Origin of the sequence: Mixta theicola, from assembly GCF_002895925.1 — a bacterium.
Lineage (GTDB): Bacteria > Pseudomonadota > Gammaproteobacteria > Enterobacterales > Enterobacteriaceae > Mixta > Mixta theicola.
This window is the reverse complement of record NZ_NWUO01000008.1, coordinates 115,344-172,607: the sequence shown is the minus strand read 5'-3', so window position 1 is coordinate 172,607 and position 57,264 is coordinate 115,344. Positions and strand designations below refer to the sequence as shown.

Below are 57,264 nucleotides of genomic sequence, written 5' to 3'. Positions count from 1 at the left end.
CGCACCGTCGCCCAGCTAAACCGTTAATTAATGATTAATATCGCCGCCAGGATTAAGTCTGTTAAGGAGTCTGTAAATATATTGACCAGGGGATTACCTGCTGCCTGGAAAGGATATTATAAAAATAAAATAACCCGCAGTACTTTATAAACGGCTGGATTAAAAACAGTTATTGTTCGGTGTGAAAATTACGCCTGCTGTGAAAACGGCCTGGGCATGGTGAAAAGCACCCCTGACGGGATGATAACTGCGGAACTGGCAACAAAAACGCCTGCTGATGCTTTGCCAAAATATCAGGGGCAGGCGCTCTGGCTTTTGTAGAAAAATAGAGCTTTAATAAACATGAACGCTAAAAGGCCGCATTTGCGGCCTTTTTTAACCCAAAAAAGGGCGTTACTCGCTTACTTTGTTTTTAACTTTGCTGGCGCCTTCTTTGGTCTTATTCCAGCCTTTTTCGGAGCCTTCTTTCGTGGCGTCCCAGCCTTTTTCCGTGCCTTCTTTTGTTTTATCCCACGCTTTCTGCGAGCCTTCGCTGGCTTTGCTGCTCAGGTTATCGCTTTTACCTTCCGCTGCATGTTGAGATTTGAGCTTCATCTCTTTGCCCTGATGCTGCGTTTGATGCAGTTTTTCTTTCGCGGTATTTGCTTCTTCATGCGCAGTGGCGACGGTGTCATCCGTTGCGTGGGTGGTTGCAGCAAAAACAGGAGAAGCCAGCAGCAGTGCAGATAGTGCCATGATTGTCTTTTTCATCATTCCCTCATTAAATAAACGTTACCAGTCTAAGAGTATAGTTAACAATGGCACGGTAAGGCGGCGTTCGCCTTCAGAATAAACTGTAAAACCCGGACGGTTGTCCTGAAAGTCGGGCAGGGAAACAAAGCCTGCGGCAGATAACCGGTACTGTTGATGACATAGGTTTGCCGTCAGGCGTCGTTTTGCTCACCCGGACAGGTTGCGGATGATGGTGCTGCCGTTACTGCCGGGAGAGATGAACGCTGGCGTTATCCTGCCGATCGTTATTGCCTTACGTTTTAGATCCACGCATAACCAGAGACTATTGCCAGACGACGCCACTGGCTGTCTTTCAGGTTTGTTGAGGTTATAATGCGCGTTTTCACCGACAAATATGGCGTACCCGATGTTTAAGCTGGATAAAACCGACCGGGCCATTCTGGCTGAACTGCAGAAAGATGGTCGCCTTGCCAATAATCTCCTGGCAGAAAAGGTTGGGCTATCGCCGTCTCCCTGCCTGAGAAGAGTAAAAGCGCTTGAAGAGGCGGGGATTGTGGAACGTTACGTTGCGGTCCTGAACCCGCAGGCGGTGGGGATGAACCTGACGGTTTTTGTACGGGTCTGGCTGACCAGCCAGGATGCAGAAGCCACCGACCATTTTTCCCGTGAGGCCAGCCTGCTGCCAGAAGTAGTTGAATGTCATCTGATGGTGGGGGACTGCGACTTTTTACTGCGCGTGATGACCACCGATCTTGCGGCGTACCGTCAGTTTCAGACTCAGCATCTGACGCGCATCAGGGGCGTTAAAAGCGTGAAAACCGAACTGCCCATGCAGACCATCAAGCAAACCACTGAAATTCCACTGCGTTAAACGCGCCGGGCTTTTTACTCAGAGCAGGTGACGCAACAGGGCGGTGGCCAGCACGCTGATCGCCACTACCGGCAGCAGCGAAAACCGCATGGCCGCCAGCAGAGAGATTGCCAGCGCCAGCAGATCGGCCGGGCTGGTGGTCACGAAGTGAGGCGCAATAACCGTAATCAATACGCAACCAGGCGCGGCATCCATAACTGCGCGCGTGCGGGGACCGAGCGTTCGGTTGCGCAGAAGCAGGTAGCCTGCCACGCGGGTAAAGTAGGTTGTCAGCGCCATCAGCAGAATGGTGACCGTGGTCAGAAGACTCATGCTTTTTTACCTGTCAGAAAAATGGCTAACAGCCCGCTTAGCGCGCCGATGGGAACATAAGCCGCGCCAGGCAAAAAGTGAAAGGCGGCAGCGGCGGTAACCAGGCTGACCAGCCAGGGAAAAGCAACTCTGAACCCTTTCCACATTCCCTTCAGCAGCACAAAAAATACCGCCGGAAAGGCCATGTCAAAGCCCCAGCGGGTAATGTCGCCCAGGGTCGGACCGATAAGCACGCCTGCTGCGGTTGAGCTAATCCATAGCAGCCACATCGCGCCGGCAAGGCCAGCGTAATATCCGACGCTAAATGCGGGGGATAAGCCCAGAGCCCGACGACGCGCGTTGTCGGCCATGCTCATCGCCCAGCTTTCGTCACACATAAAGAACAGGGCCGGCAGCACTTTCCTTGCGGGCAGATGGTTCAGGTAGGGCGCGAATGAGGCTCCCATCACCAGATGACGGCTATTTACCAGCAGGCTGACTAACACAATAGTGAGTACATGCGGCGGTGAGGTCCACAGCGCGATGGCCGCAAACTCCGAACCTCCGGCGAAGTTCAGGCCGGTCAGCAGAGCCAGGCTGGCTACCGAAAGCCCTTTTTGTGCCGCCTGAGCGCCCAACAACAGGCCGAACGGCAGAATGCCAATGAGCATCGGAAACGCGGCGGCCGAGCCACGCGCGATTTCACGGCGAAAAGTAAAGTCACCGGACAGATGTTGGGAGTGAGCAGACATAAACGGCCTCCATAATGAGCACTTATTGTATGAGGCATCGCCTGGCATTGGGTTGCGTTTAGAAGGCAGCATCGCAATAAATTGGCATATAATTGCGCAAGCAATAACTTTTGAGGCTTTAAATTGCGAGGCTGTTTCGGCTGTTAAAAATTTGACCAATGTTTATTGGGCATTTTAAGCATTCCGCCCAGAAACGTTGGCTTAATTGGCTATGCCAGAGAGTAAGGCAGGACAACCGTCACGCGTCGTCCTGTATAAGAGAAACTGAAGCCGTTCTGATGGATTCGTCGTCAGGGTTTTCTGACTGCAAGCAAAACGGAAGAAGCTTTGATGAGGGCGATGACTCTGGTACCTACGTTAAGAGCCATTTCTCCGGTGCTTTCATTAGTAATAACGGAAGTCAGGGTAAGTCCTTCATCCGTAAGGATATGAACGGTAGAGTTTACCGCGCCTTTTTCCATAGAAGTTACCTTGCCGGGGAACTGATTACGGGCTGAAAAAAGCAGACCGCTTTCCTCGGTAGCCAGAATGACCCAGGGTGCTTTGATAAGCGCGACGGTTTCTTTACCCGGCTCCAGACCCAGCGTGTTTCTGCTACTACTGGTCACAACGGCGACCAGTTTCCCACCCTTATCAAGGGAAACTTCCACTTCGTCATTTACAGAGCCAGGACGAACGGCGAAAACTTTACCGGGCAACTGATTACGTGCAGATATTGACATGCTGCTCTCCTTTACGCTGGATGGTTTGATGGCTATCCAGATTGTATATGAAGGCAGGCTTCATTGAGATAACAAAAACAGAGGGTGATAACCGCATCGCGGTTAATCCACTACCCGACCGACAGCATCAGCAGCATAACCAGTATGGTCACGATAATGATGCTGAAATAGCTGGAAAAGTTAAATACGTTAACGAAAGGAATAACAACCCGCGTCAACAGTACAGATGCGGCGCTTTACGTGGGTAAGATCACTTTCTTACTTTTAAGCTGAAATCAATTGGCGGCAACTACCGAGAAAACGCTATCCAGTTCGATTTGACGCTGCGGATCGATTCCCTGAACAAGCAATATCGAATTTTGGGTCAGGGTCAGCCATGACTTCCATCCATAATTGGTACACATGTATGGCCCACGCTATACCATGTACCTAAACGTGTCCCAATTATCACTCGATTCCGGTGGATCTGACCTGCCCCCAGGATTAGATACAACGCTCAGTTAGTAATGTCGGATCCTTCACTATCAGAATTACCCTTTCTCCAGCCCGTCGCAAATTCAGACGGCGTCTGATAATTCAGCGTGGAGTGCGGGCGGCACTCGTTATAATCCTGACGCCATTCACTGATGATTTTTCTGGCATGACTGACGTCGTTGAACCAGGGTTCATTCAGGCATTCATCGCGAAAGCGTCCGTTAAAACTCTCAATAAATCCGTTCTGTGTCGGCTTGCCGGGCTGAATAAGCCGCAGCTCCACGCCATGCTCAAAGGCCCACTGGTCAAGTGCTCTACAGGTAAACTCCGGCCCCTGGTCAGTTCTTATCGTCGCCGGATAGCCGCGAAAAAGCGCAATACTGTCCAGAATACGCGTGACCTGCACGCCTGAAATCCCAAAGGCAACGGTGACAGTCAGGCACTCCTTCGTGAAGTCATCGACGCAGGTAAGGCACTTGATCCTGCGACCTGTAGCCAGTGCGTCCATGACGAAATCCATCGACCAGGTCAGATTGGGTGCCGCCGAGCGAAGCAGCGGCAGACGTTCTGTTGCCAGCCCTTTACGACGTCGTCTGCGTTTTACGCCCAGCCCCCTCAGATGATAAAGGCGGTACACGCGCTTGTGATTAACATGAAGCCCTTCACGGCGCAGTAACTGCCAGATGCGGCGGTAGCCAAAACGCCTGCGCTCCAGTGCCAGCTCAATAATGCGCCCTGATAAATGGGCATCAGCAGCTGGACGCCGGGCGTCATAGCGGCAGGTCGACAGGGACAAGCCTGTGAGCCCGCAGGCACGACGTTGCGACAGACCGGTCGCATCACACATTAACATCACGGCTTCGCGCTTCTGGTCTGTCGTCAGTACTTTCGCCCAAGAGCCACCTGAAGCGCCTCCTTATCCAGCATGGCTTCGGCAAGCAGCTTCTTGAGTCTGGCGTTCTCTTCCTCAAGCGACTTCAGGCGCTTAACCTCAGGCACCTCCATACCACCATACTTCTTACGCCAGGTGTAAAACGTGGCATCAGAAATGGCGTGCTTGCGGCAAAGCTCACGGGCGGATACCCCGGCTTCGGCCTCGCGGAGAATACTGATGATCTGTTCGTCGGAAAAACGCTTCTTCATGGGAATGTCCTCATGTGGCTTATGAAGACATTACTAACATCGGGGTGTACTAATCAACGGGGAGCAGGTCAGAGCAGAGAGCCTAAAACAAGCCATCATGATGAGCTATAAGGAGTGGGGGCCGGATGGGGAAGGCATCAACAACATAGAAAGCCATGAACACGCGATGTTGACATTGCTCAAAGAGCATTGAGATATGACCCTACCAACCAGTAAATAATGCGTGCAACTGTGTTTTATAATATCAAGTGTGATTACAATCGCTGGCGGTGCCATAGTGCCGTTGGCGGTCTCAGCTCTGAACGATTTGAAAACCAAAACCTTGATTAGGGCTGTGCCTACCTTACGTGAGTTGGAACAGTATGTTATATAACCAAATTAGACGTCAGGATTCCAATATTTGTGGAATCCTGAAAAGCTTGATACCTGCGTCCGAGAATGGCTGTGAAGTATTTAGATCACTGATGATGATGCAGTGATCCGATTGGACTGTGCCATAACATCTTCTTAATTTTCGCAAAATTGTCACGGATGTGTAAATGGAGTCGAACGATTCAGGCGGAGTAGCCGCCAAGCACGGTTTCTTATTTCAGGACTGCGTAGCCGCTTACCATGTCACCCGAATGCTTCGTGACAAGACTATCCGCAGTGTGCGCTGCGAGGTCACAGACGATATCGATATTGTATCTGATGGAAACATCGAATTCGTTCAGGTAAAAAGCACTGACAAGACACGCTGGAACATTTCGCATATCGTTCAGAACTCAAAAGGTGCTGGTAAAAAGACGATCCCCTGCAGCTCAATTTTGCACAAATCGATGCAGTGTGAGTCGGGCGCGGCCCTTGGCCGTAGGTACTCCATCGTCACAGAGGAAAAGGTCAACAAAACCCTTGAGTACTTGACGATCAGCCTAAACGCCCGACTAGATAAGCCAGGTAGACAGGAACTCATCGATGATCTCAACAAACGCACAGACAATTACCTAACAGCCTCAGGTATAAGCGTTTCAGATTGGATCGATGCGGCTACATGGGAAGTGTTTTCATCCCTGCGAGAACTGGAACTCTTGGGGATCAAGAACATACGGCTGGCCTCCCAGGATCTGCATGGGGTCATTCTCAGTTCCGAAACCGTCGCCGAAGACATTTGGTGCCGCATCCTTGATACCGTGACGCGCAAGGGCGAGCATTCTCGACGCATTCACAGTGCTGATGACAAGTCCTATCTCCGACCAGACCTACTTGAGTGGTTCAAGCAGCGTGTCGAAGATGACCAATCTCGGTCAGGCCGCAAAATCTACGTCAAACGGAACTTACCCCATATCCTTACGCCATTCAGAGCGCCTATGGCTTCGGTCTGCGCTAAGCGTAAAGGTCAGGTACTACATCAGCAGTACTCTCTTAAGCAATACCGCTACAAGCACATCGCGGATAACGTCTGCCAATGGTTGGATGAGGTCTTTCTCCGACCAAAAGAAATGTCTGATATTCATAAACTGACATTCATTGAAAAGCGAGAACGACTAAAGAATTCCGTCTTCAAATCGCTCCATGACGTCAGCGAATTCTTGGGTCGAGTACTGTTGCACGCAACGATCCGGCAGCACCACGAAAGCCAGCCTATCCCTTGCATGCTATACGTGGAAAAAGCAGGGGCCGAAAAAATTCTTGAAAACGTGCATATCGTTCGCCGCGATCCAGAAGGTGATCAGCTTTGGATTGGCTTCAGCGAGTTGGTGACTGATATTGACATTGCCGTCAGATTGCCGGAGATACGGGATCGGTTGTACGAGGACATTTCGGATTGCATCGATACAGCACGCAGAAAGATCCTCGACATTAAAGACGATAACTACCTGCTTCGCCACGACATTGACGAAATTCTCGATGGCAGCCGACCTTTCGATGCTCACCTCGATCGTTTCACGTTTGTTCTGTTCGTGGGCTACGACTCGAACCTGCTAACCGATCCTGAAACGCCGGGGTTCGAGGATTACCTGGAGAAGGAAACGACGGTGCTGTTCGAAAAATTCGCGGCTGACCTTATCGAAGATTCGCCGTTCGCGAATCTTTGCATCCACGTGTTCATTTATCCAGCTCCGAGTCTTGAGCGGTTAACCCAATTGGTTGATGAGAAGGTGAGAGAGGTCGTATGACAGAGGTCTATGAACAGGCGAAACATAGCCTGCAGGGTGAGGACTTCTCATCTTTCAATTACCTGTTTGCGGTCAACAAGCTGTTGTCCAATCCTGTTTCGTATGACTTGGGACGGGACTTGATCGTGCGTGCTCTCGATTCGCGCGAGCGGTTTTCCGAGCACACCACAATTTTGAAAAATATGGTGAGAAAATCAGGTTTGTTCCCGTACCTCAAAAAAGAGTTCACTGGCCTGACACCGGACGACCTGAGGGTACTTGAGCTATACCGGACGCCATTCTCGGATGGTTACGTTTTCCACTCAATGCAGTTCCACATATTCGATCTGCTCAAGTCCGGTCAAAACGTGGTACTGAGCGCTCCTACAAGCATGGGTAAAAGCGCAATTGTCGATTCGTTGCTCGGCATGGGAACGTTGAAGCGGCTCGTTCTGGTTGTTCCGACCGTGGCTCTTGCCGACGAAACCCGTCGCCGATTGCAAGAGCGATTCGGTGACCGATATCAGATTATTCACCACAGTTCCCAAGTGTGCCATTCCGATCAGGCTGTCTACGTGTTAACGCAGGAGCGAGTGAACGAGCGTGACGACATCATCGACATTGACCTCTTCGTCATTGACGAGTTTTACAAGTTGGCGTTCCGTCAACTCAAAAGCGGGGCAGTTGATCATCAAGACGAGCGAGTTATCGAGCTCAACATTGCGTTGAGCAAACTGCTTAAGGTCTCCAGGCAGTTTTACCTGACTGGACCGTTCGTTAACAGCATTCGCGGTCTCGAAAGACTTGGGTATCCGCATACTTTTGTTTCCACCGACTTCAACACGGTGGCACTAGATGTTCAGACGTTCGGCATCAAAGCGAGTGACGACGAAGCCAAGCTCAACGCGCTGGCGAAGATCGCGCACGCATGCGTCGGTGCAACGATCATCTATTGCAAGTCACCAACTGTTGCCGGTCGGGTGGCTCGCGAGCTGATCAGGCTCGGGCATGGCACTCAGACTGAGAGTCCTCATGTTGACTGGGTTAGCGAAGAATTCGATGCCGACTGGGATTACACGGTGGCACTCAGAAACGGTATCGGCTTGCATTTTGGCGCGCTGCCGAGAGCGCTGCAGCAATACACCGCTGACCAATTTAATGCAGGAAAACTGCGCTTCTTACTTTGTACCTCAACGATCATTGAAGGCGTCAACACTATCGCAAAAAACGTCGTGATCTACGATAACCGCGATGGGCCTCGCAGCATTGACAAATTCACCCATGGGAACATCAAGGGGCGCGCCGGGCGCATGGGTGTTCACTTCGTCGGCAAAATCTTTTGCCTGGAGGAAATCCCGGAAGACAACCTCAATCAAGAGGTGGAGATTCCGCTTGGTATTCAAGATATTGATACCCCAATTAACCTCTTGGCCAGCGTTCAACCAGACCACTTGTCCGAGTTCTCACAGGATCGCTTTGATGAAGTCTTCATAAACGAGCGTGTTTCTATCGACCTTGTGAAAAAGCACTCATACTTCCGTGTCGAGCAGTTCGAAGTGCTGCAAAGCATGTTCGAGATGATGGACGACACCGAATTTGCCTCGTTGGTGTTTCACTGGACCCCCGCGACAAACTTCCTCAAGACCTTTGCAAAGATTATTGCCAGACTGGTTCCCCATACGTTCAGTCGCAATGGAGTTCCTGTTAATCCTACTGATGTAATGGTTGCCAAACTTGCCAGTTATTCAAACGCTGCAAGCTATTCGGAATATCTGAAAAGCCAGATTGATCGCGCACGGCAGTGGGTGTCTGAAGAGGAAAAGCGCTCTCTTTCCATCGCCATTAACAATGATTTGAAGCTCATCACCAATACTTTCGGTTACACCCTACCTAAGGTGCTCAGCTTAATGGAGGATGTAGTCAAATACCATGCATTGAAGAGAGGTATCCTCAGCAAAGTCGATTACACGCATGCCAAAATGACGTTCGAGAATTTCCATCTACCGCCAGGTGTAAGTGCCTTGGAGGAGATTGGCATTCCCATTCAGACGTTACACCGGCTGGTAGATTTGCTGGAATTTTCCGACCAGGCTGATGTGGATGAGTTGTGCCAGTATCTTCGGGATACTCAGGACGTTTGGAGTCGATCGATTGGGTACGTGGATCAGTCGTTCATCAGGCGCGCGCTCGGCATTGAACAACATTGATTTAGGTGCGTTTGTGTTCCTTGGTCGGTATATCCTGGTCGTTCCGTCCTGTTAATAATGGCTTTGACCGAATCTCAGCTCACCTCGCTTGCTATTGCGCTTCCCAATTGGCGGTAAGACAGAGTTTGAGACTAATTAGAATACACCGCATCACGCCGAAAAAACCGTATGGTGGGGATCAGCCCTATGAGAAAATAACTGGTGAGCACATTGTTGAGTTTACAGATTTTACGCAAAGCGGTTTCCAGGCTGATATTACGCCTGCTGGCGGATAAACCTCTGCCCACGAAAACCCCCGGCGAAAAACTGCATATTCTTCTGCTTCGCTGGGATGCAAAATTGGGCGATGCCATCGTATCTTCTTTCTTTTTTCGCGAATCACGTAAGCTCAATGCCCAATTGACTGTACTTACGGTTAAGGAGTTAGCTGAAATGCATGCCAACACCTTCGGTGTGGATGAAGTCATCGTTACGAATCCGCATCCAGGGCTTGGTGAACTACGCAGATTGGTGAACCAACTAAGTAATGTCGACGTCGTTGTTCATCTGGTTGGACGACTGCAACCTGCCGAAATCGTTTTTATGCGGTTACTCCGCCCGGCAAGTCTCTATTCGCTTGATGATTCGCTGCGCTGTGTGAATTGTAAAATGGGTTTTGCTGCAAACACGCTCAATATCGTGGAGCAGTACCAATATATTCTGCAAGATCTGGGCGCGAAAGTGATCGACACTCAGTACATTGTGCCATTGCCTGCCGAGCTCCCGCCTGCGGCGTTTTCCCCTCAAATCCTATTTAATCCTTATGCCAGCCGACAAGACAAGGGGCTATCCCCTTCCCGGGCAACCGCAGCTCTACAAGCTATCGCCAACGAGTTTCCCAGCCATTCCGTGGGCATTCTTTGCAGCCCTTCAACGCTGTACAGCGCACAGCATCTGGAAAACGCAGTTGCACGCGATAATGTAGCAGTGTTGTGCGATGGGCTAACGCCCGAAAAGGTTGCAGGATATATTCGCCGCGCGCAGGCAGTTGTTAGTGTGGATACTGCCATTGTGCATATGGCTGTTGGTCTGAAAGCGAAGCTGGTGGCGATCTACCCGTTGATTGCAGGTCAACACAACCCATGGCTGCCGCCTCGCTCACCTTTTACACAGGTGATCTACAGCGAGCAACAGCCAGACACACTCCGTCGTACGGGCAAAAAAAATATGGATGCTTTTTCGCTAACGTCATTAATGAACGCATTGCAGACTCTCTTAACGCTGCCAACAGAAGCGAAAAACAGCATGTCGCTTAACGCCAGAATCATCTCCGGGCTAGGGGTAGCGACGGGCACATTGGCGCGACAACTGCCCTTAATCTGTGAAAAATTTCCTGAAGTTGCAGGCTGTTATGCCGGGACGATCAACCTTGAATTCAGCATTCCTGTCGCAGTCGTGCGGCCCGATCACCGTACCGCGCCGCTGGCCTGGACTCCCAGTGGACGCACCAATGAGATATTCGATCTACTGCGCATTGAACTTGAGTTCAGCCATTTACCTGAACGAATCCCCGCATGGCTGTATATTGCCCACGGCTCGCCACACCGCCGGACGCCGACCATTCACGAAGCAATCGCGCCGCGCATTAACCTCAATGGCGCCACGCACTGTCGACTCCACTTACCCGCTGAGGCTATCGTACTGGGCGAAAGCGGTACTCAGGCAACGGAAGCTATCAATTTGTCACTTTCTTTAACCCAGTAATCCGCATTCGCCTCAATATGCAAAAACAGTTTTGCCAGCAGCGAACCACCCGCCAGGAATTCAGCCACGGTTTCTCTCCGGGCTTCGGTACGCCGGAAATAGGTGTTGTAAAGTTTGAGAATGGCCACGTCTTTAATCAAAAACGCCCCAACAGCAATATCGGTGCGACGCATCACCTCGCAACCAGCAAAGTTGTAAAGCGGACGGTGTCCTGGATCGATGACATCCCCGCTAATCGGGATGGCAGCATCGGCAGCCTGGGCAATGATATTTTTGATGTTCCCAGGATTACCCCAAGCGTGATTCTCGCTCTCAAGCCCTATAGCTAAGGCTTGCGCAAGTATGGGGTTTCCCGGCAGGGACGCGAAAATACACTCGCTATGCCAGTGCAATTTATGGCTCAACCCTGTCGGAAATAACTCAACAGTCGGATCCCTAAACAGCAACGTATCCGCATCCAACCATGCCCCGCCCCAGCGATGTACAAACGCCATGCGAATGAAATCGCTTTTCGCCACAATAGCTTCAATGCCGTTCGCCAGCGTAAAGTTCAGCGGTTCAAAGGCCCAGGCTTTATTCATGATGTCAGCATCGATGTGCTCGCTTACCGTTCGCTGCGTAAGCAGAAGAAAACGATCGCCCAGAGCTCTGCGCATAGAAACCAGTGCCAGGGCAACATAAGCCGGCATGGTCTGACCCGGTGCGTTTTCCCAGTAACTGACGTAATGGATAGTGTCGGACGTCATTTCACCAGCACCTTACCTTTCGCACATAACAGCCCATTTTGCATCAGATATGTTCTGAGCATCACCAGTGATGGCGCGCATGCAGGCTGAGCCAAAAACTCATTATTTAACGCTGATTTATAGAGATTAAGCCAGGTCAACGCCGGTACATTTGGCAGGAAAGCCGGTAAACTATCCCGGTTGTCTTCGCCAAATAACAGACGCAACGCACGCAGAATGGGCTGATAACCCGGAGCAGAGAGCAGTTGCGCGACGTTTTCATCCAGATGCTGCTTCACGCTCACGCTGTTCAGCCGATCCTCCACCGACGCATCGGTTAAAGCCAACTGTGGATCGAGCGCCACAGGGTAAATGGCACGAAATGACCGGGCGCCGTTACACAGCGATTCATATAACACTTTGTCCGCCGTTGCCCCAGTCACCAGCACGTCATCGCCAAAAATGACATGCACGCCGCTCCAGCGATAAAAATTCTCCGCTGGGATCACATGATCCTGCACAAGATTGACCCGATCGCGCTCGGCCTGGCTAAGGCTGGCGTAATTTTCACACGGCGGCGCAATCCTGGGCAGTTTAACGTTGATAATGGTGGGCAATCCTTTATGCGCCAACGTGAGATTAATTTCCTCAACCACGATATCGTAGAGCACATTGGCCGTGGAAGGCACATTACGCCAACCCGTGGTCATCATCACAACACTCTCCCCCTCCTCTTTGGCCTGGCAAAACAACCCTGACCATGAGGAGGAGGTGTCATCCAGTTCTGCGGCAAGATAGTCGATAACGCACCGAGCCAGATAGCGTATCTCACTCACTCCGCCATATTTCGCACGGCTATAAATGCCCGCCAATGTTGTCGCGTCAGCACCGGTGCGCATATCGCAAAATGATCCAGTCGCATTCGGCGTCAGATAATGCAGCGCCTTGCCACCAAAAATAGCGACGTAATCGGACATGTCGATCAAACCGCGCGCCAGCAAATCGGTCGCGAACGCGCGAAAACCGGATTTAACATCTTGCGCATTGATCTGTGCACTGGCCTGGCGAAACATTGCCAACTGGGTTGCGAGCGGTTCGTTGTGCAATGTGTTCCACGCAAGTGAATGCGGGGTTTTTAGTCCATTCATGGTGAAGATCCTTAGCGAGACGCTGGCACAGTGTGAAATTGAAGGTCATCCAGCAAAACATCAATGCGTTGACGCTGCTGATAATAGCTGATGGATTGAAGCCCTAATGGCCTGAGTGCCTCCATCAACTCGGCGATCCCCGCTCCGGCATCTCGCGGATCGTGAGCATCGGACCCGATGGTCATTGGCACATCGTTCTCCAGTAATTTCGCCAGCAAAGCGCGGGAGGGATAAGACCATCTTCCAGTAATCTCTTTATTCGTCGTCGGATCTAGGCTGGATTTACGCAGACCCGAAGCATTCAGCTCATATGCGATACCGCTGCGTACGAGGGGCGCAATCAGCGGTTCAAAGCGACGCAAAAACACATCCTCTGGGATCGCGCGCAGCAGCGTGTCAGCGTGCCCAACCGCATCAAACAACTGGCTTTCCAGCAATGCTTCAAGCTGAGCAAAATACTTGCCCAGAAAGGAGGCTGCCGCTAACCGGGGCAGTTCCCAGACCTTCACCATCGGCTCATCGGCAACAGTGACGTAGTGAATTGAACCGATGACAAAATCCATCGGATAGCGGGCAAGTAATTGCCGGTTATAACGCTCAGTACCCGGCATATAATCCAGTTCCAGACCGCGTAGCAGCGTGATCTCGCCTTTATAGGTCTGCTGCGCCTTATCAATATCGGCGAAATAGCGCTCCAGTTCCGATTCCAGTAAACGGTTCTGCGCATCCACCGGGAACGGAGCATGATCGGTGATGGTGAGTACCGTCACCCCCGCCGCAATCGAGGAACAAACAAGTTCGTCGATGGTACCTACAGCATGTTTCGAGTAGAACGAGTGGCAGTGCGAATCAATCATGTGGCCTTCCATTGTTCAAGCAACCCGGAATGCTTCCCCATCTCTTTGACCAGCCAGTAAGGATTATTGGCGGTCGCGATGATCGCGCGAAGCTGCGGGGTGTCTTCCAGCCGCGCCAGCAATTCGGTTAACGGCTGGGTATATAACGCGCGCGACAAGGGATTTTCCCGCACATGGCTCGCCAGATGATGCCAGTCGATCGCATCAGAATGGATATTTGCAACACGCTCGGTCTCAATACCGTACAGAAACACATCGCCGTTGGGTTTAATTGTCACGTCCATGCCATTGGGCTGGGGTGCACGGTTCAGGCTGCCAAAGGTAAAAGGTTTATCCACTTTGGACTCAATCGCGGCAATATATCCCTGCAAGTCCAGATAACCCTCCGGCGTATCTCTTGCAGGATGAACCAGATTTTTGTAGTCGATGTTAAACGTGTCCGCACCTATTAATAATTTGTCCTCCAGTACGCTGACTGGCTTTATGCTGGCGTTAATTCCCCATGAAGCCAGTTCACTCACCAGATATTCGCGAGTGAAGGTCCGATCGGTATCAATTGAGCGAAATGAAAAACTGAGCGATGACGGTTTTTTGCGCTGAACATAATCCAGGCTAAATCCATGTGCACGCCATTTTATTTTTTCAATATGGTGGCTATCTGAACTCAGGCGAATATTACAGGTATCACCATTGGCGGAGACAAGACGATTGATCTCATCAAAGATCTTTTCCATCTTCTCATGGCGAAAAAAACCGCTGGTAATAAACTCAAAGCTGTTGCCCCCTCGGGACAACGCCAGTAACTCATAAAAGGTGTGAATGTTATTGAGCGGTTCACCTTCGCCACTCACGGAAATACGCTTTACGGATGGATCATTAATGAGCGCAGACAGATTGTCACGTGCCTGCGTTGACAGCACCATACTCTTACCCGTTACGTGCTTATCCGCATACATGCAGAACGCACAGCCGATGCCGCAGATCTGGGTGATATCCACATAAAGCAAATGACCATGTAAATCCATATATAATATTCCGCCATATTTTCGAAAAAAAATTCAATTTGGTACAAATGGAACTCTTTTGCAGTGTATGTTTCAAACACCAATTCTCTGCATATATCTCATCGGTGCCTTTGATGTATTTAGACAGGTTCCAGGTCCGATCCCAACAGAGCCAGTAAACGCGCATCGGCCTGCGCCCTACCGTCCTGTAGCATCGCTAGTACTGCATTGTCTTCCTGTTGGTGCTGCGCGCCAAACAGATCTAACCTATCGAGCATATAGACCGTTAATACGGTACCAAGGCCGGTGACGCACCCCGTCAGCACAGCTACCATAGTCGTGATCAGCCCGCTGGGCAGAACGGCAAACATCGCGCCGAGAGTTTTGCTGAGGTACTCTTCAAGCAGTACGCCACCAATGACGAATGCGCCGCTGACAGCAATCTTTAGCCCTGCATCTAGTGCTTCGGCACGGCTTGTACCCTCTGGTCGCATCAATACAGTTTTGGCTGCGCGGAACAGCGAAAAAACCCCTTCGCGGATCATTCGCACCAGGTTGCGGGCAGTTGTGAAGAAGGTGTTGATCAGCGTTGTCATCAAGTTACTAATGATTCCGCTAATGGTCCCGTCACGAAACGCCGTTAGCACGTTGCGCCAGTTATCGAGGCAGCTTTTTGCCACCCGCCCAGCACGGATTTTTAATGCCTCCCAGACATGCTCCTGGTCCACCCCATCACAAAACCCGTTATGCCAGCTGTCGTGAACTTCTAACAACAGGCCGTCGACAAAATCCGTCAACACCAAGCCAATCGCCTGCTGTAGGCCCATTTTCCCCGCTTCGACAGCGCTGGTTTTCAGTAAATATGCACCGAATTTTGCACTACCGTAGTAGCCCCAACGAAGACTGCTTTCATACTGCTTGCGCGCCACTTCATCCAGCTCGCGCAATTTTTCCTGATCGACGGCGTTCTGCTGCTTGTACTTCTCCAGTGCGTTCTGATCTTTTTTGCTCAAAGGCTCATTTTTGGCTTTCTCTTCCAACCGGGCGATTTTGGCATCGCGATCGGCACGGTTTTTGTTCAACCAAGCGATGTACTCCTCTGCACTCTTTTGCAACTTCGATTCATTGATCGAGTGGTGCGTCTGATGCAGATTGGTTTTGTGGTTCGCCAGATCCGCTCCATTGGCTTCCGCCAGCCAAACCGCAGGGTCGTTATGGATAGAGGCGGCAGAAATAAGGTGATCCTGCTCCGCATCGGTATTCCTGCTCAGTGCCTGTCCGGTATAGGCATCCACTGCTTCGCCTGCATCCTGTTTTTTACTGTTTCCGGCGTTGGTCTTCTTGTAGTTGTCGTGCTTATGGTATGGATCACTGTTGTACTTACCGCGGCTTTCATAACGCACTTGCTCCTCTTCCGTGGCATACACCCCGGAGCGAACATTATGAATGGTATCGACATTCCCCCCCACCTTGTCCCACGCAGAGACAATACTTCCCAGCCCAAACGGACCAATAATGCTATGCAGAAGACGCTGTCGGCACTCAGCCAGCATCAATGTGGTTTGTTCCGTGCGCCACTTCTGTTGATACTGCCGAACTTGCTGATGTGCCTGCCAAGCACTGACATCGGATACTATAACGACCTCTTTTGTTGGTGATGGTATGAGCTCGCTTGTCTGTCGTTGACGCTGACGCTGCTGATTCAGACGCAATAGCAATAAAAGTGTTTTTCTGTCCATAATCTCCCCTTAATACGCACCTGCACGCTGGCTAAATGCCTCACGAAGCACCGCCATTAGCTCAGCAGCCTCATTTTCCTGAATACCTAACTCGAACGCCTGTTCAAGCGCAGTGTGGATATCAGGCGGATTGACAATAAGACGATTAATTGTGGCTTGTAATATCGAGGAAAGATGCCCGCTCATCATCCCCAGGCAGCAGGTTTCGATATCGCTGCGCACGTCAGACGGCGCGATACCTTCCTCTTTAGCACAAGCAAAGGCAACAGCAAGCATTGCCTCACAACGTTTTTCAAATCGCTGAACTTCATCCATTTTTTTGAGGACCTGATCTGCATACTCTTCCGTCGTCTGCTGTTGCCCGGCCACCACTCCCTGCTCAAACGCCATATTGCGCTCACGCCTTACACTGGCTGCAGTAGAGAGTCCTACCATACGAAACATGTTCGCCACCCAGCTGTCAGCTTCTTTCTCATCCTGCCAGCGATGATACTCCCACCAAACTTTATCGGCTTCCGCCGTAGCATGAATCCGTTGGCGAAGTAGTGCTACCTGAACCACTGCAGGGATCGTAACGCGAAACGCTGGTCCCGCCAGGTCTAGGGCGGTCCATAGCCCAGTAATCACCCAGCCAATCGGTCCCAAGAAAGAAGCTGCCCCTCGCGCAGCCACAAACGAGGCTGCGGACATCACCACCGTCCGTCCGAGCAGTTGGCTGGCAAAAACGTTGGCAATTAACGATGCCAAGAGCAAGCTTGAGAAGCGGCTAGACTGCAACTGCGTCATTAATTTTGCTTCTGGGAAAAGCATCGTACTACCCTGAGTAAGATCCATTTTTTCAAGCAGATTTTTGCGTTGAGCTTGGTCCATATCCGACCAAGCCTTGCGAGTAATAGCCGCCAGCACAGCCAGTTCGATACGATCAACGCTCCAGTCCTTCTCGTAGGTCGCATCAAACTTGTCCGCCACATCGATCACCACGGTTTTCCACTCCGGGCCGCCGCCGCGAAACAGATTGACGACGGTATTGCCACCAAACTCGCACAGCTCATGGGCAATCAGATCTGCATACTGACTGTGTGCCGGGTAATGGGTTTTATAACGTGCTTTACTCTCAATACCGTTGCTGAACGCCTTCGTAATGTATTCCACCAGTGGGGCCAACTCGCTATCCGATGCATCACGTAATACTGGCAGCAGTTGACGATCACCATTACTCATCATTGTTTTCCTGTTCTGTACTGACATTGTTTGTTTCGCGTTTAATGTTGCTAATGGTGCTGCCAAAGGTGGCAAGAAAGCCATCAAGCATCGGACTGTCGATTACCGTGGCGCTAAAATGCAGCCGCCCGTCTTCAAGCTCGCTGACCTGTTGGTCCGCTGAAAGTGGCGACTCCAGCAACAATTGCGCCCGCGCAGTTTCGAGGGTGAAATAAATGCGGATACTTCGCCCCTCGCCGAATCCGAAGCGCCCATCATCGTCGTAACGTTTGAGGTTAAAATCTGCGGGGCGTGAAAAGTGAAAGGTACTGCACACCGCCGAGGTAATGCGATTCAGAGCCAGACTGCGTTCGTTATCGTAGCCTTTAAAGCGGCAAACCAGATACAGACGCGAGCCCTGTTGGGCTAACCCGAGGGGCATCACCTCCGCCTGACGGCGAGTACCGTGAGCATTGCTGTAATCAATGTTCAGCCAACGGTTGTGGTAAAGCGCTTCACTGACCGCGTCAAACACGCCTTCCTGGATCACCGGTGGTAGGAGCGGCTGACTGGCAGCGACCACCCGCACCTTCTGCGACCATTCCCGCTCTCGCTGCGCCTGTCCGCTGTGGCTAAGAGTGTGTCCCGCTTGACTAAAAAATGGCGAAAATGAAGCCATCAGATGCGCGGGTAACAGGTGCTTTAACTGCGCCTGCGCCATCTGCATCAGCAGTGATTCTGCTGGCGATAGCTGCGCCAAGCTCAGGCCTCGCGAACCTACCCGCCATCGCCAGCCATAGGGGCGGCTACGATCATCACACTCCAGATCGAAGTGTTGGCTCAGGCGTTCAAGCTGGCGCTGAATGGTACGCACATTACGCTCAATACCTGCATCCAAAAGTTGTTGGTGCAACTCATGGGCAGTAATGCGCTGATTACCCGGAATGCGGCGCAACAGCTCAAGAGAAAAAAATGTGGTATCAACGCTGTTTGTTCGCTTTGGCATTATGGCTCCTGTAGCAGCACCCTGAATGCGTAACGCATTTATGCATATCAGATTTATCGGCAATAGCCGTCAATACTTAACCGGTTTATTCACCATCAGATAGTGAGCTGAGTCTGCCAGATGCATGCGACAGACTATGTCGCAGTAATAAAAAAAAGTGGGAAGACACGATACGGGGATTGGCCATTAAGCACGTTTCTGGCTGACATAATGCCATACGACATGCTGGCGCTTAAGAATGAGATTATGTGTGCTCTGAGAGAATAATTACAGTCTCATCAAATACCACGTCTGTAATGCATAAATAGCTGTTGTTGATATCAACGTATTCAAACTGATGAGTGACGTCATTCATTCTGATGTTAAAAGCCCGGTTACTTTCAGATCCCTAAATATGTTCACTCGGTTTTCAGGGTTAGTTCATCATCCCTGATAAGCTGTTTTATTATCTCTTTAGCGGATAGCGCTTTCGCTTGATGAAAGAGAGGATATATCCAGAGGTTTATTAGCAAACCTAGCATTAGGGAAATAGCTGACAAATTATCAAGAGTCCCCTTTCTACATCGTGCCCAACACTGGACACGATGTAATTAGGTGTATTAGGCCATAGCTAGTAATTTGATGCCGTTATACCCACCTTCAATAATATTTCCTCGGTCTGCCACTTGAACGAAATTTGCCCACCACTGCATCATCGGACGACGCTGCTCAAGATAATCGCTGCGGTTATAGGCACGCCGAACCTCGTTCTTATCCACATGAGCAAGAGCCGCTTCAATAACATCAGGTGGAAAACCCTGCTCATTAAGGGCCGTACTGGCGATAGATCGCAGGCCGTGCGAAACCAGCACTCCGCCAAAGCCCGCACGCTTTAGTGATGCGTTAACCGTCTGATTGGTTGCTTTGGTTTGATACGGCTGGGAAAAATGAATTCCCGATTGCCGCTCAACGGCTTCATAATTTCCAGAATAGCCACTGCTTCATCTGACAATGGAACAGTATGGTCACGGTTCATCTTCATGCGTGATGCAGGGATCTTCCATTCTCGCGCTTCCATGTCTACCTCTTCCCAGCGGGCTTCAGCCGCTTCGGCAGGGCGGGTGATGGTAAGAAGTTGCCACATGAACAGGCACCGTGTTGAAAGGCTAATGCTGGCCGTTCGCATCGTCTGCATTAACTGAGGCAACTGATCGGGTCGGATGCTGGGCATGTTTTTCTTCTGTGGCTTTTCGAATGCCTTGCCAATATTGACACTGGGTACCGCATCAATCAGCCCCGTGTTCTGGGCATAGATCATGACCTCATTAATGCGTTGGCACAGGCGACGAACAGTTTCCAGTGCACCTCTGGCCTGAACCGGTTGCACGGCCTGAACCAGCCTATGAGCTTTGATATCTGTAACGCTGACGTCACCAATCGCAGGAAAGACATCTCTTTCCAGAGAGCGCCAGATATCGTCGGCATAATCCTCTGTGACGCTGGCTTTCTTCATATTCCACCAACGTTCTGCCACGAGTTGGAAAGTATTGGTTTTGGCTTCCAGCGAGTTGCGTAATTGTTCTTGCTGGTGTTCCTGGGGATCGATTTTTTTCGCCAGGAGAGAGCGGGACTCTGCCCGATAGCTTCGAGCATCGGCAAGCGTAACTGACGGGTAGGAGCCAATGCTCTTTTTCGCTCGCTTCTTGGTATCAGGGCGAATGTAGCGAAATTGCCAGATTTTACTCCCGCTGGATTTGATCAGTAGCTCAAGGCCATCGCCATCATAGAGTACATAGTCCGCTTCCTTGGGTTTGGCAGATTCAATTTCTTTAACGGAGAGAGGTTTGGTTTGTCTTGCCATTGCCGGGTTTCCATAGTTTTAGGCACCTCAAAAACAATAAAGCTTTATGAGGTGCCTAACAAGGTGCCTAAAAGGTTCGGATTTAATTAGTTGGCATCAGACTTCGCGGGACAAATTGAGGGCACAAAAAAGCCCGCAGGGCTTGTGCCGTGCGGGCTTTCAGGACTTCTACGGATGACTCTGGAATCATCTTCGAAGGATTTTGGTGGAGCTGGCGGGAGTTGAACCCGCGTCCGAAATTCCTACATCCTCGGTACTACATGCTTAGTCCAGTCTTTACATTCGCTTGTCAGCTGCGAACGGACACGCCACTAACAAACTAGCCTGATTAGTTTTAACGCTTCAACCCCAGGCAGGGCATCCACGCGATCTCTTTTAGGTTTGACCTCTCATGATCCCCGTCCTAAGAGCGGAGGCTAGGGAGAGAGGGCTCTAAGCAGGTTATTAAGCTGCTAGTGCGTAGTTTTCGTCGTTTGCGACTATTTTTTTGCGGCTTTTTACGAGGCCAACCGCCCCTCGGCATGCACCTTGGGTTTCGCGAATCCCGTCGAATCCAGAATCAGCCCCAAGAATCAAAAAGTATAGCAAAAAACGTTTGGTCAATCCAGCGCTTAACGATGGGCGTTCTTCATAATGCGCGCTTTATCCAGCTGCCATTCGCGATTTTTCACATCTTCACGCTTGTCATGCTGTTTCTTACCGCGCGCAACGCCAATCTTTAGCTTGCACCAGGCGTTTTTCCAGTAGAGCGACAGCGCGACTACCGTGTAGCCTTCGCGATTAACGCGGCCGTACAAACTGTCCAGCTCGCGCTGGTTCAGCAGCAGTTTACGGTTACGCGTAGGATCGCAGACAACATGGCTGGAAGCGACCGACAGCGGCTGAAAGGTAGCGCCGAACAGATAGGCTTCCCCATCGCGCAGCAGAATATAGCTGTCGCTGATGTTGGCCTTGCCGGCTCGTAGCGATTTAACTTCCCATCCTTGTAGCGCCATTCCCGCCTCGAACTCTTCTTCAATGAAGTATTCATGACGGGCGCGTTTGTTAAGGGCAACAGTGGCAGAACCGGGTTTATGTGCTTTTTTCTTTGTCATAGTGCAACTTAGTTTACATCAGACCAGGGTTAATCGCATCCCCGGCCCCAAGTTCGCCGGGAAAAAAGCTATTCTAGCACGTCTGCAGCCCCAGAGAATTTCTGTTTGACTGTTGAAAATGCTATTATTTGTACGTTTTAGGAATGACAGGAAACGATATGGCCCAGATTAGCCGTTCCGCACTCGTGCCCTACAGTGCTGAACAAATGTACCAGTTAGTTAACGATGTCGATGCTTATCCGGAATTTTTGCCTGGCTGTTCGGGAAGCCGCGTGCTGTCCGCTTCCGAACAGGAGATGACGGCGTCGGTAGATGTTTCCAAAGCCGGTATCAGCAAAACTTTCGTGACGCATAACCTGCTCACTAATAATCAAAGCATCCGCATGCAACTGGTAGATGGTCCGTTCCGTAAGCTAACCGGTGGCTGGACCTTTACCTCGCTGGGCGACGACGCCTGTAAAGTTGAACTCAATCTGGAGTTTGAATTTACTAACATGCTGGTTGAGCTGGCGTTTGGCCGTATCTTTAAAGAGCTGGCAAACAGTATGGTTCAGGCTTTTACCCAGCGAGCAAAAGAGGTTTACCGTGCCTGATATTACTGTCGAAGTGGTTTATGCGCTGCCGGAAAAACAGTATCTGCGCCAGGTAAAGGTGGCGGAAGGCAGCAGCGTTGAACAGGTAATCCAGGCGTCTGGTTTACTGGAGCTGCGTCATGATATTGACCTGACGCAGAATAAAATCGGCATCTATAGCCGACCAGTAAAACTGCAGGATGAAGTAAACGATGGCGATCGCGTTGAAATTTATCGCCCGCTCATCGCCGATCCTAAAGAGCTACGACGACAGCGTGCAGAACGTTCGGCAAAAAATAAAGGCGCTGAGGCGCCTTTTTTATGCCCGGCAACAGTTTAACTGTTAGTGTCGTTGCCGCTCAGGTTCGGTTTATTATCGATATTGGTCAGGACGCCGCTGCTATCAAAGGTCAGCGTCAGCGTCTGCTGCGTAACTTTTTCATGGCCAGGCTGCTGGCGGAATACGTAATACCAGGTATTGTTGCTGAATGGATCGCTCATCATTGGCGTACCCAGCGTATAGGCAACCTGCTGTTTATTCATGCCCACGCGCAGCTTGGCAACGTCGGTAGCAGTGAGATAGTTACCCTGATTAATATCAGGACGGTAAACCACGCGCTCCAGAGTGGAACAGCCAGCAGTCATCATGAGAAGTAACACTGCAGCAGCAGTCAGCGTTTTACAGCGCATTTATACATTCCTTTTTTGGGCTCAACGCCTTTTAAACAGGCGAGTTTGGTGCCAGCACGGTCTGAACACAGCCTGCGATCATCGTGTTTTAGTCAGGCGACAAGCTGTCGATGATAATAAACCTGACCGCAGTTGGAAACCTCTACAGAGCAAGCATATGACCGCAGGAATGTAAAAAAGTGCATATCAGGCCGCTAAAAGCTCTTTAGCATTCGCCAGCGTGTTACGCGTGACTTCACTGCCGCCCAGTAAACGCGCCAGTTCCTGCAGGCGCGCACGCTTATCCAGCGGCTGCATATGGGTTTCTGTCATCGCGCCGTCGGTCTCTTTGCTAACAAAGAAGTGATGATGGCCACAGCCCGCCACCTGCGGCAGGTGCGTTACGCACATTACCTGCGTTGATTCGCCCAGCTGACGCAGCAGCTTACCGACTACTGCCGCCGTCGGTCCGCTGATACCGACATCCACCTCATCGAAAATCAGCGCTGGCGTATCCATCTTACGTGCGGTAATGACCTGAATAGCCAAAGCAATACGCGATAGCTCACCGCCGGAGGCCACTTTAGCCAACGACTGTAACGGCTGACCGGGGTTCGTGCTGACGCGAAAATCGATGCGATCCGCACCCTCAGCGGTAAGTTGCTCAGGGTTAAACTGCACGGCAATAGTAAACTGACCGTGCGGCATAGAAAGCGCATGCATGCTTTCGGTAATCAGCTGCGTTAGCTCCTGCGCGTAATGCACGCGTTGTTCATGCAGTTTCTGCGCGCTATCCAGCGCTGCCTGGTGATGCTGCGTAACCGCCATGCTCAGCGCTTCCTGGTCGCTTTCCTGCTGCGACAGCATCTGTTCTTCGTCCAGCAGTTGCTGATGGAAGGCCGGTAACGCTTCTGGCGCAACGTGATGTTTACGCGCCAGGTTTATCTGACGTGACAGGCGCTGCTCAAGCTCATACAGCCGGTTGGGATCAAGATCGAGGCGGTCGCAGTAGTGGCGTAGTTCATCGCTTGCTTCGCTAATCTGGATGGCTGCTTCTTCCAGCATGTTCAGCACGCCGCCCAGTTTTTCATCCATAGTGACCAGATCGCCCATCATCTGACGCGCCGTATACAGCAGGCTCTGCAAATTACTGTCATCGCCGTCTGCCAGCAAATGAAGCGCCTGCTGGCTGGTAGAAAGCAGCTGGCCGCTGTTGGCGAGGCGTTTATATTCTTCGTCGATCTGCTCGAATTCACCGGCGACCGGCGCAAATTTATTCAGTTCTTTGAGCTGATACTGCAGCAGTTCGCGTCTGGCCTCGCGCTCCTGCATCTGCTTTTGATGTTGCGCTAACGCGCGGCAGCTCTGATGCCACTGACGATAGTTAGCCGCCATGCTTTGCATCAGCAGCGGCCGATCGGCATAGGCGTCCAACAGGGATTTTTGATGTTCCGGTTTTAACAGCAGCTGGTGCGCGTGCTGGCCATGAATTTGAATTAACAGTTGACCTAAGTCGCGCAGCTGAGAAAGCGGCACCGCCGTTCCGTTAATAAAGCCACGGGAGCGGCCATCGCTGCTGATCACACGGCGCAGCAGGCATTCCTGGCCCTCGTCCAGCTGGTTTTCTTCCAGCCAGCGCAGGGCAGAAGGAGTATCTTTCAGGTTAAAACGGGCACAGAGATCGGCACGGTTAGCGCCCTGACGCACCATATCTACTTCGGCGCGGCCGCCCAGACACAGGCCCAGCGCATCAATAGCAATAGATTTACCAGCGCCGGTCTCACCGGTAATCGCGGTCATGCCACGTTGAAAATCAATTTCCAGCTCGCGAACAATTGCAAAATTACTGATGGTGAGTTGGGCCAGCATACGCGCCTTCCTGTACATAAACACAGACATGGTTTTTCGTACAGTATAATCTGGTTTTATATACAGTAAAGCGGCACGTTGCGCTTTTTAGAATAATTTTTTCGACCAGCCAAGTTTGGAGCTTAGCGTATTGAAATAGCTGTAACTTTTAGGATGAATCAGGTTGAGATGATAGTCGCTACGGCGTACCAGTACATCTTCGCCTTCCTGAATCGGCAGCGCGATTTGGCTGTCGCAGCTGATCTCCAGATCGTTGCGCAGGTCGGAAAAACGCAGGCGGATGGTGCTGCTGCTATTAATCACCAGCGGTCGGGCGGAAAGCGTATGCGGGAACATCGGCACCAGCGCAATGGCATCCAGCGAAGGCGTTAAAATGGGGCCGCCAGCCGAAAGAGAATAGGCGGTTGAGCCGGTTGGCGTAGAAATAATCAATCCATCGGAGCGCTGGGAAAAAGCAAAGCTCTCATCGATATAAACTTCAAACTCAATCATATGCGCCACTTTGCCCGGATGCAGCACCACCTCATTAATCGCGGTTCCGATACGCGGCGCGTTCTCGCCGCGACAAACGCGCGCTTCCAGCAGGAAGCGTTTTTCACTGATGTAATCGCCGCGCAGCACATCATCCAGCTGCTGTTGAGCGTTGTCAGGGTCCAGGTCGGTCAGAAAGCCCAAATTGCCGCGGTTAATGCCGATAACTCTTATATCGTAACGCGCCAGTACGCGTGCCGCGCCCAACATATTCCCGTCACCGCCGACAACGACCGCCAGATCGGCGCGTTGTCCAATTTCGGCCAGCGATCCGGTTTGCACATGTTCCAACGACAGTTCACGCGCAATTTGTTGTTCAACAATAACTTCGTAGCCTTTCTCGCTAAGCCAGCGCCAGAGCATTTCGTGAGTGGTCAGGGCAGTAGGATGACGGGGATGTCCGACGATGCCGATGCACTGGAAATGTTTGTTCATTATGCTGGTATCCCTTATGGGGCAAATCTGCCCTGACATTGTGACTGGTTCCCTTGAAACCATTAATCTGATCCCCATAATAAGCGAACCAGCGAGATGAATGTGCAAAACGCGGAGAAATTCATGAGTAGTAAAGATCAGAAAGCACCAAACGAGCAAGTCTCAGACGAGATTGAAATGGAACAGCAGCAAAACAATAGCGCGGAGACGGCAGAGTCTGAAGCAGACGTGGTGGATCCGCGTGATGAACGCATTGCTCAGCTTGAAGAGCAGCTGGCCGGATTGCAGAACGGCGTACGTGACGCTCAGCTGCGTGCGCAGGCAGAGATTGAAAATATCCGCCGCCGTACCGAGCAGGATGTTGAAAAGGCGCATAAATTTGCGCTGGAAAAATTCGCTAATGAGCTGCTGCCGGTGATTGATAGCCTGGAGCGTGCGCTGGAAGTGGCGGATAAAACCAACCCGGAACTGAGCGCGATGATCGAAGGTATCGAACTGACGCTGAAATCCCTGCTGGCAGCGGTACGTAAATATGGCGTTGAGGTGGTGGGAGAAACCAACGTGCCGTTTAATCCCGACGTTCATCAGGCTATGTCGATGATGGAATCGGATGAAGTGGCGCCGAACCACGTGATGATGGTGATGCAGCGCGGTTATACCCTGAATGGTCGCTTGCTGCGCCCGGCGATGGTTGCCGTAGCGAAAGCCAAAGGCTAATTCTGCTCGCGCCGTGGCTGATTGTCACGGCGCTGTTGTATCAGGGAAGATGAGGCGTCCAGTCAATCGGCGTATCGCCCTGCTGCGCGAGAATCTCATTGGTGCGGGAAAAATGTTTGCAGCCAAAGAATCCCCGATGGGCCGAAAGAGGGGAGGGATGTGGCGCCTTCAGCACATGATGCCGTTGCGTATCGATGATGCTGCCTTTCTTCTGCGCATGCGAACCCCAGAGTAAAAACACGACGTTTTCACGCGTTTCATTAATTACGGCAATCACCCTGTCGGTAAAAGTTTCCCAGCCAAAACGCGCATGAGAATGTGCTTTGCCCGCCTCGACGGTTAATACCGTATTTAACAACAGCACGCCTTGCTTCGCCCAGCTTTCCAGAAAGCCATGATTCGGGCGCGTAAAGCCGGGAATATCCTGCTCCAGTTCTTTATACATATTCATGAGCGAAGGCGGAACCGCGACGCCAGGCCTGACGCTAAACGCCAGTCCGTGCGCCTGATTAGGGCCATGATAGGGATCCTGGCCTAAAATAACGACTTTCACATCGCTCAGTTCGGTCAGACGAAAAGCGTTAAATACATCTTCTTTAGGCGGATAAACCGTGACGCCTGCCGCGCGTTCTTGCGCCACCATATTTAACGTTTCAATAAAATAAGGCTGCTCTTTTTCCGTTGCCAGCACATCATGCCAGGTTGCTGCTTTATCCATGACGCTCTTCCTTCTTACGTGTAAAACATCAGAGTAGCGACTCTACGCGCATGAGCAACCCCCAAAAATAAATTGAAAATTTACAAAATTAATTTATTGGGAAAAATTGATTCAAAACAAAAATTTAGTGTAATACCGGCAATGTCTCCAGGGATTTAATTGACCTGTGTCAAAGTTGGTCATGCAATGCGTTGGTATATAAACAAACGGATGTTATTTAAACGCAAATCTGACGCTATCAACGGCGCTGGCGTCACTACGCCTGGGAGGCAAATATGATTACAGGTATTCAAATTACAAAAACCAATAACAGCGCACTGCTTAATTCGTTCTGGCTGCTGGATGATGAGAAAGCCGAGGCGCGTTGCGTATGCGCTAAAGGCGATTACACCGAAGATCAAGTTGTTCCGGTAAGCGATCTCGGACAGTTCGAGTATCGCGAAGTCCCGCTGGAAGTGAAACCGCAGGTACGGGTTGAGGGCGGTCAGCATCTGAACGTTAACGTGCTGCGTCGTGAAACGCTGGAGGATGCGGTTAAGCATCCGGAAAAATATCCGCAGCTGACGATTCGCGTATCAGGCTATGCCGTACGTTTTAACTCACTGACCCCGGAACAGCAACGTGATGTGATTACTCGTACCTTTACTGAGAGCCTGTAAGCAAAAAAAAGTTCTGCAGGCTACAGGCGCGTTGAAAAAAACAGCACCTCATTTTCAGGGAAATAGTATAAAAAACAAAAGCGTTAAGTCGCCCATTGTTTGAAGCTTTAACTACTGAAAAGATTTTGACTGGTTAGAAACAAAAGTGACGCGCAGGCCGCTATTCCGGTACTCAAACTAAAAAAAACCGCCGTTTCCCGGCGGTTTTTTTGTTGCGTGGTGCAATTATTCAGCACCTTCTTTATTCGTATCGCTGCTGTTCGCCGCGGCAGGCTTGCGTCGCTTGCCGATATTTTTGCGGTCGCGATGGCGCACCTTAACGCGTGGCTTATTCTCTTCTTCTTTCTTCTTATCTTTTTCTTTACGCTTCGCCAGCACTTTTTTCGACGGCTTGCCTTTTAGCTTTTGGCTCGGCACGCGAGTGGCCGGACGGAGCTCATCAATGGTGCGCGCTTTCAGCGGTTCGCTGATATAGCGGCTGATTTTATCCAGCAGTAAATAATCGTGCGCTTCTACCAGCGACAGCGCAGTACCTTTGCGACCCGCACGGCCGGTACGACCAATACGGTGTAAGTAGACGTCCGCAGTACGTGGCAGATCGAAGTTAAATACGTGGCTGACATCATCGACATCGATGCCGCGAGCGGCTATATCGGTTGCTACCAGTACATTAACCCGACCATCCATCAGACGCTTCAGCGCTTCGTTACGCTTCGCCTGCACCATCTCACCTTCCAGATAGCTGGCCTGAATACCGGCTTCGCGCAGCCAGCCAACCAGCTCATGCACACGCTCGCGCTTACGCACAAATACGATAGAGCGGGTGGCCTCTGGCTGTTGCAGCAGATGCACCAGCAGTTTGGTTTTATGCGCGACATCGTCTGCGCGGTAATACCACTGTTGGATCTTTTTACGTTCACGACGTGAAGGATCGGAATCGATCTCTACCGGCTCATTAAGCAGGCGCTCGGCAAAATCTTTGATGCTGTCGCCTTCCAGCGTCGCGGAGAACAGCATGGTCTGCTTGCGCCAGCGGGTTTCCGCCGCGATAGTTTCAATATCCTGGGCAAAACCCATGTCCAGCATACGATCCGCTTCGTCGAGGATCAGGATTTCTACGGCCCGACAGTCGAAGTTCTCTTCTTTGATGTATTGCAGCAGGCGTCCCGTGGTGGCAACCACGATATCCTGGTTTTCGCTGAACACTTCGGCATGGTTCATATAGGCCACGCCGCCGGTAATAGTGGCGATATCCAGCTGAGTATGTTTTGCCAGCTCCTGCGCCTGATCGGCGACCTGCATCGCCAGCTCACGCGTAGGCGTCAGGATCAATACCCGTGGCGGGCCAGATTTTTTACGCGGAAAATCCAGCAGATGTTGCAGCGCGGGCAAAAGATAAGCCGCCGTTTTCCCGGTCCCGGTTGGTGCTGAACCCAACACGTCGCGACCATCCAGCGCAGGGGGAATCGCTTCTGCCTGGATAGCGGTAGGGCGGGAAAAGCCTTTATCCTGCAGGGCATCCAGCAGGCTTTCGTCAAGTTCGAGTTCGGAGAATGTGGTTGCGGTCATGTTCTACCTCAGTTTGGGGCGCTGATTATAGACAGATTAGCGGCGATCTTCATCTGTTTGTCGGTAGTTTATCGCTTTTAACCCTCTCTTATTTCCCCTATGCTGGCACCGTTTTTATCTTTGGTCCTGATTATGTCGCAATCAAAACGTCAGTTACGTGGCAACGGTTTTACTTTTAAACGCTTTTTTATCGCGCATGACCGCTGCGCGATGAAAGTCGGCACCGACAGTATCCTGCTTGGCGCGTGGGCGCCGGTGGCGCAGGCTGCGCGCATTCTGGATATTGGCAGCGGCAGCGGCCTGTTGGCATTAATGCTGGCGCAGCGCACTTCGGAAACGGTAGCGATCGATGCAGTAGAGCTGGATGGCGATGCGGCAGCTCAGGCGGCCGAAAATGTCGCCCGGTCACCCTGGGCGCAGCGTATCCATATTCACCAGGCTGATATACTTGATTGGGCAATGCGTCAGGAACGGCGCTATTCGCTGATTGTCAGCAATCCACCTTATTTTACGCCGGGCCCGGCCTGCGCCTCATCCGCGCGTGATAAGGCGCGCGCGACCCATACTTTGCACCATGAAAGTTTACTGCACTGCGCGGAAATGCTGATTGGCGAAGACGGTTTTTTCTGCCTGGTGCTGCCGGAAGAAGAGGGCAAACGTTTTGTCAGCATGGCGCTGGCGCGTGGCTGGCATCTGCGTTTTCGTAATGATGTGGCAGAAAACAGCACGCGGCTACCGCATCGCGTGCTGCTGGGATTTTCCCCGGCTGCGGGTGAGCTCTTACAGGAACGCATGGTGATTCGCGGGCCAGACCAGCGCTACTCTCCGGCTTTTTGCAGCCTGACCCAGGATTTCTATCTGTTTATGTAGCCTGGCGGAATCAAAATCGTTGGGCCTGATTCCGGCAGCGTCGCGGGATAGTCGAGCGTAAAGTGCAGTCCCCGGCTCTCTTTACGCAGCATGGCGCTCTGGATAATCAGTTCGGCAACCTGCGCCAGGTTACGTAATTCCAACAGATTGTTAGAGATGCGAAAATGACGGTAATACTCTTCTATTTCCTGCTGTAGCAGAGCAATACGTCGGCTGGCGCGCTCCAGGCGTTTCGTGGTGCGCACAATGCCGACGTAATCCCACATAAACAGCCGCAGCTCATGCCAGTTGTGCTGAATCACCACTCGTTCGTCCGAATCATCGACCTGGCTTTCATCCCAGGCTGGCAGCGTATCGATACGGTTAACGTGCGGCAGCTTGCGGACCATCTCTTCTGCTGCGGACCAGCCATATACCAAACATTCCAGCAGAGAGTTTGACGCCATTCGGTTAGCGCCATGTAAACCGGTATAGCTGACTTCTCCGATAGCATAGAGTTCGTCCACATCGGTGCGGCCATGATGGTCAACCATTACGCCGCCGCAGGTGTAATGAGCCGCTGGCACTATCGGCACCGGCTCGCGTGTTAAGTCGAACCCCAGCGAGCGTAGCTTTTCATCAATCATCGGAAAGTGCGCGCGAATAAAATCAGCGGGCTGATGGCTAATATCAAGATACATGCATTCGGCGCCGAGCCGTTTCATCTCATGATCGATAGCGCGCGCCACAATATCTCGCGGCGCCAGCTCGGCGCGGTCATCAAAATCAGGCATAAAGCGGCTGCCGTCAGGACGGCGCAGGTAAGCGCCCTCGCCGCGTAGCGCCTCGGTTAATAAGAAATTACGCGCCTGCGGATGATACAGGCAGGTAGGATGGAACTGGTTAAACTCCATATTGGCCACGCGACAGCCGGCACGCCAGGCCATAGCGACGCCATCGCCGGAAGCGACGTCAGGATTGGTGGTGTATTGGTAAACTTTAGCCGCGCCGCCGGTGGCCAGCACTACGGCACGTGCGCTACAGGTTTCCACCTGCTCCTTATTACGATTCCAAATCCAGGCTCCCAGCACGCGCCGGGGGCCGGGCAGGCCTGACCGGTCGGAGAGAATAAGATCAACGGCGTTGGTACGTTCGAGGATACGAATATTGGGATGGCTTAGCGCCTGGCTAACCAGCGTAGCCACTACTTCGCGCCCGGTGGCGTCAGCGCTGTGCAAAATACGACGATGGCTGTGACCGCCTTCGCGTGTTAAATGATAACGTTCCTTTCCGTCAGGCTGGGTTTCCTTATCAAAGGCGACACCGTGTTTTATTAGCCACTCGACGCAATGGCGCGCATTGCTGGCAATGAAATCCACCGCGTCACGCTCGCAAAGCCCGGCACCGGCAATCAGCGTATCTTCTACATGAGACTCGATGCTGTCCATCTCATCAAACACGGCGGCAATGCCGCCCTGCGCATAGAAGCTTGAACCTTCGCTGACCGGCCCTTTACTTAAAACGGTAACCTGTTGTGTCTCTGCCAGCCGCAGCGCCAGTGACAAGCCTGCCGCGCCGCTGCCAATAATTAAAACATCGCACTGATAATCGGAAATTTCGCTCATGGTGTTTATTTTACTAAACAAGTGGTCGCCTGAGCATAAGCGGAAATAGCGCATTAAAAAAGGACTTAAACGCGACTAAAGCACGATCTGCGGCAAGGCAATGTCTGTTTTTGCCCTGGAAGGCCTCTGAAATGCCAGTTTTAACGGTAAATTGTTTATTATGGCGAACAAGGCGCAATAATTACGCGTTAGTGATGAAAATGTCATGCGCATCGGGTACTCTGCGGCTTACGTCAGATAGCCGGTTAATGATGAAAAACAGGTCGGCGCCGTATGTTTTCTCAGCATACTTAAACGTTTTGTTAGATAAAAATACCCGGTGACGTAACAAAAAAGTGGCGTAACTGAACTATTGTCTTATGACCGGCTCTAACGTGGGCTTGCTCATAAAGTTGAGTGATTGCTGGTGGTTCATTTACGCGTGGAGAATGATTTGGGGAGACATTACCTCGGATGAGCGAGCAATTAACGGATCAGATTCTCGTTGAGCGGGTACAGAAAGGAGATCAGAAGTCATTCAATTTACTGGTTGTACGTTACCAGCATAAAGTGGCGAGCCTGGTTTCGCGCTACGTACCGTCAGGCGATGTACCCGATGTGGTACAGGAATCTTTTATCAAAGCGTATCGTGCGCTGGATTCGTTCCGCGGCGATAGCGCATTTTATACCTGGTTGTACCGTATTGCCGTTAACACCGCGAAAAACTATTTAGTTGCGCAGGGGCGACGTCCGCCGTCCAGTGATGTGGACGCGATGGAGGCTGAAAATTTTGAAAGCGCCGGGGCGCTGAAAGAAATATCGAACCCTGAGAATTTAATGTTGTCTGATGAACTGAAACAGATAGTGTTCCGTACCATTGAGTCGCTTCCGGAAGACCTGCGTATGGCGATCACGCTACGAGAGCTGGATGGTTTAAGCTATGAAGAGATAGCCGCCATCATGGATTGTCCGGTCGGCACCGTCCGCTCGCGCATTTTTCGCGCCCGAGAGGCCATTGATAACAAAGTTCAACCACTTATCCAACGTTAGAGATAACGGATACAGGAAGGGTACTAAGGCATGCAGAAAGAAAAACTTTCCGCTTTAATGGATGGCGAAACTTTGGACAACGAAGTGATTTCCGCATTGTCTAAAGACGCTACACTGCAACAAAGATGGGAAAGCTATCATCTTATCCGCGATACGTTGCGTGGTGACGTGGGCGAAACCGTTCATTTTGATATTGCCGCGCGCGTTGCCGCCGCTATCGAACAGGAACCCGCGCGTAATGTAGCAACGCTTATCCCGGAAGCGCAGCCAGAGCCTGCGCGCTGGGAAAAAATGCCCTTCTGGAAAAAAATGCGCCCCTGGGCTGCGCAAATTACCCAGGTTGGGGTTGCAGCCTGTGTCTCTCTGGCGGTTATTGTCGGCGTGCAGCATTATAACCAGCCGCAGGATGTCGGTCAGGCTTCTGAAGCGCCCGTATTCAATACGCTTCCGATGATGGGCAAGGCTTCTCCGGTTAGTCTGGGCGTCCCTTCTGACAGTTTTGATACCAACAACGCCAGCCAGCAAGTGCAAGAGCAGCGTCGTCGGGTAAATGCAATGCTGCAGGATTACGAATTGCAGCGTCGCTTACATACTGAACAGATGCAGTTTGATTCGAACGGCCCGCAGCAGGCGCAGGTTCAGGTTCCAGGAAATCAGTCGTTAGGAATACAGCAGCAGTAATGAAGCAACTCTGGTGTGCCGTTAGCCTTTTGGCTGGCGGCCTGTTTTATTCGTCCATCGCCCCGGCGCAGGAAACTGCATCCGGGGCGTTGTTGCAACAGATGGAACAGGCCAGCCAATCTCTTAATTATGAACTCGCCTACATTAACGTTTCCCGGCTGGGTATTGAATCGTTACGCTATCGTCACGCGATAATTGATAACAAGATTTATGCGCAGCTGTTGCAGATGGATGGACCGCGTCGGGAAGTGATTCAGCGTGGCAAAGATATTAGTTATTTTGAACCGGGACTGGAGCCTTTTTCTTTGCCCGGCTCGCATATCGTTGATGCGCTGCCCTCTCTGGTTTACGCCGATTTTAAACATTTAACCACCAGCTATGATTTTGTGCCGGTAGGGCGCACGCGTATTGCCGATCAGTTATGCGAAGTGGTTCGTATTGTGGCGCGTGACGGTACGCGTTACAGCTACATTGTGTGGCTGGATAGCGAAACCAAACTGCCGTTGCGTATCGATCTGCTCGATCGCGACGGCGAAACGCTTGAGCAATATCGCGTAGTCAGCTTTGCCGTTGATGAAGGCGTGCGCAATTTGTTGCAGGGTCTGGAAAAGGCCAATCTGCCGCCGTCGCTGTCAGTGCCGGAGGCGCAAAAAGTCTCCTTTAACTGGCAGCCTGCCTGGCTGCCTGCAGGCATGAAAGAAGTGGCTCAAAGCCGACGCGCGCTGCCTTCGCTTAATAAGCCAGTGGAATCAAGGCTTTATTCAGACGGGCTGTTTAGTTTTTCCATCAACGTCAGCCCGGCGGATAAAAGCAGTACCACGCAGTTGTTGCGTACCGGCCGTCGCACGGTGCAAACTGTCACCCGCAACGATATTGAGATCACGATTGTTGGCGAATTGCCGCCTTCTACGGCGAAGCGTATCGCCGACAGTATTAGCTTAGGTACACAACGATGATGAGAGAATGGGCCACCGTGGTTGCGTGGCAGGACGGCATCGCCACGCTCCACTCGGAAGTGAAAACCTCCTGTAACAGCTGTTCAGCGCGCAAAGGCTGCGGCAGCGCAATGCTGAACAAGCTGGGGCCAAAAAATGCGCACGTGATGCAGATCGCCAGCGAAAAGCCACTGCAGCCTGGTCAGCGGGTTGAATTGGGCATTCGCGAGAGCAGCCTGCTAAGCTCAGCGCTGCTGGTCTATATGACGCCGCTGTTGGGGCTATTTTTGCTGGCCGGGCTGTTTCAGATGCTATTCCATACCGATCTGGCCGCTGCCTGTGGCGCGCTATTAGGCGGAATCGGCGGCTTTATCGTTGCCAAAGGTGTTTCTATGCGTTTTGGCGAGGGCGAGGCCTTCCAGCCGGTGATTCTGAATATCATGCTGCCGCCCGATGTGCTCCGGGTTGAGCAAGAATCCCATTAAATCTCAGCCGAACGATTCGTCTCGTTCGGCTAATGTCTTGCGCTTTTTTTCACCTCCCTTACGGCAAATACGCTATCATCCCGTTTTCCTTGCTTTATCTCCCGGCGCGATGATTCCACCACCCTGATATGTCGTGTACAATGCGCCATTCGGGCCGTCTCCGCCTGTGATATTCCACGCTCTCCTGAGGTTGTATCGCGAGAGTTTCAGCATTTGTAAGGCAGAATAACCTCCATAATGAAGCATATAAGAAACTTTTCGATCATCGCGCACATTGACCACGGCAAATCGACCTTATCAGATCGTTTGATTCAGATTTGCGGCGGCTTAACCGATCGTGAAATGGCTGCGCAGGTTCTGGACTCAATGGATCTGGAGCGTGAACGCGGCATCACCATCAAAGCGCAGAGCGTGACGCTCGATTACAAAGCGCAAAACGGTGAAACTTACCAGCTCAATTTTATCGACACTCCAGGCCACGTTGACTTCTCATATGAGGTATCGCGTTCTCTTGCCGCCTGTGAAGGTGCGCTGCTGGTGGTTGATGCAGGGCAGGGCGTGGAAGCGCAAACGCTGGCTAACTGCTATACCGCCATTGAAATGGATCTGGAAGTGGTGCCGGTACTGAACAAAATTGACCTGCCGGCGGCCGACCCCGATCGCGCGGCGCAGGAAATTGAAGATATTGTCGGCATCGACGCGACGGATGCGGTGCGCTGCTCGGCAAAAACCGGCGTTGGCGTGCCGGAAGTGCTGGAGCGTCTGGTACGTGATATTCCGCCGCCGGAAGGCGATCCGAGTGCGCCGCTGCAGGCGCTGATCATTGACTCCTGGTTTGATAACTATCTGGGCGTGGTGTCGCTGGTACGTATCAAAAACGGCACGCTGCGCAAGGGCGAAAAAATCAAGGTCATGAGCACCGGCCAGGTTTATAACGCCGATCGCCTGGGGATTTTCACGCCGAAGCAGGTCGATCGCGACGTGCTGAACTGCGGCGAAGTAGGCTGGCTGGTCTGTGCGATTAAAGATATTCTTGGCGCGCCGGTAGGCGATACCTTAACCGGTGCGAAACATACGGCGGAAAAAGCGCTGCCCGGCTTTAAAAAAGTGAAGCCGCAGGTTTACGCCGGTCTGTTCCCGATAAGCTCAGACGATTATGAAGCCTTCCGCGATGCGCTGGGCAAACTGAGCCTGAACGATGCCTCGCTGTTCTATGAGCCGGAAAGCTCAACGGCGCTTGGTTTTGGTTTCCGCTGCGGCTTCCTTGGCCTGCTGCATATGGAAATCATTCAGGAGCGTCTGGAGCGTGAATACGATCTCGACCTGATTACTACCGCGCCGACCGTAGTGTATGAAGTGGAAACCATCAGCGGTGAAACCGTATATGTCGATAGCCCTTCCAAGCTGCCGCCGTTAAATAACATTAACGAGCTGCGCGAGCCGATCGCAGAGTGTCATATGCTGCTGCCGCAGGAGTATCTGGGCAACGTGATTACGCTGTGCGTTGAGAAACGCGGCGTACAAACCAATATGGTTTATCACGGCAACCAGGTTGCGCTGACCTATGACATTCCTATGGCGGAAGTGGTGCTGGACTTCTTCGATCGTCTGAAATCCACCTCACGCGGTTACGCGTCGCTGGACTATAACTTCAAGCGTTTCCAGGCGTCTGACATGGTGCGCGTAGACGTATTGATTAACGCCGAACGCGTTGATGCGCTGGCGCTGATCACCCACCGTGAAAACTCGCAGTATCGTGGTCGCGAGCTGGTAGAAAAGATGAGAGATCTGATCCCGCGCCAGCAGTTTGATATTGCGATTCAGGCGGCGATCGGCAACCACATTATTGCCCGTTCGACGGTGAAACAGCTGCGTAAAAACGTACTTGCCAAATGCTACGGCGGCGACGTAAGCCGTAAGAAGAAACTGTTGCAGAAGCAGAAAGAAGGTAAGAAACGCATGAAGCAGGTCGGCAACGTTGAGCTGCCGCAGGAAGCGTTCCTGGCCATTCTGCACGTGGGCAAAGAGAGTAAATAAGGATATCTGATGGCTAATATGTTTGCCCTGATTCTGGCGCTAGCAACGCTGATTACCGGCATTATCTGGTGTATCGACAGGTTTAAATGGGCGCCAGCCCGTCGTGCGCAGCAGGCTCAGGCCCAGGCGCAAACCGGCAGTTCGCTTGATGATAAAACGCTGGCGAAAGTGGCGAAGCAGCCAGGCTGGGTGGAAACGGCGGCATCGGTATTTCCGGTGCTGGCGGTGGTATTTGTGGTGCGCTCGTTTATTTATGAGCCATTCCAGATCCCTTCAGGTTCAATGATGCCGACGCTGCTGATTGGCGATTTTATCGTGGTAGAGAAATTTGCCTACGGCATTAAAGATCCCATTACCCAGACGACATTGATTCCGACCGGGCATCCAAAGCGCGGTGATATTGCCGTCTTTAAATATCCGAAAGATCCGAGCCTGGACTATATCAAGCGCGTTATTGGCCTGCCTGGCGATCGCGTGACCTATGACGCGCTGAACAAAACGCTGACGGTGAATCCGGCTTGTGCTAGCGGTAAATCCTGTGATAAAGCGCTGCCGATCACCTATTCGGACGTGGCGCCCAGTAACTTTATCCAGACCTTTAGCGGTTTTGATGGTAATGAATCCGGCAACGGTTTCTGGCAGGTGCCGCAGGGGCAAACCATGCCCGGTGGCCTGCGTCTGGCAGCCCGTAAAGAAACGTTGGGTGACGTAACCCATAATATTTTATTGGTAACAGAAGCGCAAAGTCAGGCCAGCATGTATTATCAGCAGCCGGGACAGCCGCAGGCGAGCTGGGTTGTTCCCGCAGGCCATTATTTTATGATGGGCGATAACCGGGATAATAGCGCTGACAGCCGTTACTGGGGATTCGTACCGGAGAAAAACCTGGTTGGCAAAGCGACCGCTATCTGGATGAGCTTTGAAAAACAGGAAGGTGAATGGCCAACCGGCGTTCGCCTGAGTCGTATTGGCGGCATCCACTAAGGCTGCCGTAAGTAAAAGGATGGCTTCCCGTCTGCGGGAAGCCACTGCAAACGAAACTGTTTAGCGTTGGCCGCTGTCAGCCCTGTTTCGTATGCAGCATAATTGACGCATTATTGAAATTGGTATCGCATGAATCCCATCCTCATTAATAAGCTTCAGCGAAAGCTGGGCTACACTTTTACTCATCAGGATCTGCTGCAACAGGCATTAACTCACCGGAGTGCCAGCAGTAAGCACAACGAGCGTCTTGAGTTTCTTGGCGATTCCATCCTGAGCTTTGTTATTGCTAATGCGCTTTATCACCGCTTTCCCCGCGTGGATGAAGGCGATATGAGCCGTATGCGCGCGACGCTGGTAAGGGGAAATACCCTGGCTGAGATGGCGCGCGAGTTTGATTTAGGCGAATGCCTGCGTCTGGGGCCTGGCGAGCTGAAAAGCGGCGGATTCCGTCGTGAATCGATCCTTGCCGATACCGTTGAGGCGCTGATCGGCGGCGTGTTTCTCGACAGCGATATTCAGACCGTAGAGCAGCTGATCCTGAACTGGTATCAAAGCCGTCTGGATCAGATTAGCCCAGGCGACAAACAAAAAGATCCAAAAACGCGTCTGCAGGAGTATCTGCAGGGTCGTCATCTACCGCTGCCCTCCTATCTGGTGGTGCAGGTGCGTGGCGAAGCGCACGATCAGGAATTTACCATTCACTGTCAGGTGAGCGGCATGGCGGAGCCGGTGGTTGGCACCGGTTCAAGCCGTCGTAAAGCTGAACAGGCAGCGGCCGAACAGGCGCTGATTAAGTTAGGACTCGAATGAGCGAACAACAGATGCACTGCGGCTTTATTGCGATTGTCGGCCGCCCCAACGTTGGGAAATCGACGCTGCTGAACCAGTTGCTGGGGCAGAAGGTTTCCATTACCTCGCGTAAACCGCAAACCACGCGTCATCGTATTATGGGGATCCATACCGAAGGCGCATATCAGGCGATTTATGTCGATACGCCCGGCCTGCACATCGAAGAGAAGCGGGCCATTAACCGCCTGATGAACCGCGCCGCCAGTAGCTCAATTGGCGACGTAGAGCTGATCATCTTTGTCGTGGAAGGCACGCGCTGGACGGCGGATGATGAAATGGTTCTCAACAAGCTGAAAGAGAACAAAGTGCCGGTTCTGCTGGCCATCAATAAAGTCGATAACATTACCGATAAATCTATCCTGCTGCCGCACCTGCAGTTCCTGAGCGAGCAGATGGAGTTTATGGATATGGTGCCGATTTCAGCGGAAAGCGGTAAAAATGTCGATACCATCGCCAGCATTGTACGTAAGCGTCTGCCGGTAGCTGAACATCACTTCCCGGAAGATTACATTACCGATCGCTCGCAGCGCTTTATGGCGTCGGAAATTATTCGTGAAAAGCTGATGCGTTTCCTGGGCGCCGAGCTGCCCTATTCGGTAACGGTTGAGATCGAACGCTTCATTACCAACGAGCGCGGCGGCTATGATATTAACGGCCTGATTCTGGTTGAACGTGAAGGCCAGAAGAAGATGGTGATTGGCAATAAAGGCGCCAAAATCAAAACCATCGGTATTGAAGCCCGTAAGGATATGGAAGAGCTGTTTGAGATGAAAGTGCATCTTGAGCTGTGGGTTAAAGTGAAGTCTGGCTGGGCAGATGACGAGCGTGCGCTGCGTAGTCTGGGCTATGTTGACGACCTCTGATTGCTGAATGGAAGGCTGGCAGCGCGCTTTTGTCCTGCATGGGCGGCCCTGGAGCGAAACCAGCCTGATGCTGGATCTGTTTACCGAAAATCATGGTCGGGTGCGCGTTATTTCCAAAGGCGCGCGCTCTAAGCGCTCCCATCTCAAGGGGGCGCTACAGCCTTTCACGCCGCTGCTGGTTCGCTGGGGCGGTCGCGGCGAAGTTAAAACGCTGCGCAATGTGGAGGCGGTCTCGCTGGCTTTGCCCTTAAGCGGCACCACGTTGTACTGCGGCCTGTATGTTAACGAGCTGGTGGCGCGCGTGCTGGAGCATGAAACGCCCTTTCCCGAACTCTTCTTTGATTATCTCCACTGCATCCAGTCTCTGGCGCAGGCCAACGGCAGCCCGGAACCGGCGCTGCGTCGGTTTGAGCTGGCGCTGCTCGGTCATTTAGGTTATGGCGTCGATTTCCTGCACTGTGCCGGCACAGGAGAGGGGATTGAAGATGGCATGACCTACAGCTATCGTGAAGAAAAAGGGTTTATCGCCAGCCTGGTGATTAACCAACGCAGCTTTACCGGACGACAGCTGCGAGCGCTCGCTGAGCGTGATTTTCCGGATGGCGATACGCTGCGCGCGGCAAAACGCTTTACCCGTATGGCGCTAAAACCGTGGCTGGGTGGCAAACCGTTAAAAAGCCAGGAACTGTTCCGCCAGTTTATTCCGAAAAAGCGCGCTGAAACGCCGGATCGCCAGGAGTAAATAACGCGAGCGCCGAGGCGTTTCGCTACCTGAATAACCGCAACATTCTGAGGATTGTCATGGCTGAGTTGTTATTAGGCGTCAATATCGATCATATCGCCACCGTGCGTAACGCCCGCGGCACCCAATATCCCGATCCGGTTCAGGCGGCTTTTGTTGCCGAACAGGCGGGCGCCGACGGCATTACCGTACATTTGCGTGAAGATCGCCGTCATATTATCGATCGCGACGTGCGTCTGCTGCGGCAGACCATTGAAACGCGCATGAATCTGGAGATGGCGGTTACGGAAGAGATGTTAGCCATTGCCTGTGAGCTGCAGCCGCATTTCTGCTGCCTGGTGCCGGAAAAGCGTCAGGAAGTCACCACCGAAGGCGGTCTGGACGTAGCAGGCCAGCAGGCGCACATTCGCGCAGCGGTACAGCGTCTGAGCGCGGCGGGCATTCAGGTTTCCCTGTTTATTGACGCCGATGAGCGGCAGATTGATGCTGCCGTCGCAACGGGCGCGCCCTATATTGAAATTCATACCGGCGCTTACGCCGAGGCAGCAGAGGGCAGCGCGCGTGACGCAGAGCTGACGCGTATTCGTCAGGCGGCCAGCTATGCGGCGTCAAAAGGACTGAAAGTCAACGCCGGTCATGGCTTAACCTATCATAACGTCCTGCCGATCGCCGCGCTGCCGGAAATGCACGAGCTGAATATCGGGCACGCCATTATTGGTCGTGCTTTGATGAGCGGCCTGGCGGATGCGGTAAAAGAGATGAAGCAGCTGATGCGGGAAGCGCGTCGCTAATGGCTATTCTCGGACTGGGCACCGATATTGTCGAAATTGAGCGTATCGAAGGGGTGATAAGTCGTTCGGGCGATCGCCTGGCGCGCCGCGTGCTAAGTGAAAACGAGTGGCAGCAGTATCAGACGCACCAGCAGCCGGTGCGTTTTCTCGCCAAACGTTTTGCCGTCAAAGAAGCGGCGGCGAAAGCATTCGGCACCGGTATTCGCGGCGGCCTGGCGTTTAATCAGTTTGAAGTCTATAACGATGCGCTGGGCAAGCCGGAGCTACGCTTTTTTCAGCAGGCGGCGGAGCTGGCGACAAAGCTGGGCGTGCAAAACGTTCACGTCACGCTGGCCGATGAGCGTCACTACGCCTGTGCAACGGTGATTATCGAAGGTTGAGGCGGAAACGCCTCATACTGCGTGGTGGATAAGCACAAACTTTTCCCACAGCTGTTCACGATTTTCCTGCTGCGCTGGATCGGTCACGATGGTGTTATCGATCGGACAGACGCTCATACAGGTCGGCGTATCGTAATGCCCCACGCATTCGGTACACAGCCAGGGATCGATAACGTAAATTTCATCGCCCATTGAGATCGCCTGGTTAGGACACTCCGGTTCGCACATATCGCAGTTAATGCATTTTTTGGTAATCAGTAACGCCATGATGCTCCGGTCCTGTCTGAATAGCGTAAAGCGCGGTCATTATACGCCCGCTAACAGATCATACCAGTTTTTTTACCAGCGACTCGCTGTGACGAATATAGTTGGATGCACGCTCGGCATCCTGCTGCACCAGCGCCATAAACAGCAGATCGGTCAGCGCCAGCTGGGCCGAGGTGGAGGAAATCGCGGCGCTGCGCGTGCTCTGTTCTTCCGCCACGGTATACAAACAGTGGGTGGCGCACTGCTGCAGCGTGTTCGGCGTAAAACCGGTAAAAGCCAGCACATAGGCGCCCACGCGAACCGCTTCCTGCGCGGCAAGATTGATCTCTCGTCGTTCGCCGCTGTAGGAAATGGCCAACAGCAAATCTCCGGCGCGCAGCGCCTGCACGCTGGCCAGCAACGCATGCATATCCTGTTCGGCTACCGCGCTAATGCCGATTTTCATCAGCTTCCATGAAAAATCCTTCGCCACCAGGCCCGATGCGCCCATGCCGACCAGCACAATTCGATCGGCGCGCTTCATCAGATCGAGCGTCTCCAGCAGCTTATCTTCGCTGTTAATATCCAGCGTGGCGCGGATAGCGGAAACCTTTTCCGTAAACAGCTTTTCGCCGACCACTTTTAGCGGATCGCCGCTAAGAATATGGTTATGTACCGTAATCGCCTCTTTTGCCTGCAAAGATTCACTCAGCGCCAGCTTTAGCGCCGGGAAACCTTTATAGCCCAGCTTTTGCGCAAATTTAACCACGCTGGACTGACTGACGCCCGCCTCCTGCGCCAGCCGCGGCGAGCTAAGCTGACAGGCATGCGCGGGCTGCGCCAGAAGATAATCGGCCAGACGACGCTCATTCAGCGCCAGCCCGGAATAGAGTTGGCGGATGCGTAACAGGGCACTCATGGCAGACTCCTTCAGATTGATATAGCCAGCTAAAAGAAGCGGGCCTGCACGCCGCTTTAGCTACTTACCCGCTGAAGAATAAGCATAAAGCATTGTTTATGTAATTTTATAACGCGGATCAAAGCGGAAGCCAAATTACATTGCAATGGCGCTGCCGTTAGCCAGCGTTGGCTGCTACTGTCTACACTAATGAATGCTGAGGCGAAAGGCTGATTGAAGGAGAGCGGTTTAATGGCGGACTCGCAAAGACGAGTGGTATTTTTCGATCTGGACGGCACCTTACATCAACAGGATATGTTTGGCACCTTTATACGCTATCTGCTGTGGCGACAACCGCTTAATTTGCTGCTGGTGGTGCCGTTGCTGCCGGTGGTCGGTGCCGGATTGTTGATAAAGGGACGCGCGGCGCGCTGGCCGATGAGCCTGCTGCTATGGTCTGTTACCTTTGGCCACAGCGAAGCGGCGCTACAGCGCCGGGAGGCGAACTTTGCCCGCTGGTTCCGCCAGCGAGTGGTGGCGTTTCCGGTGGTAGTGCAGCGATTAACCGACTATCTCAGCAGCGAGGATGCCGATGTCTGGCTGATCACCGGCTCGCCGCAGCCGCTGGTGGAGCAGGTTTATTTCGATTCCGCCTTTCTGCCGCGCGTTAAGCTTATCGCCAGTCAGATGCAGCGAGGCTGGGGCGGACGGATCCTTAGCCTGCGCTGCCTTGGTCATGAGAAGGTCGTGCAGCTGGAAGAAAAAATCGGTACACCGTTACAGCTCTATAGCGGCTATAGCGACAGCAAGCAGGACAACCCGCTGTTGTACTTTTGCCAGCACCGCTGGCGCGTTACGCCGCTTGGCGAACTGCAACAGCTGGAATAATTTGGTCCGCTATCAGGTTTGGTTATAATGCCTGCCGCATTTTTCCGCTGGAGAGTACTGTGAGCGAAACAAGTGATGAATACTGGATGCGCTATGCATTGCAGCTGGCGCTTCGGGCGCGTGAACAGGGCGAAGTTCCGGTAGGAGCAGTGCTGGTACAGGGCGAACAGGTGATTGGCGAAGGCTGGAACCGGCCAATCGGCCAGCACGATCCGACGGCGCACGCTGAAATGATGGCGTTGCGTCAGGGGGGCAAAGTGCTGGAAAACTATCGCCTGCTGGATACCACGCTTTATGTCACGCTGGAGCCGTGCATTATGTGCGCCGGCGCGATTGTTCATAGCCGCATTGGCCGGCTGGTGTTTGGTGCCAGAGATGAAAAAACCGGCGCGGCCGGTTCGCTGATGGATATTTTGGGGCATCCGGGCATGAACCACCAGGTTAAGGTGGAGCATGGCGTGCTGGCTGACGAATGTGCCGCCATGCTCAGCGATTTTTTCCGCATGCGTCGCGAACAAAAACGTGCGCAGCGCCTGGCGCAACGTGAGGCGCAGCAGCAGGCGCATCACTCCTGAGGCCGCTTTAATTCATGGCTATATCAGGCGCTACCGCCGGATACCCGTCTCCGATAGCTGCTTCCAGCGCTTTGCGCTGGGCCAGCTTTTTCTCCTGCTCCTGCAGGTAGCCAACCAGGCTGAGCTGGTACTTGCGGATATTCTCCACGTAGTTATAGGCTTCGTGACCCCGTGCATAGCCGTAGGCGGTCTGGCTGTAGTAGCGTTTCTGGCTCAGCATCGGCAGACGTAGCTTAACGTCTGCCCAGCTATCTGGATTGCCGCCCTGTTTTTCGGTCAGCTTACGCACGTCCAGCATATGAGCGTAACCCATGTTATAGGCCGCCAGTGCAAACCAGATACGTTCATCTTCCGGCACGGAAAAGGGGACTTTTTCCATCATGCGCTGCAGATATTCACTGCCGCCGCGAATACTCTGCTCCGGATCGAGACGATCGCTCACCTCCAGGCTGTCGGCGGTGTTGCGTGTCAGCATCATCAGACCGCGCACGCCGGTTGGCGAGGTTGCCTGCGGGTTCCAGTGCGACTCCTGATAAGAGATAGCCGCCAGCAGCCGCCAGTCTATTTCGGTCGCATAGCGTTCAAACAGTGGCCTGATAGCGGGCAGAATATCGTCAATCGCGCGCAGAAAAGTGCGGGTATCGACATAGTCAAAAGCGCCGACATGGCCAAGATACTTCTCTTCCAGCCGGGCCATCGCACCTTCCTCTTCCATCTGGCTAAAGAAGTCGAGCATCGCGGCGTACAGGCTGTCATCCGTATTGCGCTGCATATACCAGGTTACGGGCTCTTCATCGGTAATATCAAACGCCACCGCCAGCTGCGGGTGGATACGTTGCAGCAGGCCGATGGTGACGGAATCGCCAATGGTATAATCAAGCTCGCCTTCCGCTACCGCTTCCAGCAACGCTTTCGGTCCCTGATCGGTAGAGATAGCCCAGTCCAGATCGGGATACTGGCTTTCTTTTATGTTGCGCAGCGTGGTCATATAGGCGGAACCGGAAGCAACCGTTAGCCGTCCTTTAAGGTTGCCAAGATTCTTCGGACGCGGCGTGCCGATGCGGTAAACCAGCTGCTGCGAGACAGAATAATAGCTGGGGCCGGTACGAAAGCGCGCCAGCCGCTCGCTGTTATAGATCAGGCCGGCAGCCAGCAGATCGGCATCGCCATCATCAAGATCGTCGAACAGGTCGTTCAGATTCTGCCGCACGGTAACCTGCAGCGTCACGCCCAGATAATCGGCGAATCGCTTCGCCAGCTCGTAATCCATTCCGGCCGGTGCGTTATTGACGGTGTAGTAAGTCAGCGGAGAATTAATGGTACTAATTCGTAGCACTCCCCGCGATTTTATCTGCGCAATTTTATCCTGCGTCCCGCCGTACCACGGGATGGTTGGCCAAAGCGCTACTGCCAGCAGCACGGTGATCAACCCGATAAGCAGATAATTAATTTTCAGGCGTTTCAAATAGTTATCTCTCGGTGGCTCTCAGGCCTCTGTCTCTTCGGGCAGCGTTTGTTATCTATTAAATCCCAGAGCGTGGGGCATTTTGCGCAACAAAGCGGCATAGAGCAACTTTAATAGCAGGAATCGCGCAATTTTCAGGCTATTTCGCAGCGCGGAAATTTCCACGCAAACGGTTTCGTTAGCGACCCCGTTTCTTTATAATATCGTCCGTTTTCCCTGTTGCGCCCAAAGAAGCGTCCTCCGGCGCTTCGAAGACGAGAGATCTTAATGATGGAAATTCTGCGTGGTTCGCCCGCTCTGTCGGCATTTCGTGTAAACAAACTGCTGACCCGTTTTCAGGACGCTCACCTGCCGGTGAGTGATATTTACGCCGAGTATGTCCATTTTGCCGATGTCAGCGCACCGCTGAACGCAGAAGAAAAAGCCCGCCTGCAACGTCTGCTGAAATACGGCCCTTCTCTCGCCGAACATGCGCCACAAGGGCGTTTGCTGCTGGTAACGCCCCGTCCGGGCACCATTTCTCCCTGGTCTTCTAAAGCCACCGACATCGCCCACAACTGCGATTTGCCGCAGGTGCGTCGTCTTGAGCGCGGGCTGGCTTTTTATGTGCAAGCGCCGCAGCTAACCGCAGCGCAATGGCCGCAGCTGGCCGCGCTGCTGCACGATCGCATGATGGAAACGGTGTTTAGCGAACTACACGCAGCGGAAAAACTGTTTGTGCAGCAACAGCCGCAGCCGCTGCAGAGCGTTGATATTCTGACGCAGGGCCGTGCGGCGCTGGAAGCGGCTAATCAGAAGCTGGGCCTGGCGTTAGCCGATGATGAAATCGACTATCTGCTGGCGGCGTTCGAAAAACTGGGGCGCAACCCGAACGATATAGAGCTGTATATGTTTGCTCAGGCTAACTCTGAGCATTGCCGCCATAAAATTTTCAATGCGGACTGGGTGATTGATGGCGTATCGCAGCCGAAATCCCTGTTCAAAATGATTAAAAACACCTTCGCCGCCACGCCAGACTATGTGCTGTCAGCCTATAAAGATAACGCGGCGGTGATGGAAGGCTCGGCGGTGGGACGCTTCTATGCGGATGCGCAGCAGGGCGTTTACGATTTCCATCAGGAACCCACCCATATTTTGATGAAGGTGGAAACCCATAACCATCCAACCGCTATTTCGCCCTGGCCGGGCGCGGCGACCGGCTCCGGCGGCGAAATCCGCGATGAAGGCGCCACCGGCCGCGGCGCCAGGCCGAAAGCGGGGCTGGTGGGCTTCTCGGTTTCCAACCTGCGTATTCCCGGCTTTGAACAGCCGTGGGAAGAGGATTTCGGCAAGCCCGATCGTATTGTCAGCGCGCTGGACATTATGACCGACGGCCCGCTGGGCGGCGCGGCATTCAATAATGAGTTTGGTCGTCCGGCGCTGAACGGTTATTTCCGTACTTACGAAGAGCGCGTGAACAGCCATAATGGCATCGAGCTGCGCGGCTACCACAAGCCGATTATGCTGGCGGGCGGTATCGGTAATATCCGGGCCGATCACGTGCAGAAAGGGGAAATCAGCGTTGGCGCGAAGCTGATCGTGCTGGGTGGGCCGGCGATGAATATTGGCCTGGGCGGTGGCGCCGCCTCGTCGATGGCTTCCGGCCAGTCCGATGCCGATCTCGATTTTGCTTCAGTGCAGCGCGATAACGCGGAAATGGAGCGGCGCTGTCAGGAGGTTATCGACCGCTGCTGGCAGCTGGGTGAGCAGAACCCGATTCTGTTTATTCATGATGTCGGCGCTGGCGGCCTGTCGAATGCGATGCCGGAGCTGGTAAGCGACGGCGGACGCGGCGGGCGTTTCAACCTGCGCGATATTCTTAACGATGAGCCGGGCATGAGCCCGCTTGAAGTCTGGTGTAACGAATCGCAGGAGCGCTACGTGCTGGCGGTATCGCCAGACAAGCTGGCGCTGTTCGATCGCCTGTGCCAGCGTGAACGCGCGCCGTACGCGGTGATTGGTGAAGCGACGGAAGAACAGCATTTAACGCTTGCCGATAGCCATTTCGACAATCAGCCTATCGATATGCCACTGGATCTCCTGCTGGGTAAAACGCCGAAGATGACGCGCGACGTAAGCCGTCAGCAGGCGCAGGGAGAAGCGCTGGTACGCGACGGCGTTACGCTGGAAGAGGCGGTTAAACGCGTGTTACATCTGCCGACCGTGGCGGAGAAAACCTTCCTGATCACCATTGGCGATCGCAGCGTAACCGGTATGGTTGCACGCGACCAGATGGTCGGCCCGTGGCAGATACCGGTCGCTAACTGTGCGGTCACTACCGCCAGCCTCGACAGCTATCATGGCGAAGCGTTTTCCATTGGCGAGCGTGCGCCGGTCGCGCTGCTGGACTTTGCGGCCTCGGCGCGCCTGGCGGTGGGAGAGGCGCTGACTAACCTGGCGGCAACCGATATTGGCGCACTGAAACGCGTGAAACTCTCGGCTAACTGGATGGCCGCCGCCGGACATCCAGGCGAAGATGCTGGCCTGTACGATGCGGTAAAAGCTATCGGCGAAGAGCTGTGTCCGGCGCTGGAGTTGACCATTCCGGTGGGTAAAGACTCGATGTCGATGAAAACCCGCTGGCAGCAAAATAATGAACAGCGTGAAATCACCGCGCCGCTGTCACTGGTCATTACCGCCTTTGCCCGCGTTGAAGATGTGCGCCGTACGGTAACGCCGCAGCTGCAGGCGGCAGAAGATAACGCGCTGCTGCTTATCGATCTGGGTAAAGGACATAACGCGTTAGGAGCTACTGCACTGGCGCAGGTGTTCCGTCAGCTGGGCGATAAGCCGGCCGACGTGCGCGACGTGCAGCAGCTGGCAGGGTTTTTCAGGGCGATGCAGGCGCTGGTTCAGGCTGGAAAACTGCTGGCCTATCATGACCGCTCCGACGGTGGCCTGCTGGTAACGCTGGCGGAAATGGCGTTTGCCGGCCACTGCGGTATCGAGGCGGACATCGGGACGCTGGGCGCGGATGCGCTGGCGGCGCTGTTTAATGAAGAGCTGGGCGCAGTGATTCAGGTGAGCGCGCAGGATCGCGCAGCGGTAGAAGCGCTGCTGGGCGAACATGGTCTGAGCGACTGCGTTCACTACCTTGGCAAGGCGCTGCCGGGCGATCGTTTCGTGATTCGCGCGGGCGATAACGCCGTGTACAGCGAGAGCCGCTCTACGCTGCGCGTCTGGTGGGCAGAAACGACCTGGCAAATGCAGCGCCTGCGTGATAACCCGGACTGTGCCGATCGCGAACATGAAGCGAAAAAAGATGATAACGATCCGGGGCTAAACGTTCATCTTACCTTTAAGCCGCAGGAGGATATCGCCGCTCCCTTTATTGCCCGCGGCGCACGGCCAAAAGTAGCCGTGCTGCGTGAGCAGGGCGTCAACTCGCACGTTGAAATGGCCGCTGCTTTTCATCGCGCCGGTTTTGATGCGGTGGACGTACATATGAGCGATCTGCTGGCAGGACGTATCGGCCTGGAAGAGATGCAGGCGCTGGTAGCCTGCGGCGGTTTCTCGTATGGCGACGTGCTGGGCGCAGGCGAAGGCTGGGCGAAATCAATTCTGTTTAACAGCCGCGTACGCGATCGGTTCGAAGCGTTCTTTCATCGCCCGCAAACCCTGGCGCTGGGCGTCTGTAACGGCTGTCAGATGATGTCTAACCTGCGTGAGCTGATCCCAGGCAGCGAACTATGGCCGCGCTTTGTACGCAACCAGTCCGAGCGTTTTGAAGCGCGCTTCAGCCTGGTTGAGGTGGCGGCCAGTCCGTCACTGTTGCTGGAGGGCATGACCGGTTCGCGTATGCCGATTGCCGTATCGCACGGTGAAGGCTTCGTCGAGGTGCGTGACAATGCTCATCTTGCCGCAATGGAAGCAAAAGGCGTGGTGGCGCTGCGTTTTGTCGATAACTACGGCAAGGTAACCGAAAACTACCCGGCGAACCCTAACGGCTCGCCAAACGGAATTACCGCCGTCACCAGTGAAAACGGCCGTGTGACCATTATGATGCCGCATCCGGAACGCGTATTCCGTACCGTGAGCAACTCCTGGCATCCGGCCGAGTGGGGCGAAGACGGTCCGTGGATGCGTATTTTCCGTAACGCGCGTAAACAGCTGGGATAATTTATTCCCCATTATCAGCCGCACCGGTTTCCGGTGCGGTTTTTTTATTTCCAGCGCCGTTGTTGCTAAACCGCGACAATGCGGGCTCTGGGGTGTCTCTAAACGGAGACATATAACTAGTTGATATTGCATTGCTATTGCATGATCGGTGTCGGCTGTTGCTGATAAGCGACAGAAACACGCCGCTTATCTGGTTTAAGGCGCTTTTGTTGGACGGCTGTTCTTATAAAGCTTTGCTAATTAGCCAGTTAGATAATACTTTTAAAGTTGGCATATTATTTGCTATTATATCCGTAGTGGCTCATTCACCTCCTTATGACAGCCCTGCTAACGCGGTCAAGCGCTTCATAAAACGCCGAATGACGCACAAAACGGTGCCTGCCGTCCACGTACCGATAACAGTTCGCTTGCGACTTTATCAAACACCGGGCGCAACGTTGAGTTAGGCACCACCTAATTGTAATGCGGTGAAACCTCATCGCATCAGGAACGGCAGGGCTTCGGCTCTGCCGTTTTCATTTCTGCGGCCATTGCCGCGTTTCCTGTTGTCTCCCTGGTTTCAGGCTTTCCTCCCGCCGCGTTGTTCGCTAGCATCATCCTCACTTCAATAAGGATAATGCATGTGAAAACCTGGCGTTTTTTCCCTCGTTCCCTGCGTCAGCTGGTGCTGATGGCGTTTCTGCTGGTATTGCTGCCGCTGCTGGTGCTTGCCTGGCAAGCATGGGAAAGCCTTTCTGCGCTCAGCCAGCAGGCTGCTGATACCAATCGCACAACGTTAACTGACGTTCGGCGCAGTGAAGCTATGGCGCGCACCGCGCTGGAGCTGGAGCGCAGCTATCGTCAATATTGCGTTCTTGGCGATCCGATGCTGGCGCGGCTGTATCAGACCCAACGCGCGCGTTATTCCCAGATGCTGGATGCCCACGCCCAGGTATTGCCCGACCTGCGCGCCTGGCAGAGCCTGCGTCAGGCGCTGACCCAGCTGGAACAGCTGCACTGCCTGAACAGTAACCCGGTCAGCACCGCCACGGAGAGCCTGGCGACGTTTTCCGGCGCGAATGCGCAGATGGTACAGGCCACGCGTGAAACCGCCTTTTCACGCGGCTTACAGCTGCAGCGGGAAATCGCCGAACGCGGTCAGTTCTTTGGCTGGCAGGCGCTACTGCTGTTTATTGTGACGCTGGGGCTGGTACTGCTGTTTACCCGCATGATTATCGGACCGGTAAAAGGCGTCGAGCGAATGATCAACCGGCTGGGCGAGGGCAGACCGCTGGGCAATATGGTCAGCTTTAAAGGCCCGCGTGAAATTCGGGCGCTGGGCCAGCGTATTCTGTGGTTAAGCGAGCGGTTGGCATGGCTGGAGTCACAGCGCCATGAGTTTTTACGGCATATTTCCCACGAACTGAAAACGCCGCTGGCCAGCATGCGTGAAGGCACCGAGCTGCTGGCGGATGAGGTGGCCGGCCCGCTGACCGCCGATCAAAAAGAGGTGGTCACCATCCTGGACGGCAGCAGCCGTCATCTGCAGCGTCTGATCGAGCAGCTGCTTGACTACAACCGCAAGCTGGCTGACAGTCCGCAGCCGCTGGAAACGGTGAACCTGGCGGAAATCATTCACAGCGTAGTTGACGCGCATGCGCTCCCGGCCCGTAGCAAATTGATGCAAACTGAGGTGGATCTGCAGGTTACTACCTGTCGCGCCGAACCGATGCTGCTGATGCGGGTGATCGATAATCTCTATTCCAACGCTGTATATTACGGCAGCGAATCCGGTACCATTTGGCTGCGCAGTCAAAAACAGGGCAATCGGGTATGGATTGATATTGCTAATACCGGCACGCCGATCCCTGTAGCAGAACAGGCAATGATCTTTGAGCCTTTTTTCCAGGGGAGCCAGCAGCGTAAAGGTGCCGTCAAAGGCAGCGGTCTGGGGCTTAGCATTGCCAAAGACTGCCTGCGACGTATGCAGGGCGATCTGCAGCTTATAACCACGGAGCAGGCCGATGTTTGCTTTCGTATTGAACTTAATTTGAGCGCCGGGAAATGATAGCTAATGACAATATTTACATTCTCTGCCGCACAACGTTTTGGCCGTCGTCTGCTGCTGCTGCCGGCCTTACTGGTTGTTGCCTGTCAGCAGCCAATACACAGCGTTTTACCACGTCAGGCTGCAACGCCGCCTGAGCCAAAAATTAATATCGTTGATTATCTGGCCGTTGATTGCGCCCGCGTTTGGCACATTGATGACGGCAACAGTATTAAAAATCCGCTGTACTGGATGCGCGCCATTGATTGCGCCGCGCGGCTATCACCGGTACAGGCGCGGGCGGAGGCGCACGGCTGGCCCGCCACTAACTGGCAAAATAGTTTTAAGCAGGGGATCCTGCTGGACAATGGCAACGTCACGCCGGTTGAGCGCCGTCAGTACGTAGAGCAGCTGGACAGTTTTAGCGTGGCTTATCCCGGTTCGGTACGCCCGCTACTCCAGCTGTGGCGTAATAATCAGGCGGCCCAGCTGGATTTATCCGAAAGCCGTACGCGCTATCATCATCTGCAGCAGACCAGCGATAGCCAGCTTGATGCCCTGCGGCAAAAGCAGCTCAGCCTGAGCCGGGAGCTGAAGGAGACGCGTCGCAAGCTGGAGACGCTGACCGATATTGAGCGACAGCTCTCTTCGCGTAAGTCGCCTGATGTCTCTGATAATAGTCATTCCGATGAGAGCGGCGCTGGTGCGGCCTCCGCGCCATCAGGTGAAAACAGTCATGAAAAAGAGGCGCAATAATGCCACGTAACTCTGCCCGTCTGCTGCTGGTTGATGACGATCCCGCGCTGCTGAAACTATTAGGTATGCGCCTGACCAGCGAAGGCTTTCAGGTCGCTACGGCCAGCAGCGGGCCAGACGCGCTGCGTCAGCTTAATAAAGAGAAAGTCGATCTGGTTATCAGCGATCTGCGCATGGATGAAATGGATGGCCTGGCGCTGTTCGGTGAAATTCAGAAGCTGCATCCCGGCCTGCCGGTAATTATCCTGACGGCGCATGGTTCGATACCAGAGGCGGTTTCGGCCACGCGTCAGGGCGTATTCAGCTTTCTCACCAAGCCCGTCGATCGGGACGCGCTCTATAAGGCGATTGATGAGGCGATGGCGCACAGCGCGCCGGCCAGCAACGATGCCTGGCGTGAAGCAATCGTTACCCGCAGCCCGCTGATGCAGCGCCTGCTGGAGCAGGCGCTTATGGTGGCGCAATCGGACGTCAGCGTGCTGATTAACGGGCAAAGCGGCACCGGCAAAGAGGTGCTGGCTAAGGCGATTCACGCAGCCAGCCCGCGTGCCGGTAAGCCTTTTATCGCGATTAACTGCGGCGCATTGCCGGAGCAGCTGCTGGAATCGGAGCTGTTTGGTCATGCCCGAGGCGCATTTACCGGGGCGGTTAGCGCGCGTGAAGGATTATTTCAGGCAGCCGAAGGCGGAACGTTATTTTTAGATGAAATAGGCGATATGCCGCAAACGCTACAGATCAAGCTGCTGCGCGTGCTGCAGGAGCGGAAGGTGCGGCCTTTGGGCAGCAACCGCGATCTGGATATTAACGTGCGCATTCTTTCCGCCACCCATCGTGATTTGCCGAAAGCGATGGCGAAACAGGAATTTCGCGAAGATCTGTTTTACCGTCTGAACGTGGTAAGCCTGAAAATCCCGGCGCTGCATGAGCGTGCTGAGGATATTCCGCTGCTGGCTAACCATCTGCTACGCCAGGCGGCAGAGCGACATAAGCCCTTTGTACGCAGCTTCTCGACCGATGCGATGAAACGTCTGATGAGCGCCAGCTGGCCCGGCAATGTACGCCAGCTGGTTAATGTCATTGAGCAGTGCGTTGCGTTGACCTCCGCGCCGGTAATTAGCGAGGCGCTGGTGGAGCAGGCGCTGGCGGGCGAAAACACAGTGCTGCCGACGTTTGTCGAGGCGCGCAATCAGTTTGAACTGAACTATCTGCGTAAACTGCTGCAAATGACGAAGGGCAACGTTACCAATGCCGCAAGGCTGGCAGGGCGCAATCGCACCGAATTTTATAAGCTGCTGGCGCGTCATGAGCTGGATGCTAACGATTTCAAAGAGTAATAGTTTTTAGTGCCGTTCACGCGGCCAGATATGTTAGCTTAGCTGGCGAAAACAGAGGGCGTGTCTGGCGCACATATACTGAGTATTACCCGTCCGGCCACGGAGGGAGAGAAAAAGGGTCCGTTATGAAAAAGATTGACGCAATTATCAAACCGTTCAAGCTCGATGATGTTCGCGAGGCGCTGGCTGAAGTGGGCATCACCGGGATGACCGTAACTGAAGTAAAAGGGTTTGGTCGCCAGAAAGGGCATACGGAACTCTATCGCGGCGCGGAGTATATGGTCGACTTTCTGCCGAAAGTAAAAATTGAAATCGTCGTTGCTGACGATATTGTCGATACCTGCGTCGATACCATTATGCAGACGGCGCAAACCGGCAAAATCGGCGACGGTAAAATCTTTGTATATGATGTAGCGCGCGTGGTGCGTATCCGTACCGGCGAAGAAGATGAAGAGGCGATCTAATCCTGTTCGCTAAAAAAGCCCAGGACGCCTGACTCTTTTGCCTGGGCTCTATCGCGTTTTGAAAAAGCCGCAGTCTGAGCCAGCGCCCGACCGGGGCTGGCTTTTTGTCAGGCCAGCGCCAGCGCAACGGCGGCTTCGGCATGAATTTGCGTCGTGTCAAACAGCGGAACCGTAGCATCCTGTTGATCGATAAGCAGCGTGATTTCCGTACAGCCCATAATAATGGCTTCCGCTCCCTGAGCGACCAGATCCGCCATCACTGCGCGATATTTCTCGCGTGAGGCGGCATTAATATGGCCCAGGCACAGCTCCTGATAGATAACCTGATGCACGGTTTCGCGTCCGCTTTCATCCGGGATCAGCACGTCAATCCCATATTCGGTTTGCAGTCGCTGTTTATAAAACGCCTGCTCCATGGTAAAGCGGGTACCTAACAGGCCGACTTTGCCCAGGCCGGCCGTTTTAATCGCTTCGGCCGTGGCGTCTGCAATATGTAGCAGCGGGAGCGCGGCCGCCGAGGCGATCGCTGGCGCGACTTTATGCATGGTATTGGTACACAGCACGATAAAATCAGCGCCCGCCGCCTGCAGAGAGCGGGCAGCCGTCGCCAGCTTTTCGCCTGCTTCCTGCCAGTTGCCCGCCGCCTGCAACTGCTCTATTTCATAAAAATCGACGCTGTACATCACCAGCCTGGCGGAGTGCAAACCGCCAAGCTGCGCATTGATGCCCTGGTTGATAATTTTGTAGTAGAGCGCCGTTGACTCCCAGCTCATACCGCCCAGCAAACCGATCGTTTTCATGCTTCACCCGCGTAAATACCCAGACTCAGCGCATCAGCTTAAACTACTTTGTGCGGACCAAACACCTCATAATGAATATGCTGATTCGGTACGCCGGCATCCAGCAGCTGACGAGCGACAAACTGCATAAAGCTCACCGGGCCGCAGAGATAATAGTGGCGACGGGTTTCGGCCAGCTCGGCGGCAACGGCGGCCAGATTCATCGTGCCCTGAGCGCTAAAGCGTCCGGCATCTTCGTCCTGCGGGTTGCTATACCAGACATAGCTGCTGAAATGAGGAAGCTGCGCGCCGGTTTGTGCCACTTCGTCGGCAAACGCGTGGCGAGCGCCATTTTCTGCCGCATGCAGCCAGCTTACCGGCGTCTGATGCCGTTGTTTGGCAAGGGCATGCAGCATTGCCAGCATTGGCGTTAAGCCTACGCCTGCTGAGATCAGGGTAACGGGCGTTGTCGGCTCTACCTGCAGGAAAAAGTCACCGGCCGGTGCCGTCAGATTAACCACGTCGCCGACTTTCGCTTTCGCATGCAGCCAGCCGGAAACCGTACCCAGCTGCTCATGTTTCACGGCGATGCGATAATCCTGGCCGTTTGGCGCATGGGTCAGAGAATATTGACGGATTTCATGGTTAGCGAAGTCAGAGTCCTGAACATGCACGCCCAGATACTGGCCGGGGTTAAAATCCGCTACCGGTTTGCCATCTACCGGCGTCAGCGTAAAGCTTTTAATCACTTCGCTCTGCTGCTGAATAGCGCTAATGCGGAAAGGACGTGTACCGCGCCAGCCGCCTTGTTTTTCTTCGTTCTCATGATAAATCTCTTCTTCGCGCTGGATAAACACGTTGGCCAACACGCCGTAGGCTTTGGCCCAGGCATCCAGCACTTCCGGGCCCGGATTCAGCATTTCATCAATGGTCGCCAGCAGGTGTTTACCGACAATCTGATACTGCTCTGGTTTAATGGAAAAACTGGTGTGTTTCTGCGCGATGCGCTCGACGGCAGGCAGCAGGGCCGCCAGATTTTCAAGGTTGGCGCCGTAAGCACAAATGGCATCAAATAAGGCCTGACGTTGATCGCCATTGCGCTGGTTGCTCATGTTAAACACATCTTTCAGTTCCGGATTATGCGTAAACATCCGGTCATAAAAGTAAGCGGTCAGCGCAGGTCCAGTCGCCGCGACGGCGGGCAGAGTGGATTTAACGGTAGCGATAGTTTGGGCATCAAGCATGGTGGCTCTCCGGTTTGCTTTATAAGTTGCATTTTAAATGCATGTTAATTGCTTTTGTCGATATTTGTAAATAGACCCGCAAAAATAAAGGTTGCCAGGGTTATCAATTATGAAAAATATGCACGCGGCGGTTGAATAACCGTCGTGATAAAAGCGTGGGTTAAATCGGGCTGGAAGCCTTGTCTGCGCTAAAGCCAATCGTTTGCGTAAAAAGCCAGCCGCGAGGCTATGCTTCCACCGGTAAAACGGTTTACACTGTTGGCCTTCGCCCGTCAGGGCCATACAGTGCCGTTAAAAGTTAGCTGAGTCAGGAGATGCGGATGTTAAAGCGAGATATGAACATTGCCGATTACGATGCCGAGTTGTGGCAAGCGATGGAGCAAGAAAAAGTTCGTCAGGAAGAGCACATTGAACTGATTGCTTCAGAAAACTACACCAGCCCGCGCGTTATGCAGGCGCAAGGTTCACAGCTGACCAATAAATATGCCGAAGGCTATCCGGGCAAACGCTACTATGGCGGTTGTGAGTATGTGGATATTGTTGAACAGCTGGCGATCGATCGCGCCAAAGCGCTGTTCGGCGCCGATTATGCCAACGTCCAGCCGCATTCTGGTTCACAGGCAAACTTTGCGGTCTATACCGCGCTGCTGCAGCCTGGCGATACCATTTTAGGTATGAATCTCGCGCACGGCGGTCACCTGACGCATGGCTCTCCGGTAAACCTCTCCGGCAAGCTGTATAACGTCGTGCCTTACGGCA

53 protein-coding genes, 1 other RNA gene and 3 pseudogenes (1 of these 57 cut by a window edge) are annotated in these 57,264 nt (G+C 53.1%); 30 read left to right on the top strand and 27 right to left on the bottom strand.

Going from position 1 to position 57,264, the window contains the following annotated elements; all coding sequences use genetic code 11:
• Window positions 1–393 precede the first annotated feature (393 nt).
• Window positions 394–750 carry a hypothetical protein gene (locus tag COO59_RS12595; RefSeq protein ID WP_103060138.1) on the bottom strand — a complete coding sequence of 119 codons (357 nt, stop codon included), beginning with the start codon at window positions 748–750 and terminating at the stop codon, window positions 394–396.
• Window positions 751–1,138: 388 nt separating this feature from the next.
• On the opposite strand from COO59_RS12595, the gene COO59_RS12590 reads away from it, so the two are divergent.
• Window positions 1,139–1,603, top strand: coding sequence for an Lrp/AsnC family transcriptional regulator (locus COO59_RS12590; RefSeq protein ID WP_103060137.1), 465 nt, complete (start codon window positions 1,139–1,141; stop codon window positions 1,601–1,603).
• An 18-nt stretch (window positions 1,604–1,621) separates the two neighbouring features.
• Here COO59_RS12590 and COO59_RS12585 read toward each other — a convergent pair whose 3' ends face one another.
• The 5 genes from COO59_RS12585 to COO59_RS12570 all read right to left on the bottom strand — a co-directional run bounded on the left by COO59_RS12585 (window position 1,622) and on the right by COO59_RS12570 (window position 4,985).
• Window positions 1,622–1,915: an AzlD family protein gene (locus COO59_RS12585; RefSeq protein ID WP_103060136.1), complete on the bottom strand. Its 294-nt coding sequence runs from the start codon at window positions 1,913–1,915 to the stop codon at window positions 1,622–1,624.
• Window positions 1,912–2,646 (bottom strand): AzlC family ABC transporter permease, encoded by a 735-nt coding sequence (locus tag COO59_RS12580; RefSeq protein WP_103060135.1) that lies wholly within the window; start codon window positions 2,644–2,646, stop codon window positions 1,912–1,914. Before COO59_RS12580 ends, COO59_RS12585 begins: the two co-directional genes overlap by 4 nt.
• Window positions 2,647–2,936: 290 nt before the next feature.
• The gene (locus COO59_RS12575; protein WP_103060134.1) at window positions 2,937–3,368 is read right to left on the bottom strand and encodes a TOBE domain-containing protein; all 432 of its coding nucleotides are present in this window, start codon (window positions 3,366–3,368) and stop codon (window positions 2,937–2,939) included.
• A 275-nt stretch (window positions 3,369–3,643) separates the two neighbouring features.
• Window positions 3,644–3,772 carry a hypothetical protein gene (locus tag COO59_RS21495; RefSeq protein WP_276308273.1) on the bottom strand — a complete coding sequence of 43 codons (129 nt, stop codon included), beginning with the start codon at window positions 3,770–3,772 and terminating at the stop codon, window positions 3,644–3,646.
• 92 nt (window positions 3,773–3,864) lie between these two features.
• Window positions 3,865–4,985, bottom strand: a protein-coding gene (locus COO59_RS12570; protein WP_103060133.1) for an IS3 family transposase whose coding sequence is annotated in 2 segments (ribosomal slippage) — window positions 3,865–4,727 and window positions 4,727–4,985 — 1,122 coding nt in all. Because the reading frame shifts where the segments join, the coding sequence is not laid out codon by codon here.
• 61 nt (window positions 4,986–5,046) lie between these two features.
• Between COO59_RS12570 and COO59_RS21265 the strand changes: the two are divergent.
• The 4 genes and pseudogenes from COO59_RS21265 to COO59_RS12555 all read left to right on the top strand — a co-directional run.
• Window positions 5,047–5,178 (top strand): annotated as a pseudogene (locus tag COO59_RS21265) (GmrSD restriction endonuclease domain-containing protein); the annotation flags it as partial.
• 346 nt (window positions 5,179–5,524) lie between these two features.
• Window positions 5,525–7,141: an anti-bacteriophage protein AbpA gene (abpA, locus tag COO59_RS12565; protein WP_103060132.1), complete on the top strand. Its 1,617-nt coding sequence runs from the start codon at window positions 5,525–5,527 to the stop codon at window positions 7,139–7,141.
• A complete protein-coding gene (locus COO59_RS12560; RefSeq protein WP_103060131.1) occupies window positions 7,138–9,327 on the top strand; it encodes a DEAD/DEAH box helicase in 2,190 nt (729 codons plus the stop codon). The genes abpA and COO59_RS12560 overlap by 4 nt, the downstream gene beginning before the upstream one ends.
• Before the next feature lie 201 nt (window positions 9,328–9,528).
• Window positions 9,529–11,070 (top strand): glycosyltransferase family 9 protein, encoded by a 1,542-nt coding sequence (locus COO59_RS12555; RefSeq protein ID WP_240614130.1) that lies wholly within the window; start codon window positions 9,529–9,531, stop codon window positions 11,068–11,070.
• Here the strand turns inward: COO59_RS12555 and COO59_RS12550 are convergent.
• The 7 genes from COO59_RS12550 to COO59_RS12520 form a co-directional block, all read right to left on the bottom strand.
• A complete protein-coding gene (locus tag COO59_RS12550; protein WP_103060130.1) occupies window positions 11,025–11,816 on the bottom strand; it encodes a glycosyltransferase family 32 protein in 792 nt (263 codons plus the stop codon). The genes COO59_RS12555 and COO59_RS12550 overlap by 46 nt on opposite strands.
• Window positions 11,813–12,943, bottom strand: coding sequence for a hypothetical protein (locus COO59_RS12545; protein WP_103060129.1), 1,131 nt, complete (start codon window positions 12,941–12,943; stop codon window positions 11,813–11,815). The genes COO59_RS12550 and COO59_RS12545 overlap by 4 nt, the downstream gene beginning before the upstream one ends.
• Before the next feature lie 11 nt (window positions 12,944–12,954).
• The gene (locus tag COO59_RS12540) at window positions 12,955–13,800 is read right to left on the bottom strand and encodes a histidinol-phosphatase (RefSeq protein WP_103060128.1); all 846 of its coding nucleotides are present in this window, start codon (window positions 13,798–13,800) and stop codon (window positions 12,955–12,957) included.
• Window positions 13,797–14,825, bottom strand: a complete 1,029-nt coding sequence (locus COO59_RS12535) for a radical SAM family protein (RefSeq protein ID WP_103060127.1) — start codon at window positions 14,823–14,825, stop codon at window positions 13,797–13,799. The genes COO59_RS12540 and COO59_RS12535 overlap by 4 nt, the downstream gene beginning before the upstream one ends.
• 119 nt (window positions 14,826–14,944) lie before the next feature.
• On the bottom strand, window positions 14,945–16,543 hold the full coding sequence (locus COO59_RS12530) for a hypothetical protein (RefSeq protein ID WP_103060126.1): 1,599 nt from the start codon (window positions 16,541–16,543) through the stop codon (window positions 14,945–14,947).
• A 9-nt stretch (window positions 16,544–16,552) separates the two neighbouring features.
• Window positions 16,553–17,767, bottom strand: coding sequence for a YaaW family protein (locus COO59_RS12525; protein WP_103060125.1), 1,215 nt, complete (start codon window positions 17,765–17,767; stop codon window positions 16,553–16,555).
• Window positions 17,757–18,749 (bottom strand): helix-turn-helix transcriptional regulator, encoded by a 993-nt coding sequence (locus COO59_RS12520; protein ID WP_103060124.1) that lies wholly within the window; start codon window positions 18,747–18,749, stop codon window positions 17,757–17,759. The genes COO59_RS12525 and COO59_RS12520 overlap by 11 nt, the downstream gene beginning before the upstream one ends.
• 457 nt (window positions 18,750–19,206) lie before the next feature.
• Here COO59_RS12520 and COO59_RS21560 point away from each other — a divergent pair.
• Window positions 19,207–19,304, top strand: a pseudogene (locus COO59_RS21560) (helix-turn-helix domain-containing protein); the annotation flags it as partial.
• A 44-nt stretch (window positions 19,305–19,348) separates the two neighbouring features.
• Here COO59_RS21560 and COO59_RS12515 read toward each other — a convergent pair.
• From COO59_RS12515 to smpB, 3 genes and pseudogenes are all read right to left on the bottom strand, one after another.
• Window positions 19,349–20,589 (bottom strand): annotated as a pseudogene (locus COO59_RS12515) (integrase domain-containing protein).
• A 203-nt stretch (window positions 20,590–20,792) separates the two neighbouring features.
• Window positions 20,793–21,156: a transfer-messenger RNA gene (ssrA, locus tag COO59_RS12510) on the bottom strand.
• A gap of 44 nt (window positions 21,157–21,200) precedes the next feature.
• Entirely contained in the window at window positions 21,201–21,683 is a 483-nt protein-coding gene (gene smpB / locus COO59_RS12505) for an SsrA-binding protein SmpB (protein ID WP_103060123.1), read from the bottom strand.
• A 158-nt stretch (window positions 21,684–21,841) separates the two neighbouring features.
• Here smpB and COO59_RS12500 point away from each other — a divergent pair, with 158 nt between their 5' ends.
• Both COO59_RS12500 and COO59_RS12495 read left to right on the top strand, forming a co-directional pair.
• Complete coding sequence (locus COO59_RS12500) at window positions 21,842–22,276, top strand: type II toxin-antitoxin system RatA family toxin (RefSeq protein WP_103060122.1); 435 nt, start codon at window positions 21,842–21,844, stop codon at window positions 22,274–22,276.
• Window positions 22,269–22,595 (top strand): RnfH family protein, encoded by a 327-nt coding sequence (locus tag COO59_RS12495; RefSeq protein ID WP_103060121.1) that lies wholly within the window; start codon window positions 22,269–22,271, stop codon window positions 22,593–22,595. The genes COO59_RS12500 and COO59_RS12495 overlap by 8 nt, the downstream gene beginning before the upstream one ends.
• On the opposite strand, the gene bamE is transcribed toward COO59_RS12495, so the two are convergent.
• The 3 genes from bamE to nadK all read right to left on the bottom strand — a co-directional run bounded on the left by bamE (window position 22,592) and on the right by nadK (window position 25,759).
• Window positions 22,592–22,945 carry an outer membrane protein assembly factor BamE gene (gene bamE / locus COO59_RS12490; protein ID WP_103060120.1) on the bottom strand — a complete coding sequence of 118 codons (354 nt, stop codon included), beginning with the start codon at window positions 22,943–22,945 and terminating at the stop codon, window positions 22,592–22,594. The genes COO59_RS12495 and bamE overlap by 4 nt on opposite strands.
• A 186-nt stretch (window positions 22,946–23,131) precedes the next feature.
• Window positions 23,132–24,793, bottom strand: coding sequence for a DNA repair protein RecN (gene recN, locus COO59_RS12485; RefSeq protein WP_103060119.1), 1,662 nt, complete (start codon window positions 24,791–24,793; stop codon window positions 23,132–23,134).
• 87 nt (window positions 24,794–24,880) lie between these two features.
• A complete protein-coding gene (gene nadK / locus COO59_RS12480) occupies window positions 24,881–25,759 on the bottom strand; it encodes an NAD(+) kinase (protein WP_103060118.1) in 879 nt (292 codons plus the stop codon).
• Between the two features lie 123 nt (window positions 25,760–25,882).
• On the opposite strand from nadK, the gene grpE reads away from it, so the two are divergent.
• Window positions 25,883–26,476 carry a nucleotide exchange factor GrpE gene (grpE, locus tag COO59_RS12475; RefSeq protein ID WP_103060117.1) on the top strand — a complete coding sequence of 198 codons (594 nt, stop codon included), beginning with the start codon at window positions 25,883–25,885 and terminating at the stop codon, window positions 26,474–26,476.
• A 40-nt stretch (window positions 26,477–26,516) separates the two neighbouring features.
• Here the strand turns inward: grpE and ung are convergent, their stop codons facing one another.
• The gene (gene ung, locus COO59_RS12470) at window positions 26,517–27,194 is read right to left on the bottom strand and encodes a uracil-DNA glycosylase (protein WP_103060116.1); all 678 of its coding nucleotides are present in this window, start codon (window positions 27,192–27,194) and stop codon (window positions 26,517–26,519) included.
• A gap of 275 nt (window positions 27,195–27,469) precedes the next feature.
• Here ung and grcA point away from each other — a divergent pair, with 275 nt between their 5' ends.
• The gene (gene grcA / locus COO59_RS12465) at window positions 27,470–27,853 is read left to right on the top strand and encodes an autonomous glycyl radical cofactor GrcA (protein WP_103060115.1); all 384 of its coding nucleotides are present in this window, start codon (window positions 27,470–27,472) and stop codon (window positions 27,851–27,853) included.
• Between the two features lie 225 nt (window positions 27,854–28,078).
• On the opposite strand, the gene srmB is transcribed toward grcA, so the two are convergent.
• Entirely contained in the window at window positions 28,079–29,422 is a 1,344-nt protein-coding gene (srmB, locus tag COO59_RS12460) for an ATP-dependent RNA helicase SrmB (protein ID WP_103060114.1), read from the bottom strand.
• Window positions 29,423–29,554: 132 nt separating this feature from the next.
• Here srmB and trmN point away from each other — a divergent pair, with 132 nt between their 5' ends.
• A complete protein-coding gene (gene trmN / locus COO59_RS12455) occupies window positions 29,555–30,292 on the top strand; it encodes a tRNA(1)(Val) (adenine(37)-N(6))-methyltransferase TrmN (RefSeq protein ID WP_103060113.1) in 738 nt (245 codons plus the stop codon).
• Here trmN and nadB read toward each other — a convergent pair.
• Complete coding sequence (gene nadB, locus COO59_RS12450; protein ID WP_103060112.1) at window positions 30,277–31,896, bottom strand: L-aspartate oxidase; 1,620 nt, start codon at window positions 31,894–31,896, stop codon at window positions 30,277–30,279. The two genes, trmN and nadB, sit on opposite strands and share 16 nt — an antisense overlap.
• 453 nt (window positions 31,897–32,349) lie before the next feature.
• On the opposite strand from nadB, the gene rpoE reads away from it, so the two are divergent.
• From rpoE to acpS, 11 genes are all read left to right on the top strand, one after another.
• The gene (rpoE, locus tag COO59_RS12445; protein WP_103060111.1) at window positions 32,350–32,925 is read left to right on the top strand and encodes an RNA polymerase sigma factor RpoE; all 576 of its coding nucleotides are present in this window, start codon (window positions 32,350–32,352) and stop codon (window positions 32,923–32,925) included.
• Window positions 32,926–32,955: 30 nt separating this feature from the next.
• Window positions 32,956–33,606, top strand: coding sequence for an anti-sigma-E factor RseA (gene rseA, locus COO59_RS12440; RefSeq protein WP_103060110.1), 651 nt, complete (start codon window positions 32,956–32,958; stop codon window positions 33,604–33,606).
• A complete protein-coding gene (gene rseB / locus COO59_RS12435; RefSeq protein ID WP_103060109.1) occupies window positions 33,606–34,562 on the top strand; it encodes a sigma-E factor regulatory protein RseB in 957 nt (318 codons plus the stop codon). Before rseA ends, rseB begins: the two co-directional genes overlap by 1 nt.
• Window positions 34,559–35,026, top strand: coding sequence for a SoxR-reducing system protein RseC (rseC, locus tag COO59_RS12430; RefSeq protein WP_103060108.1), 468 nt, complete (start codon window positions 34,559–34,561; stop codon window positions 35,024–35,026). Before rseB ends, rseC begins: the two co-directional genes overlap by 4 nt.
• Window positions 35,027–35,263: 237 nt before the next feature.
• Window positions 35,264–37,063, top strand: a complete 1,800-nt coding sequence (lepA, locus tag COO59_RS12425) for a translation elongation factor 4 (protein WP_103060107.1) — start codon at window positions 35,264–35,266, stop codon at window positions 37,061–37,063.
• A 9-nt stretch (window positions 37,064–37,072) separates the two neighbouring features.
• Entirely contained in the window at window positions 37,073–38,047 is a 975-nt protein-coding gene (gene lepB, locus COO59_RS12420; RefSeq protein ID WP_103060106.1) for a signal peptidase I, read from the top strand.
• Between the two features lie 129 nt (window positions 38,048–38,176).
• Complete coding sequence (gene rnc / locus COO59_RS12415; protein WP_103060105.1) at window positions 38,177–38,857, top strand: ribonuclease III; 681 nt, start codon at window positions 38,177–38,179, stop codon at window positions 38,855–38,857.
• Window positions 38,854–39,759 (top strand): GTPase Era, encoded by a 906-nt coding sequence (gene era / locus COO59_RS12410; protein WP_103060104.1) that lies wholly within the window; start codon window positions 38,854–38,856, stop codon window positions 39,757–39,759. The genes rnc and era overlap by 4 nt, the downstream gene beginning before the upstream one ends.
• Window positions 39,760–39,766: 7 nt before the next feature.
• The gene (recO, locus tag COO59_RS12405) at window positions 39,767–40,501 is read left to right on the top strand and encodes a DNA repair protein RecO (RefSeq protein WP_103060103.1); all 735 of its coding nucleotides are present in this window, start codon (window positions 39,767–39,769) and stop codon (window positions 40,499–40,501) included.
• 59 nt (window positions 40,502–40,560) lie between these two features.
• Window positions 40,561–41,292, top strand: a complete 732-nt coding sequence (gene pdxJ / locus COO59_RS12400; RefSeq protein ID WP_103060102.1) for a pyridoxine 5'-phosphate synthase — start codon at window positions 40,561–40,563, stop codon at window positions 41,290–41,292.
• Entirely contained in the window at window positions 41,292–41,672 is a 381-nt protein-coding gene (gene acpS / locus COO59_RS12395; RefSeq protein ID WP_103060101.1) for a holo-ACP synthase, read from the top strand. The genes pdxJ and acpS overlap by 1 nt, the downstream gene beginning before the upstream one ends.
• Window positions 41,673–41,684: 12 nt before the next feature.
• On the opposite strand, the gene COO59_RS12390 is transcribed toward acpS, so the two are convergent.
• Both COO59_RS12390 and COO59_RS12385 read right to left on the bottom strand, forming a co-directional pair.
• Entirely contained in the window at window positions 41,685–41,939 is a 255-nt protein-coding gene (locus COO59_RS12390; protein WP_103060100.1) for a YfhL family 4Fe-4S dicluster ferredoxin, read from the bottom strand.
• A 58-nt stretch (window positions 41,940–41,997) separates the two neighbouring features.
• Window positions 41,998–42,837, bottom strand: a complete 840-nt coding sequence (locus COO59_RS12385) for a MurR/RpiR family transcriptional regulator (RefSeq protein WP_103060099.1) — start codon at window positions 42,835–42,837, stop codon at window positions 41,998–42,000.
• A 231-nt stretch (window positions 42,838–43,068) separates the two neighbouring features.
• Here COO59_RS12385 and yfhb point away from each other — a divergent pair, with 231 nt between their 5' ends.
• Both yfhb and tadA read left to right on the top strand, forming a co-directional pair.
• Window positions 43,069–43,704 (top strand): phosphatidylglycerophosphatase C, encoded by a 636-nt coding sequence (yfhb, locus tag COO59_RS12380; protein ID WP_103060098.1) that lies wholly within the window; start codon window positions 43,069–43,071, stop codon window positions 43,702–43,704.
• A gap of 59 nt (window positions 43,705–43,763) precedes the next feature.
• The gene (gene tadA, locus COO59_RS12375) at window positions 43,764–44,279 is read left to right on the top strand and encodes a tRNA adenosine(34) deaminase TadA (RefSeq protein ID WP_103060097.1); all 516 of its coding nucleotides are present in this window, start codon (window positions 43,764–43,766) and stop codon (window positions 44,277–44,279) included.
• Between the two features lie 7 nt (window positions 44,280–44,286).
• Here the strand turns inward: tadA and mltF are convergent, their stop codons facing one another.
• Window positions 44,287–45,744, bottom strand: a complete 1,458-nt coding sequence (mltF, locus tag COO59_RS12370; protein WP_103060096.1) for a membrane-bound lytic murein transglycosylase MltF — start codon at window positions 45,742–45,744, stop codon at window positions 44,287–44,289.
• A 267-nt stretch (window positions 45,745–46,011) separates the two neighbouring features.
• Here mltF and purL point away from each other — a divergent pair, with 267 nt between their 5' ends.
• From purL to glnB, 5 genes are all read left to right on the top strand, one after another.
• Window positions 46,012–49,902: a phosphoribosylformylglycinamidine synthase gene (purL, locus tag COO59_RS12365; protein WP_103060095.1), complete on the top strand. Its 3,891-nt coding sequence runs from the start codon at window positions 46,012–46,014 to the stop codon at window positions 49,900–49,902.
• A gap of 622 nt (window positions 49,903–50,524) precedes the next feature.
• A complete protein-coding gene (locus COO59_RS12360) occupies window positions 50,525–51,949 on the top strand; it encodes a sensor histidine kinase (protein WP_103060167.1) in 1,425 nt (474 codons plus the stop codon).
• A 6-nt stretch (window positions 51,950–51,955) separates the two neighbouring features.
• Complete coding sequence (qseG, locus tag COO59_RS12355; protein ID WP_103060094.1) at window positions 51,956–52,684, top strand: two-component system QseEF-associated lipoprotein QseG; 729 nt, start codon at window positions 51,956–51,958, stop codon at window positions 52,682–52,684.
• Window positions 52,684–54,018 carry a two-component system response regulator GlrR gene (gene glrR, locus COO59_RS12350; RefSeq protein ID WP_103060093.1) on the top strand — a complete coding sequence of 445 codons (1,335 nt, stop codon included), beginning with the start codon at window positions 52,684–52,686 and terminating at the stop codon, window positions 54,016–54,018. Before qseG ends, glrR begins: the two co-directional genes overlap by 1 nt.
• Before the next feature lie 125 nt (window positions 54,019–54,143).
• Complete coding sequence (gene glnB, locus COO59_RS12345) at window positions 54,144–54,482, top strand: nitrogen regulatory protein P-II (RefSeq protein WP_038624670.1); 339 nt, start codon at window positions 54,144–54,146, stop codon at window positions 54,480–54,482.
• A 107-nt stretch (window positions 54,483–54,589) separates the two neighbouring features.
• On the opposite strand, the gene COO59_RS12340 is transcribed toward glnB, so the two are convergent.
• Both COO59_RS12340 and hmpA read right to left on the bottom strand, forming a co-directional pair.
• Window positions 54,590–55,282 (bottom strand): aspartate/glutamate racemase family protein, encoded by a 693-nt coding sequence (locus COO59_RS12340; RefSeq protein ID WP_103060092.1) that lies wholly within the window; start codon window positions 55,280–55,282, stop codon window positions 54,590–54,592.
• Window positions 55,283–55,320: 38 nt separating this feature from the next.
• Window positions 55,321–56,505, bottom strand: coding sequence for an NO-inducible flavohemoprotein (gene hmpA, locus COO59_RS12335; RefSeq protein WP_103060091.1), 1,185 nt, complete (start codon window positions 56,503–56,505; stop codon window positions 55,321–55,323).
• 320 nt (window positions 56,506–56,825) lie between these two features.
• Here hmpA and glyA point away from each other — a divergent pair, with 320 nt between their 5' ends.
• On the top strand, window positions 56,826–57,264 hold the 5' end (the start) of the coding sequence (gene glyA, locus COO59_RS12330) for a serine hydroxymethyltransferase (RefSeq protein ID WP_103060090.1). 815 nt of this gene lie beyond the right edge of the window; 439 of the gene's 1,254 nt are visible here — the first part of the coding sequence; the start codon lies at window positions 56,826–56,828; its stop codon lies beyond the right edge, outside the window.

Bases quoted from the DNA above. Each gene is read 5' to 3' on its own strand.
- COO59_RS12595 (WP_103060138.1), bottom strand. From the start codon at position 750: ATGAAAAAGACAATCATGGCACTATCTGCACTGCTGCTGGCTTCTCCT.
- COO59_RS12590 (WP_103060137.1), top strand. From the start codon at position 1,139: ATGTTTAAGCTGGATAAAACCGACCGGGCCATTCTGGCTGAACTGCAG.
- COO59_RS12585 (WP_103060136.1), bottom strand. From the start codon at position 1,915: ATGAGTCTTCTGACCACGGTCACCATTCTGCTGATGGCGCTGACAACC.
- COO59_RS12580 (WP_103060135.1), bottom strand. From the start codon at position 2,646: ATGTCTGCTCACTCCCAACATCTGTCCGGTGACTTTACTTTTCGCCGT.
- COO59_RS12575 (WP_103060134.1), bottom strand. From the start codon at position 3,368: ATGTCAATATCTGCACGTAATCAGTTGCCCGGTAAAGTTTTCGCCGTT.
- COO59_RS21495 (WP_276308273.1), bottom strand. From the start codon at position 3,772: ATGTGTACCAATTATGGATGGAAGTCATGGCTGACCCTGACCCAAAAT.
- abpA (WP_103060132.1), top strand. From the start codon at position 5,525: ATGGAGTCGAACGATTCAGGCGGAGTAGCCGCCAAGCACGGTTTCTTA.
- COO59_RS12560 (WP_103060131.1), top strand. From the start codon at position 7,138: ATGACAGAGGTCTATGAACAGGCGAAACATAGCCTGCAGGGTGAGGAC.
- COO59_RS12550 (WP_103060130.1), bottom strand. From the start codon at position 11,816: ATGACGTCCGACACTATCCATTACGTCAGTTACTGGGAAAACGCACCG.
- COO59_RS12545 (WP_103060129.1), bottom strand. From the start codon at position 12,943: ATGAATGGACTAAAAACCCCGCATTCACTTGCGTGGAACACATTGCAC.
- COO59_RS12540 (WP_103060128.1), bottom strand. From the start codon at position 13,800: ATGATTGATTCGCACTGCCACTCGTTCTACTCGAAACATGCTGTAGGT.
- COO59_RS12535 (WP_103060127.1), bottom strand. From the start codon at position 14,825: ATGGATTTACATGGTCATTTGCTTTATGTGGATATCACCCAGATCTGC.
- COO59_RS12530 (WP_103060126.1), bottom strand. From the start codon at position 16,543: ATGGACAGAAAAACACTTTTATTGCTATTGCGTCTGAATCAGCAGCGT.
- COO59_RS12525 (WP_103060125.1), bottom strand. From the start codon at position 17,767: ATGATGAGTAATGGTGATCGTCAACTGCTGCCAGTATTACGTGATGCA.
- COO59_RS12520 (WP_103060124.1), bottom strand. From the start codon at position 18,749: ATGCCAAAGCGAACAAACAGCGTTGATACCACATTTTTTTCTCTTGAG.
- smpB (WP_103060123.1), bottom strand. From the start codon at position 21,683: ATGACAAAGAAAAAAGCACATAAACCCGGTTCTGCCACTGTTGCCCTT.
- COO59_RS12500 (WP_103060122.1), top strand. From the start codon at position 21,842: ATGGCCCAGATTAGCCGTTCCGCACTCGTGCCCTACAGTGCTGAACAA.
- bamE (WP_103060120.1), bottom strand. From the start codon at position 22,945: ATGCGCTGTAAAACGCTGACTGCTGCTGCAGTGTTACTTCTCATGATG.
- recN (WP_103060119.1), bottom strand. From the start codon at position 24,793: ATGCTGGCCCAACTCACCATCAGTAATTTTGCAATTGTTCGCGAGCTG.
- nadK (WP_103060118.1), bottom strand. From the start codon at position 25,759: ATGAACAAACATTTCCAGTGCATCGGCATCGTCGGACATCCCCGTCAT.
- grpE (WP_103060117.1), top strand. From the start codon at position 25,883: ATGAGTAGTAAAGATCAGAAAGCACCAAACGAGCAAGTCTCAGACGAG.
- ung (WP_103060116.1), bottom strand. From the start codon at position 27,194: ATGGATAAAGCAGCAACCTGGCATGATGTGCTGGCAACGGAAAAAGAG.
- grcA (WP_103060115.1), top strand. From the start codon at position 27,470: ATGATTACAGGTATTCAAATTACAAAAACCAATAACAGCGCACTGCTT.
- srmB (WP_103060114.1), bottom strand. From the start codon at position 29,422: ATGACCGCAACCACATTCTCCGAACTCGAACTTGACGAAAGCCTGCTG.
- trmN (WP_103060113.1), top strand. From the start codon at position 29,555: ATGTCGCAATCAAAACGTCAGTTACGTGGCAACGGTTTTACTTTTAAA.
- nadB (WP_103060112.1), bottom strand. From the start codon at position 31,896: ATGAGCGAAATTTCCGATTATCAGTGCGATGTTTTAATTATTGGCAGC.
- rpoE (WP_103060111.1), top strand. From the start codon at position 32,350: ATGAGCGAGCAATTAACGGATCAGATTCTCGTTGAGCGGGTACAGAAA.
- rseA (WP_103060110.1), top strand. From the start codon at position 32,956: ATGCAGAAAGAAAAACTTTCCGCTTTAATGGATGGCGAAACTTTGGAC.
- rseB (WP_103060109.1), top strand. From the start codon at position 33,606: ATGAAGCAACTCTGGTGTGCCGTTAGCCTTTTGGCTGGCGGCCTGTTT.
- rseC (WP_103060108.1), top strand. From the start codon at position 34,559: ATGATGAGAGAATGGGCCACCGTGGTTGCGTGGCAGGACGGCATCGCC.
- lepA (WP_103060107.1), top strand. From the start codon at position 35,264: ATGAAGCATATAAGAAACTTTTCGATCATCGCGCACATTGACCACGGC.
- lepB (WP_103060106.1), top strand. From the start codon at position 37,073: ATGGCTAATATGTTTGCCCTGATTCTGGCGCTAGCAACGCTGATTACC.
- rnc (WP_103060105.1), top strand. From the start codon at position 38,177: ATGAATCCCATCCTCATTAATAAGCTTCAGCGAAAGCTGGGCTACACT.
- era (WP_103060104.1), top strand. From the start codon at position 38,854: ATGAGCGAACAACAGATGCACTGCGGCTTTATTGCGATTGTCGGCCGC.
- recO (WP_103060103.1), top strand. From the start codon at position 39,767: ATGGAAGGCTGGCAGCGCGCTTTTGTCCTGCATGGGCGGCCCTGGAGC.
- pdxJ (WP_103060102.1), top strand. From the start codon at position 40,561: ATGGCTGAGTTGTTATTAGGCGTCAATATCGATCATATCGCCACCGTG.
- acpS (WP_103060101.1), top strand. From the start codon at position 41,292: ATGGCTATTCTCGGACTGGGCACCGATATTGTCGAAATTGAGCGTATC.
- COO59_RS12390 (WP_103060100.1), bottom strand. From the start codon at position 41,939: ATGGCGTTACTGATTACCAAAAAATGCATTAACTGCGATATGTGCGAA.
- COO59_RS12385 (WP_103060099.1), bottom strand. From the start codon at position 42,837: ATGAGTGCCCTGTTACGCATCCGCCAACTCTATTCCGGGCTGGCGCTG.
- yfhb (WP_103060098.1), top strand. From the start codon at position 43,069: ATGGCGGACTCGCAAAGACGAGTGGTATTTTTCGATCTGGACGGCACC.
- purL (WP_103060095.1), top strand. From the start codon at position 46,012: ATGATGGAAATTCTGCGTGGTTCGCCCGCTCTGTCGGCATTTCGTGTA.
- qseG (WP_103060094.1), top strand. From the start codon at position 51,956: ATGACAATATTTACATTCTCTGCCGCACAACGTTTTGGCCGTCGTCTG.
- glrR (WP_103060093.1), top strand. From the start codon at position 52,684: ATGCCACGTAACTCTGCCCGTCTGCTGCTGGTTGATGACGATCCCGCG.
- glnB (WP_038624670.1), top strand. From the start codon at position 54,144: ATGAAAAAGATTGACGCAATTATCAAACCGTTCAAGCTCGATGATGTT.
- COO59_RS12340 (WP_103060092.1), bottom strand. From the start codon at position 55,282: ATGAAAACGATCGGTTTGCTGGGCGGTATGAGCTGGGAGTCAACGGCG.
- hmpA (WP_103060091.1), bottom strand. From the start codon at position 56,505: ATGCTTGATGCCCAAACTATCGCTACCGTTAAATCCACTCTGCCCGCC.